51 protein-coding genes and 1 rRNA gene are annotated in these 50,101 nt (G+C 66.2%); 46 read left to right on the top strand and 6 right to left on the bottom strand.

Going from position 1 to position 50,101, the window contains the following annotated elements; all coding sequences use genetic code 11:
• The 5 genes from VFZ97_02180 to nusB form a co-directional block, all read left to right on the top strand.
• Positions 1-769 (top strand): 3-dehydroquinate synthase family protein (locus tag VFZ97_02180; GenBank protein ID HEX6392218.1); only part of this gene is annotated, 769 nt, incomplete at its 5' end.
• Positions 766-1,233 carry a type II 3-dehydroquinate dehydratase gene (locus tag VFZ97_02175; protein ID HEX6392217.1) on the top strand — a complete coding sequence of 156 codons (468 nt, stop codon included), beginning with the start codon at positions 766-768 and terminating at the stop codon, positions 1,231-1,233. The genes VFZ97_02180 and VFZ97_02175, both read left to right, overlap by 4 nt.
• A gap of 11 nt (positions 1,234-1,244) precedes the next feature.
• Entirely contained in the window at positions 1,245-2,354 is a 1,110-nt protein-coding gene (locus tag VFZ97_02170) for an aminopeptidase P family protein (protein HEX6392216.1), read from the top strand.
• The gene (gene efp / locus VFZ97_02165; GenBank protein HEX6392215.1) at positions 2,354-2,923 is read left to right on the top strand and encodes an elongation factor P; all 570 of its coding nucleotides are present in this window, start codon (positions 2,354-2,356) and stop codon (positions 2,921-2,923) included. Before VFZ97_02170 ends, efp begins: the two co-directional genes overlap by 1 nt.
• Complete coding sequence (nusB, locus tag VFZ97_02160) at positions 2,920-3,357, top strand: transcription antitermination factor NusB (protein ID HEX6392214.1); 438 nt, start codon at positions 2,920-2,922, stop codon at positions 3,355-3,357. The genes efp and nusB overlap by 4 nt, the downstream gene beginning before the upstream one ends.
• Positions 3,358-3,361: 4 nt before the next feature.
• On the opposite strand, the gene VFZ97_02155 is transcribed toward nusB, so the two are convergent.
• The 3 genes from VFZ97_02155 to VFZ97_02145 all read right to left on the bottom strand — a co-directional run bounded on the left by VFZ97_02155 (position 3,362) and on the right by VFZ97_02145 (position 6,209).
• Positions 3,362-4,894, bottom strand: coding sequence for a hypothetical protein (locus tag VFZ97_02155; GenBank protein HEX6392213.1), 1,533 nt, complete (start codon positions 4,892-4,894; stop codon positions 3,362-3,364).
• 92 nt (positions 4,895-4,986) lie between these two features.
• Complete coding sequence (locus tag VFZ97_02150; GenBank protein ID HEX6392212.1) at positions 4,987-5,541, bottom strand: hypothetical protein; 555 nt, start codon at positions 5,539-5,541, stop codon at positions 4,987-4,989.
• Positions 5,538-6,209 carry a hypothetical protein gene (locus VFZ97_02145; GenBank protein HEX6392211.1) on the bottom strand — a complete coding sequence of 224 codons (672 nt, stop codon included), beginning with the start codon at positions 6,207-6,209 and terminating at the stop codon, positions 5,538-5,540. Before VFZ97_02145 ends, VFZ97_02150 begins: the two co-directional genes overlap by 4 nt.
• Before the next feature lie 280 nt (positions 6,210-6,489).
• Between VFZ97_02145 and pyrR the strand changes: the two genes are divergently transcribed.
• The 13 genes from pyrR to VFZ97_02080 all read left to right on the top strand — a co-directional run bounded on the left by pyrR (position 6,490) and on the right by VFZ97_02080 (position 21,262).
• A complete protein-coding gene (gene pyrR, locus VFZ97_02140) occupies positions 6,490-7,059 on the top strand; it encodes a bifunctional pyr operon transcriptional regulator/uracil phosphoribosyltransferase PyrR (GenBank protein HEX6392210.1) in 570 nt (189 codons plus the stop codon).
• Positions 7,056-8,033, top strand: a complete 978-nt coding sequence (locus tag VFZ97_02135) for an aspartate carbamoyltransferase catalytic subunit (protein ID HEX6392209.1) — start codon at positions 7,056-7,058, stop codon at positions 8,031-8,033. The genes pyrR and VFZ97_02135 overlap by 4 nt, the downstream gene beginning before the upstream one ends.
• Complete coding sequence (locus VFZ97_02130; protein ID HEX6392208.1) at positions 8,020-9,321, top strand: dihydroorotase; 1,302 nt, start codon at positions 8,020-8,022, stop codon at positions 9,319-9,321. Before VFZ97_02135 ends, VFZ97_02130 begins: the two co-directional genes overlap by 14 nt.
• A 112-nt stretch (positions 9,322-9,433) precedes the next feature.
• Positions 9,434-10,540 carry a glutamine-hydrolyzing carbamoyl-phosphate synthase small subunit gene (gene carA, locus VFZ97_02125; GenBank protein HEX6392207.1) on the top strand — a complete coding sequence of 369 codons (1,107 nt, stop codon included), beginning with the start codon at positions 9,434-9,436 and terminating at the stop codon, positions 10,538-10,540.
• 13 nt (positions 10,541-10,553) lie between these two features.
• Positions 10,554-13,901: a carbamoyl-phosphate synthase large subunit gene (gene carB / locus VFZ97_02120; GenBank protein ID HEX6392206.1), complete on the top strand. Its 3,348-nt coding sequence runs from the start codon at positions 10,554-10,556 to the stop codon at positions 13,899-13,901.
• On the top strand, positions 13,898-14,884 hold the full coding sequence (locus VFZ97_02115; GenBank protein HEX6392205.1) for a dihydroorotate dehydrogenase: 987 nt from the start codon (positions 13,898-13,900) through the stop codon (positions 14,882-14,884). Before carB ends, VFZ97_02115 begins: the two co-directional genes overlap by 4 nt.
• Positions 14,871-15,575, top strand: coding sequence for an orotidine-5'-phosphate decarboxylase (gene pyrF, locus VFZ97_02110; GenBank protein HEX6392204.1), 705 nt, complete (start codon positions 14,871-14,873; stop codon positions 15,573-15,575). Before VFZ97_02115 ends, pyrF begins: the two co-directional genes overlap by 14 nt.
• 82 nt (positions 15,576-15,657) lie before the next feature.
• The gene (mihF, locus tag VFZ97_02105) at positions 15,658-15,975 is read left to right on the top strand and encodes an integration host factor, actinobacterial type (GenBank protein ID HEX6392203.1); all 318 of its coding nucleotides are present in this window, start codon (positions 15,658-15,660) and stop codon (positions 15,973-15,975) included.
• Between the two features lie 82 nt (positions 15,976-16,057).
• Complete coding sequence (locus tag VFZ97_02100; GenBank protein ID HEX6392202.1) at positions 16,058-16,615, top strand: guanylate kinase; 558 nt, start codon at positions 16,058-16,060, stop codon at positions 16,613-16,615.
• Between the two features lie 118 nt (positions 16,616-16,733).
• Positions 16,734-17,003, top strand: coding sequence for a DNA-directed RNA polymerase subunit omega (rpoZ, locus tag VFZ97_02095; protein HEX6392201.1), 270 nt, complete (start codon positions 16,734-16,736; stop codon positions 17,001-17,003).
• Between the two features lie 17 nt (positions 17,004-17,020).
• Positions 17,021-18,289, top strand: coding sequence for a bifunctional phosphopantothenoylcysteine decarboxylase/phosphopantothenate--cysteine ligase CoaBC (coaBC, locus tag VFZ97_02090; protein ID HEX6392200.1), 1,269 nt, complete (start codon positions 17,021-17,023; stop codon positions 18,287-18,289).
• Complete coding sequence (gene metK, locus VFZ97_02085) at positions 18,286-19,479, top strand: methionine adenosyltransferase (protein HEX6392199.1); 1,194 nt, start codon at positions 18,286-18,288, stop codon at positions 19,477-19,479. The genes coaBC and metK overlap by 4 nt, the downstream gene beginning before the upstream one ends.
• Before the next feature lie 7 nt (positions 19,480-19,486).
• The gene (locus VFZ97_02080) at positions 19,487-21,262 is read left to right on the top strand and encodes a hypothetical protein (protein ID HEX6392198.1); all 1,776 of its coding nucleotides are present in this window, start codon (positions 19,487-19,489) and stop codon (positions 21,260-21,262) included.
• A 3-nt stretch (positions 21,263-21,265) separates the two neighbouring features.
• Here VFZ97_02080 and VFZ97_02075 read toward each other — a convergent pair whose 3' ends face one another.
• Both VFZ97_02075 and VFZ97_02070 read right to left on the bottom strand, forming a co-directional pair.
• Entirely contained in the window at positions 21,266-21,787 is a 522-nt protein-coding gene (locus VFZ97_02075; GenBank protein HEX6392197.1) for a TrmH family RNA methyltransferase, read from the bottom strand.
• A 38-nt stretch (positions 21,788-21,825) separates the two neighbouring features.
• Positions 21,826-22,425 (bottom strand): methyltransferase, encoded by a 600-nt coding sequence (locus VFZ97_02070; protein ID HEX6392196.1) that lies wholly within the window; start codon positions 22,423-22,425, stop codon positions 21,826-21,828.
• Positions 22,426-22,457: 32 nt separating this feature from the next.
• Here VFZ97_02070 and def point away from each other — a divergent pair, with 32 nt between their 5' ends.
• From def to VFZ97_02015, 11 genes are all read left to right on the top strand, one after another.
• Positions 22,458-22,967 (top strand): peptide deformylase, encoded by a 510-nt coding sequence (gene def, locus VFZ97_02065; protein HEX6392195.1) that lies wholly within the window; start codon positions 22,458-22,460, stop codon positions 22,965-22,967.
• Positions 22,968-22,977: 10 nt separating this feature from the next.
• Positions 22,978-23,841, top strand: coding sequence for a methionyl-tRNA formyltransferase (locus VFZ97_02060; protein HEX6392194.1), 864 nt, complete (start codon positions 22,978-22,980; stop codon positions 23,839-23,841).
• The gene (locus VFZ97_02055; protein ID HEX6392193.1) at positions 23,838-25,106 is read left to right on the top strand and encodes a transcription antitermination factor NusB; all 1,269 of its coding nucleotides are present in this window, start codon (positions 23,838-23,840) and stop codon (positions 25,104-25,106) included. The genes VFZ97_02060 and VFZ97_02055 overlap by 4 nt, the downstream gene beginning before the upstream one ends.
• A gap of 29 nt (positions 25,107-25,135) precedes the next feature.
• Positions 25,136-25,951 (top strand): ribulose-phosphate 3-epimerase, encoded by an 816-nt coding sequence (gene rpe / locus VFZ97_02050; GenBank protein HEX6392192.1) that lies wholly within the window; start codon positions 25,136-25,138, stop codon positions 25,949-25,951.
• Entirely contained in the window at positions 25,948-26,451 is a 504-nt protein-coding gene (locus VFZ97_02045; protein ID HEX6392191.1) for a MogA/MoaB family molybdenum cofactor biosynthesis protein, read from the top strand. Before rpe ends, VFZ97_02045 begins: the two co-directional genes overlap by 4 nt.
• Before the next feature lie 9 nt (positions 26,452-26,460).
• Complete coding sequence (gene ribD / locus VFZ97_02040; GenBank protein HEX6392190.1) at positions 26,461-27,501, top strand: bifunctional diaminohydroxyphosphoribosylaminopyrimidine deaminase/5-amino-6-(5-phosphoribosylamino)uracil reductase RibD; 1,041 nt, start codon at positions 26,461-26,463, stop codon at positions 27,499-27,501.
• A gap of 7 nt (positions 27,502-27,508) precedes the next feature.
• Positions 27,509-28,153 (top strand): riboflavin synthase, encoded by a 645-nt coding sequence (locus VFZ97_02035; GenBank protein ID HEX6392189.1) that lies wholly within the window; start codon positions 27,509-27,511, stop codon positions 28,151-28,153.
• A gap of 6 nt (positions 28,154-28,159) precedes the next feature.
• Complete coding sequence (locus tag VFZ97_02030; GenBank protein ID HEX6392188.1) at positions 28,160-29,377, top strand: bifunctional 3,4-dihydroxy-2-butanone-4-phosphate synthase/GTP cyclohydrolase II; 1,218 nt, start codon at positions 28,160-28,162, stop codon at positions 29,375-29,377.
• Positions 29,374-29,850 (top strand): 6,7-dimethyl-8-ribityllumazine synthase, encoded by a 477-nt coding sequence (ribE, locus tag VFZ97_02025; GenBank protein HEX6392187.1) that lies wholly within the window; start codon positions 29,374-29,376, stop codon positions 29,848-29,850. Before VFZ97_02030 ends, ribE begins: the two co-directional genes overlap by 4 nt.
• Positions 29,851-29,990: 140 nt before the next feature.
• Entirely contained in the window at positions 29,991-30,866 is an 876-nt protein-coding gene (gene hisG / locus VFZ97_02020) for an ATP phosphoribosyltransferase (GenBank protein HEX6392186.1), read from the top strand.
• Entirely contained in the window at positions 30,863-31,093 is a 231-nt protein-coding gene (locus tag VFZ97_02015; GenBank protein HEX6392185.1) for a hypothetical protein, read from the top strand. Before hisG ends, VFZ97_02015 begins: the two co-directional genes overlap by 4 nt.
• Positions 31,094-31,220: 127 nt before the next feature.
• On the opposite strand, the gene VFZ97_02010 is transcribed toward VFZ97_02015, so the two are convergent.
• Positions 31,221-31,772, bottom strand: a complete 552-nt coding sequence (locus VFZ97_02010) for a hypothetical protein (GenBank protein ID HEX6392184.1) — start codon at positions 31,770-31,772, stop codon at positions 31,221-31,223.
• Positions 31,773-31,950: 178 nt separating this feature from the next.
• Between VFZ97_02010 and infC the strand changes: the two genes are divergently transcribed.
• The 17 genes from infC to VFZ97_01925 form a co-directional block, all read left to right on the top strand.
• Positions 31,951-32,817 (top strand): translation initiation factor IF-3, encoded by an 867-nt coding sequence (gene infC, locus VFZ97_02005; protein HEX6392183.1) that lies wholly within the window; start codon positions 31,951-31,953, stop codon positions 32,815-32,817.
• Positions 32,818-32,843: 26 nt separating this feature from the next.
• Positions 32,844-33,038: a 50S ribosomal protein L35 gene (gene rpmI, locus VFZ97_02000; GenBank protein HEX6392182.1), complete on the top strand. Its 195-nt coding sequence runs from the start codon at positions 32,844-32,846 to the stop codon at positions 33,036-33,038.
• 83 nt (positions 33,039-33,121) lie between these two features.
• Positions 33,122-33,508: a 50S ribosomal protein L20 gene (gene rplT, locus VFZ97_01995; protein HEX6392181.1), complete on the top strand. Its 387-nt coding sequence runs from the start codon at positions 33,122-33,124 to the stop codon at positions 33,506-33,508.
• An 18-nt stretch (positions 33,509-33,526) separates the two neighbouring features.
• The gene (locus VFZ97_01990; GenBank protein HEX6392180.1) at positions 33,527-34,408 is read left to right on the top strand and encodes an RNA methyltransferase; all 882 of its coding nucleotides are present in this window, start codon (positions 33,527-33,529) and stop codon (positions 34,406-34,408) included.
• Positions 34,405-35,643: a PAS domain-containing sensor histidine kinase gene (locus VFZ97_01985; protein ID HEX6392179.1), complete on the top strand. Its 1,239-nt coding sequence runs from the start codon at positions 34,405-34,407 to the stop codon at positions 35,641-35,643. Before VFZ97_01990 ends, VFZ97_01985 begins: the two co-directional genes overlap by 4 nt.
• Positions 35,640-36,779 carry a phenylalanine--tRNA ligase subunit alpha gene (pheS, locus tag VFZ97_01980; GenBank protein ID HEX6392178.1) on the top strand — a complete coding sequence of 380 codons (1,140 nt, stop codon included), beginning with the start codon at positions 35,640-35,642 and terminating at the stop codon, positions 36,777-36,779. Before VFZ97_01985 ends, pheS begins: the two co-directional genes overlap by 4 nt.
• 9 nt (positions 36,780-36,788) lie before the next feature.
• Positions 36,789-39,263, top strand: coding sequence for a phenylalanine--tRNA ligase subunit beta (gene pheT, locus VFZ97_01975; GenBank protein ID HEX6392177.1), 2,475 nt, complete (start codon positions 36,789-36,791; stop codon positions 39,261-39,263).
• A 67-nt stretch (positions 39,264-39,330) separates the two neighbouring features.
• The gene (gene argC / locus VFZ97_01970) at positions 39,331-40,362 is read left to right on the top strand and encodes an N-acetyl-gamma-glutamyl-phosphate reductase (GenBank protein HEX6392176.1); all 1,032 of its coding nucleotides are present in this window, start codon (positions 39,331-39,333) and stop codon (positions 40,360-40,362) included.
• A complete protein-coding gene (gene argB / locus VFZ97_01965) occupies positions 40,359-41,240 on the top strand; it encodes an acetylglutamate kinase (GenBank protein ID HEX6392175.1) in 882 nt (293 codons plus the stop codon). Before argC ends, argB begins: the two co-directional genes overlap by 4 nt.
• A complete protein-coding gene (locus tag VFZ97_01960; GenBank protein HEX6392174.1) occupies positions 41,237-42,409 on the top strand; it encodes an acetylornithine transaminase in 1,173 nt (390 codons plus the stop codon). The genes argB and VFZ97_01960 overlap by 4 nt, the downstream gene beginning before the upstream one ends.
• 6 nt (positions 42,410-42,415) lie before the next feature.
• Positions 42,416-43,312 (top strand): ornithine carbamoyltransferase, encoded by an 897-nt coding sequence (gene argF / locus VFZ97_01955; GenBank protein ID HEX6392173.1) that lies wholly within the window; start codon positions 42,416-42,418, stop codon positions 43,310-43,312.
• A complete protein-coding gene (argR, locus tag VFZ97_01950) occupies positions 43,285-43,797 on the top strand; it encodes an arginine repressor (protein ID HEX6392172.1) in 513 nt (170 codons plus the stop codon). The genes argF and argR overlap by 28 nt, the downstream gene beginning before the upstream one ends.
• On the top strand, positions 43,798-44,994 hold the full coding sequence (locus tag VFZ97_01945; GenBank protein ID HEX6392171.1) for an argininosuccinate synthase: 1,197 nt from the start codon (positions 43,798-43,800) through the stop codon (positions 44,992-44,994).
• Between the two features lie 57 nt (positions 44,995-45,051).
• Entirely contained in the window at positions 45,052-46,446 is a 1,395-nt protein-coding gene (gene argH, locus VFZ97_01940) for an argininosuccinate lyase (GenBank protein HEX6392170.1), read from the top strand.
• A complete protein-coding gene (locus VFZ97_01935) occupies positions 46,433-47,065 on the top strand; it encodes a DNA-3-methyladenine glycosylase (GenBank protein HEX6392169.1) in 633 nt (210 codons plus the stop codon). Before argH ends, VFZ97_01935 begins: the two co-directional genes overlap by 14 nt.
• A 118-nt stretch (positions 47,066-47,183) precedes the next feature.
• Positions 47,184-48,440 carry a C40 family peptidase gene (locus VFZ97_01930; GenBank protein ID HEX6392168.1) on the top strand — a complete coding sequence of 419 codons (1,257 nt, stop codon included), beginning with the start codon at positions 47,184-47,186 and terminating at the stop codon, positions 48,438-48,440.
• Positions 48,441-48,929: 489 nt separating this feature from the next.
• A 16S ribosomal RNA gene (locus tag VFZ97_01925) occupies positions 48,930-50,101 on the top strand; the annotation flags it as partial.

Raw genomic sequence — 50,101 nt, 5'->3', positions numbered from 1 at the left:
GTGGGGGCTGACCCGAGCGGACGTCGTCGTTGCGGTCGGCGGAGGAGTTGTAACCGACGTCGCGGGGTTCGCTGCTGCGGTGTATCACCGGGGCCTGGCCGTGATCCACGTCCCCACGACCCTGCTTGGCCAGGTCGACGCCGCGATCGGCGGAAAGACGGGGGTCAACCTGCCCGAGGGCAAGAATCTCGTAGGTGCCTTCTGGCAGCCAGACGCAGTTCTCTGTGACACCGAAACCCTCACCACTCTTCGCCCCCGTGAGTACCGGAGCGGGTTGGGTGAGATGGCCAAGTATGCGTTTCTCGGAGTCGAAGGACTACGTGATATGGCTCTCGATGATGCCGTCGCGGCTTGCGTGTCGTGTAAGGCAGCGATCGTCGGGGCGGACGAACGGGAGAGCGGTCAGCGTGCCCTGCTCAACTATGGACACACGTTGGCTCACGCCATCGAAACCGCCGGCGTTTATAACCTTCGCCACGGTGAGGCGGTGGCAATTGGACTCGTTTACGCCGCCCACCTCGCCCGGAGGCTCGGTCGTATCGACGACGCCCGGGTCGCGGAGCACGAGAAACTCATATGCGACTATGACCTGCCATCGAGGCTTCCTCCGGACTCCGACCCAAATGCATTGGTGGCGATCATGGGGAAGGATAAGAAGGTCACTTCTAGCGGGCTTACCTTTGTTCTCGACGGACCCGATGGGCTTCAGGTCGTGCGTAATGTTCCAGAGCCAGATGTCAGAGCTGCTCTGGAGGAGATCGCCAGTTGACCTCGGCCGGTGACCAGCGTTCGGTTGTCCTTCTTCTCTCTGGGCCCAATCTGAACCTGTTGGGTGAACGCGAGCCCGACGTCTACGGGACCGCCACCTTGGCCGATCACGTCCGACTAGCGGAAGCGACCGCCGCCCGACTCGGGCTCGCAGTTGAACATCACCAGTCCAACCACGAGGGAGAACTGGTCGATCTCATTCACGCCGCCCGGGGAAAGGCGGCGGCGATAGTCATCAACGCAGGCGCATTCACCCATTACGCCTGGTCACTTCACGATGCGCTCGCGGCCTTCGAAGGAACTGTTGTTGAGCTCCACCTTTCGAACCCGGCGGCACGGGAGTCGTGGCGCTCGACGTCTGTGGTCGCGCCGGTCGCAACGGGGGTGATAGCCGGGTTCGGCGGCGAAGGATACCGGTTGGCTATAGAAGCCGTCGCGGAGCGTCTCAAGAACGAGTCGTCCTGATGCTTGCGCCGATGGACCAGGCAGGCCGACTCGATCGTCTCCGGCAGGCGATGGCGAGCCATGTCGGGGGGGACAGTCCCGTGGTTGCCCCCCCGGAGGCGCTGCTCATCACCAGCCTTACCAATGTTCGCTACCTCACCGGATTTACCGGGTCGGCTGGGATGCTCTTCGTGCTTCCAGACGAAACTGTGCTGGTCACCGACGGGCGGTACGACACTCAAGCCCATGAGCAGCTCGCAAAGGCTGGCGTGGCGGCGAGAGTCGTGGTAGCCGGTGCCGCGAAGCAGAAGGAGGCCGCCCAGGAACTTGCCCAGGGACTTGGCAGTCTTGGACTCGAAGCGGCCCACATCAGCTGGGCCCGGCAGCGCGCGTTGGATAGCGATTGGTTCCCGTCCGCGGAACTGCTGCCGACTATCGGACTGGTCGAGGATCTCCGCCGAATCAAGGACGAAGGCGAGATCGCCAGGATCGCAGAAGCGTGCCGGATCGCGGACCAAGCACTGTCGCTAATCCGGCCGCGCCTGTCAGAGAACCCAACCGAAGCGGAGTTCGCCCGGATACTCGACTTCGAGATGCGAGAGCTCGGTGCGACCGGGCCCTCGTTCGAGACGATCGTCGCAGCAGGTCCGAACGCCGCCATGCCCCACCACCGCCCAGGCCTTGACAGGATCGAGAAGGGCTACCCGATCGTCCTCGACTTCGGCGCCCTGGTAGATGGCTACTGCTCGGACATGACCCGAACCGTTTGGACGGGCGGCATCGGGCATCCCGATCTACGCAGAGCGGTCGAAGTTGTCATGGCGAGCCAGGCTGCCGGCGTGGTGGCCGTGGGGCCCGGCGTGAAGTGCTCGGACGTGGACAAGGCCTGCCGGGAAGTGATCGCCGAAGCGGGCTGGGCTGATGCCTTCGTTCACGGGACTGGTCACGGGGTGGGGCTTGACATCCACGAGGCCCCATCTGTGGCTGCGACGTCGACGGATACACTTGAAGCCGGCCACGTCGTCACCGTGGAGCCCGGGGTCTACCTTCCCGGACTCGGGGGTGTCCGAATCGAGGACACCGTCGTGGTGACCGAAGATGGCTGCAGACCGTTGACCAGCACTCCGAAGGACCTGCCCTGATGCCCGCCGTATCCACCAATGATCTGAAGAACGGGATGTCCCTGGACCTCCCGGAGGGTCTTTTTTCTGTTGTCGAGTTCCAGCACGTCAAGCCTGGCAAGGGCGGGGCGTTCGTGCGCACGAAGCTGAAGAACGTGCGCACCGGCGCCGTCATCGAGCGCACCTACCGTGCCGACGAGAAGCTCGAGCAGGCGATGATCGACAAGCGGGAGATGCAGTACCTGTACCTCGACGGGGACGCGTTCGTCTTCATGGACACGACCGACTACGAGCAGATGAACGCGCCGCGGGCGAGCCTCGGGTCTTCGGCGCAGTACTTGAAGGAAGGGAACTCGGTCGTGCTCCAGATGTACGGGGGTGAGATCGTGGGAGTCGACCTTCCGGCGGGAGTCGACCTGACAGTGACCGAGACGGAGCCTGGCGTCCAAGGTGACCGGGTTTCAGGCGCCCGCAAGCCGGCCGTGCTCGAGACAGGCATTCAGGTTCAGGTGCCGCTCTTCATCAATCCGGGCGACAAGATCAAGGTCGATACCCGGTCCGGTGAATACCTCGGCCGGGCAGGAGATTGACGACCGGCTCGTCCCCTTCGCACGGAAGCCGGCGGCAAGCTCGAGAGCGAGCGCTGTCTCTACTGTATGAAGCATCAGCAAAGGGTTTGCCGGCGCTAGCGGTCCTCGACGATCTGCCAGTTCCGCCGGACGACTTCACGGCCGACCTAGTGCGCGGAGTCGACTCGTCGCTCGACGAACTGGATGCCCTGATCGGGTCTCACTCGATCGACTGGGCCCTGGACCGCATGCCGGTGGTGGACCTGACGTTGCTCCGGCTCGCCACCTACGAGTTGTGCCATCGGCCCGACATCCCGACGGCAGCGGTTATTTCCGAAGCCGTCGAGCTAGCAGGCCAGTACTCCACCGATGAGTCGGGCCGATTCGTGAACGGGGTTCTGGCGGCTATCGCCAGCGACGTTCGCACAAAGGATCAGAACAACAGCGAACGCTAACGGCTTACGCGACCTGCCGGATCCAAACGATGCTCAGGCTGTTCGGAACCACCGGGGCCGTCGTCGTGGTCGTAGCCGACGGAACCGACGTCGTGCTCGTGCTGCTCGGTGCTGTGGTGGTAGTCGTAGATGGCACCGTCGTCGTCGTGGGCGTGCTACCCGAGGTGAAGGTGTTCGGACCCACTTGGCTCAGGGCGAGGTCTGCTGCGGCGCCGATGGCCGTCCCGCTGAGGACCGTCACGTGGATCGCGCTCACCGAAAAGATCCCGTTGTTGGTCGACTGATAGTCGGAAGTCAGTGCGAGCGTCGTCTTGAGGGTCGAGACGAGGTTTGATGTGATCAGACCCAGGACTCCCGAATCGCTGCTGATGGCGGCGGTCACCGCTCCCATCAGGTCCTGGTTGGGCCCGCTGCCGACGCTCACCGCAATGGTTGCTGTCGCACCCAGAGGAATTGATACTCGTACGTAGAGGTTGCCGAGCGAGGCGGTGCCGCCAGGCGAGGCTCCGGCCGTCCCCATAGTCGCAGAGGACGTGATCGCCGACGTTTCAAGGGTTACGTCGGCGAGCGAGCTGAGTGCGGGACCAATGGAGGGAATCTTCGAAAGGTCGAACGTCACGCCAGTAGCGCTCGGGCTTCCCGAAGTTGTGCAGGACGGATTGGAGGATCCGACCTGAATTGACCCCGGGGAAGCCACCAAGCCCGAGCAAGACGCCGAGGAGCCAGACGAATCGGCCTCTGCGTACTGCGCAAGACCTCCCGTGGTCAACCAAGACTCATTCGACAGAAGGTTGGCAGACGGTTGCGCCGACGATGCCGGGGTGCAACCTGCCTGGGTGCTCGGGCACACGACGTTCTGGTCGGGCGGACCCGATCCGCTGTACGAAGCGGACGTCGGAGCAGGGTTCACCGGGGCCGAGGCTCCGCCTAAAAATGAGGAACTGAGGTTGAACGCCTGTGACGAGGCGTTCGACGTATACGTGCTGGATCCGCTGCTGTAAAAGCCGATCAGTCTGATCCCATTCGCGGCCCGCTGCCCGCCATTAGGCCGATGAAAGCCCGCAAGCGACGCGTTGTCGTGCACCAGCAGTAGCGCTTGTAGCGTCCTGCCCATCGCCGCACTCCCACCGGTAATTGCGGACGTGACTCCCTTGGCCTGTGCGATGACGTACCAGGACGTAAGTCCTGTGGGAGTAGGAATCGAGTTGTTGTAGCAGGCCGAAGACGGGGGAAGCTCCGCAGACGCGCCCGAAGGTTGGGTGGTGTACGTGGCGACAGAAAGCGTGTAGTAACCCAGGCTTGCCGCGTTTCTGACCGAGTCGGCGGGACCCGAGCCGGCGGGTAGCCAACCTCCGCTCGGAAGACCGGCGATCGGCGAGCCACCCTGGCAAGGCACGGTGCCGGTTGGTGCCGAAAGCCAGTGTTGGATCGAGCTGATCTCGCTCTGCAAGCCGGTTTCGGCCGCGTCGACGGTTTGCAACAGCTTGCGACCCTGAGCGAATCCGGAGAGGCTCCCGACCGATTGCTGTACGGCCAACGCCGTGAGGCTAATGATGACCAACATGCAGATGACTGCGGCCAACATCGCCATCCCGGTATCTGCGCGACTCCGGGGATGACGTGAACGCCTCAGATTCCCACGCATGCGCTTACCACCGTTCCCGTCTGTACCGAGTGCGACATGTTCCGGGCTGTCAGCGTTTGGTTCACCGTGGCTCCCGACGTATCCGAGCCCTGGTCTTGCGGCTGCTTGAGGGTGAACTGGACAGTGACGAGCCCGTTGTACTGACTGCTTTGTGTAAATGACAGGGCGCTTACACCGCTTGCTACAACTCCACTTCCTGTGATCGATGTCTTCTCAGTGAGTTGTCCCGCGGACGTCGACCACTCGGCGCACGCAGGCTGCGACGAATTGGTGCAGTTGACTCCGGTGTTCGCCACGTAAAGAGTTCCGGCGTTTATCGACATGTCGCACGCGAAGCGAATGTTGGCTTCGAGAAGGCCCAACGCCCGTTGGGCGGCGGCGCTGTCGTTCTGCTGCGCAGTGCTCTGAGACACGGTTCTGTTGGCGCTGATCAGGTAATTGCCGACTATCGCCAGTACGACCACCAGCAAGGCTGCGCTCAGCACCACCTCGACGAGGGTGAACCCCTCCTCGTGGCATCCTCTGCGACGGCCGATCACGACGTCGCCCCACAGGTCGTACCCACCAGTAGACAGTCCGAGAGCGACAGGTTGGTGACGACGTGGTTCTCCAAACCAGTCCGCGCGGGGTTGAGCCACCAAACCACCGCCCACGCGGTCAGAGGTGGGGTATTCGGGTCGCCGGTGAGGTAGACGGCCACCCCATAGGTCCGACCTCCGACTGAATAGCAGGCGAGATGCGGTGAGAGGGGAGCGCCGAGTGCGAGGCTCGACGCAGTGGGGGGGCCGTTCACCACTGTGGGGCAAGTTGGGGTGGTCCAGGTTGTGGTACCGCAACTTGTCGCCGCCTTGGCTCCGTTCACATCAAGAGGTTGCTGCTCGAAGCAGTTTCCGGCGACATTGGGATCCTGGGACCAGGTTGCGTCAGCGGCACCCTTCATCCCGTTCGTGATGACGCCGGGGGAGAGTGAGCGAACCTCTTCGGTCGCCTGGTTGGCGAGTGTCAGGGCTGTTGAGCGCTGGCGGTTGAAGGCGACGTCGACGACCGAGTTGACCATCACATAGGTGAGACTCAACATCACGATCGCTATTACCGTCATCCCCATCACCAGGTCGATCACTGAGAAGCCGGCATCCCTGTCGATTCCAGCTTCGGCGCGGCGAAGTAGGCGACGCGCGCCGTGGCGACAGTCGCCCGCGGCAATCACTGGTCCCCCTTCTCCGAAGACTGCATCACCTCGGCTGTCGGGATGGGGGAAATGACTCTTGACAACTTTCGCCCAACAGTCGTTGCGCGCATTACATCGCAGATCGCGCTGAAGGGGGGTTACCGCGGATCTTGTATCAGTCCTCTTGAAGCACCGCTTTGCCCTAATCCGCCCCGAATCGACGCTGATCAGTAGATCTCCGGGAACCCGCCCCTCGCGCTAGTATGAACTTCCGACCGTAAAGCCGGTCCTGTGAGGCCGGTACGGAGAGGAGGTTGTATTGGCTGAACGCGAACGTGCTCTGGCGCCCCCATACGGGGGCGTTTTTGTTGCCCGGACCACGGTCATGGACGTCGAGGACGTCCGGCGGGCCACCTGGCGGATGGCCCACGAGATCATCGAGCGAAACCATGACCTGGACCATCTAGTCATAATCGGGCTGCAGACCGGCGGGGTCTGGCTGGCCTCGAACCTGGCAAGGGTGGTCGGCGAGGTGACCGGGACCGACGTCTTGACCGGGACCCTGGACGTCGCCTTCTACCGCGACGACATCGGGCTTCGTCCGGTCCTGCCCGAAGCGACGACCGAGATCCCGGTCGAGCTGACCGGCAAGACCGTCGTGCTTGTGGACGACGTCCTCTATACGGGACGCACCATTCGGGCCGCGCTCAACGCGTTGTCCGACTATGGCCGGGCCCGGTCGGTCCAGCTGGCCGTGATGGTCGACCGTGGCCACCGCGAGCTCCCGATCCGGCCGGATTATGTCGGAAAGAACCTTCCGACCCGGCGGGATGAGATGGTCGATGCCACCGAAGCGGGCGTCGTCATCGGGGACGTGAGGCCTCGTTGAACGCCAGGCCCCGCCACCTCCTGTCAGTAACCGATCTCGGACAAGAAGGAATAGAAGAGGTTCTTCGCCTCACCGACAGCTTCGTCGAGGTCAGCTCGCGCGCTATCCCGAAGGTGCCGGCGCTGCGCGGCAAGACGGTTGCTTCACTCTTCTTCGAGGATTCCACCCGCACCCGGCTGAGCTTCGAGACCGCCGCACGCCGGCTGTCGGCCGACGTGATGACCTTCTCGGCCTCGAGCTCCTCCCTCAATAAAGGAGAGTCGATTCGGGACACGGTAGAGACGGTCCAGGCCATGGGCATCGACGCGGTGATCGTCCGCCACTCCGGCGCCGGAGTGCCCTGGCAGGTGGCCCGCTGGGTCGACGGCCCGAGTGTCATCAACGCCGGCGACGGCTGGCACGAGCACCCCACTCAGGCGCTTCTCGACTGCTACACGATCGCTGCCGAACGCAGAGCACGTGGCAATCCTCCCCCGGCAGCCGGGCGGCTGCCTCTCGACGGGATTCGCATAGCGATAGTCGGCGATATCCGGCATAGCCGGGTCGCCAGATCGGACGTGTTCGCCTTCGACGCACTCGGGGCTCAGGTCATCCTGGTGGCCCCGCCAACGCTGCTCCCGCCCTCGCTTGCCGGTTGGCCGGTTGAGGTTTCATACGATCTCGACGCGGTGCTGCCGAAACTCGACGTCGTCTACCTCCTGCGGCTCCAGAGAGAACGCATGACCGAGGCGCTGCTTCCATCCGTTCGCGAGTACACCGCCCGCTACGGGCTCACCAGACAACGACGCCAGCAACTCGGAGACCAGGCCCTGATCATGCACCCCGGTCCGGTCAACCGTGGGGTCGAGGTCGCCGCCGAGGTTGCCGACGACCCGTCCTCGGTCATCACCCGCCAGGTCGCCAACGGGGTCGCCGTTCGTATGGCGGTCCTCTATCTGCTCCTCGGATCGGGGGTCGACCTTGTCGCGGCGTAATCCACCGGCAGTCGTCATCAGAGGCGGAACCATCGTCGACGCTACCGGGACCCGCCCGGCGGACGTTCTCATCATGGAGGGTCGTATCTCGACCGTCGGATCGAAGGTCAGCTCGGTACCGGCCGGGACCGTCGTGCTCGACGCGTCGGGCTGCATCGTGGCGCCAGGCCTTGTCGACCTGCACTCCCATCTGCGAGAGCCCGGCCGGGAGGAGGCGGAGACAGTCGAGACCGGGGCCCGGGCCGCGGCGCTTGGCGGCTACACCGCGGTGGTGGCCATGCCGAACACCGAGCCGGCAATCGACTCGGCTGCTGTTGTCGCGCAGGTGCTGGAGCTCGGATACGAGGCGTGCTGCGAAGTGCTCGTCGCCGGGGCCATCACGGTCGGCCGTAAGGGCACCCAGCTTGCCCCCATGGCGGAGATGGCCGGCATGGGCGTCCGGATCTTCACCGACGATGGCAGCGGTGTGCAGGACGCCCGTCTCATGCGCCGGGCGATGGAGTACGCCGGCGCCCTCGGCGTGACCCTCGCGCAGCACTGCGAGGACGCGTCGCTCGCCGGAGGCGGTCACATGCACGAGGGTGAGTGGTCGAGCCGTCTCGGCATCGCCGGCCAGCCGGCAGAGGCCGAGGAGCTGATGGTCATGAGGGACCTGGCCCTCGCGAGGCTCACCGGCGCCAAGCTGCACTTCCTTCACCTCTCGACCGCCGGGTCGCTCGCCATGGTCCGCGGTGCGAAGGCATCCGGGCTCGAGGTGACGGCCGAGGTAACGCCGCACCACTTCACCCTGACCGACGCAGCTGTCGCGACCTACGACCCGGTGTTCAAGGTCAACCCGCCGCTGCGGACGGGTGCAGATGTCTCGGCCGTGAAGGACGCCATAGCTGACGGGACTGCCGACGCGATTGCTACCGACCACGCTCCTCACGCCCAGGAGACGAAGGAGCTTCCCTTCGATCAGGCGCCTCCGGGAATGCTCGGTCTGGAGACGGCGCTTGGGCTCGCCCTAACCGAGTTGGAGGTCCCGACGGAAAAAGTGCTCGGGTTGATGTCCTGGCAGCCCGCGGCCATCGCCGGACTAACGGCTGAACACGGAGGACCGATCGCGGTCGGTAGGCCGGCCAACCTGTGCGTGATCGATCCAACCCACAAGTGGGTGGTGGATCCGAAGTCTTTGGCAAGCCGGTCCCGCAACACACCGTTCGCCGGCCGGACCCTCCTCGGGAAGGTTCGCCACACCGTCTTACGCGGCGAACCAGTCGTCATCGACTTCGAGGCTCAGCGTTGAGCGGAGTCGAGTTGACTAACCCTGAGGCGCTACAACGGCCGGGCGTGGGGATGGGGTCCCCACGCTCCGGAGGAGGCCGGGGTTGGGGCCCCGGCCGGGCTAGGTGTCACAGTTGAGCGGTTTGGTTGAGGCGTTGCTCGTCCTCGCGGACGGCAGCGTGTTCGAGGGTGAGGCGATCGGCTGGTGGAATGCGGATGAGCCCGCACCCGCCACAGGCGAGGTGGTCTTCAACACGACTCTCACCGGCTACCAGGAGGTCCTGACCGACCCGTCTTACGCGGGCCAGATCATCTGCTTCACCTATCCCCACATCGGGAACTACGGCGTCTCGCCAGCCGACAACGAAAGCCGCCGCGCCTTCTGCCGCGGGCTTATCGTAAGGGAGGTTTCGCCACGCCCGAGCAGCTGGCGCTCCGAGCAGACGCTTGACGAGTTCCTGATCGAGCAACGCCTTCCCGGGCTCGCCGGAATAGACACGCGACGGTTGACCCGCCACATCCGTGAGGCCGGCGCCATGCCGGCTGCGTTCGCGCCGGTCGAGGGTCCTGCTGCAGTCGACGAGACCGCGATCAAAGAAGCGGCGCTGCGCGAGCCGGGAACCGACGGCCGGGACCTGGCCGCGGAAGTCACCACACGCGAGTCGTACACCATCGGGGATGGCCCCTTGGGGGTGGTGGCTTATGACTTCGGCATCAAGCGGACGATCCTCCGCCACCTCGGGCGCCTCGCGACCGTCGAGGTGGTGCCTGCGTCGACGCCGGCATCCGAAGTGCTCGCGCGCAAGCCCGATGGTGTGTTCTTGTCCAACGGCCCGGGAGATCCTGCCGCGGTCGGGTACGCGTCCCGAGCGATCGGAGATCTGATTGGGCGGGTGCCTGTCTTCGGGATCTGCCTCGGGCACCAACTCCTGGCAACGGCTCTTGGGGCGGAGACGTACAAGCTTCCGTTCGGGCACCACGGTGGGAACCACCCGGTGCGAAGGCTGTCCAGCGGCGCAGTCGAGATCACCAGCCAGAACCACAACTACGCGGTCGCCGACGGGACCATCAAGAGTGCCGATATCACGCACGTAAACCTCAATGACGGTGTCGTCGAAGGGCTGGCCTGCCGAGATTTGCCCGCGTTCAGCGTCCAGTACCACCCCGAAGCGGGCCCCGGACCGCACGACGCCAGCTACCTCTTCGACGAGTTCCGGAAACTCATGGAGCGTTCCTCATAATGGCGGGTCGCTGATGCCGCGACGGGACGACATCGAGAGCATCCTCGTCATCGGCAGCGGGCCGATCGTGATCGGCCAGGCGGTCGAGTTCGACTACTCGGGAACCCAGGCGTGCAGAGTGCTCTGCAACGAGGGCTACCGGGTGATCCTGGCCAACTCGAACCCGGCGACGATCATGACCGACCCCGAGTTCGCCCATCGGACCTACGTCGAGCCACTCACCGCCGACGTTCTCGAAGCCATCGTCGAACGCGAGCGGCCAGACGCAGTTCTGCCCACCCTTGGCGGGCAGACCGCCCTCAACCTGGCGATGGCCCTGCACGAACGCGGCGTCCTCGAGCGATATGGGGTGGAGATGATCGGCGCCAACAGCGAGGCGATCGCCACCGCAGAAGACCGCGAGCGGTTCAAATCCGCGATGACCGAGATCGGGCTCACCGTGCCAGAGTCCGGCTTCGCCTACACGCTCGACGAGGCCCTCGAAGTAGGCGACACCATCGGGTACCCGCTCATCGTGCGCCCGTCGTACATACTCGGTGGCGCCGGCACTGGGATCGCAGTCGATCGCGAGGACCTCGAGCGAATCGCGTCGGTGGGGCTTGCGGCCAGCCCGATCTCCGAGATCCTCATCGAGCGATCGATAGCCGGCTGGAAAGAGTACGAGCTGGAGGTCATGCGCGACCGCGCTGACAACTGCGTCATCATCTGCTCGATCGAAAACTTCGACCCCATGGGCGTTCACACCGGGGACTCCATAACGGTCGCGCCTGCGCAGACGCTGTCCGACACCGAGTACCAAGTGATGCGGGACGCCGCTTTTGCCTGTATCCGGCGCATCGGCGTCGAGACTGGTGGATCGAACATCCAGTTCGCGGTCAACCCCGCAACCGGTGAGCAGGTCGTCATCGAGATGAACCCGCGGGTCAGCAGGTCTAGCGCGCTTGCGTCAAAGGCGACCGGGTTCCCTATCGCGAAGATCGCTGCGCGCCTTGCTGTCGGCTACACGCTCGACGAAATCCAAAACGACATAACCCGCGAGACCCCAGCATCCTTCGAACCGACCATTGACTACGTCGTCACCAAGGTTCCCCGATGGGCGTTCGAGAAGTTCCCTGGGATCTCGGACGTCCTGGGTACCCGGATGCAGTCGGTGGGAGAAGCGATGGCAATCGGGCGGACCTTCACCGAGTCTCTTCAGAAGGGCTTGCGGTCCCTCGAACGAGGCCGCCTGGGGCTCAACTGCGATCCCGGCGAAGGTGCGTACGCGAGCTGGGACGACGAGGAGCTGGTACGGAGGGCAGCCATCGCGACTCCTGATCGACCGTTCCAGCTCGAGGAAGCGCTGAGACGAGGAATCAGCGTCGAGAGGATCCATGAAGCCACAGGTGTCGACCCGTGGTTCCTCGATCAGATCCTGCTGGTCGTCGACGAGCGGGCAAGGCTTGCGGAGTTCGACGGACCTGCGGCGCTGCGCCGCGTCGACTGGCGCCGCGCAAAAAGGCTCGGATTCTCAGACGGCCAGCTCGCGTGGCTCTGGAGGGTCCCGGAGAACGAGGTCCGCTCGGCGAGGCTGGCCTGCGGGGTGAGTGCCACGATGAAGACCGTCGACACCTGCGCTGCAGAGTTCGAAGCCCGAACGCCGTACCACTACTCGACCTACGAGGACGAGGACGAGGTCCGACCCGGGCAGCGTCCCAAGGTCATCATCCTCGGGTCCGGACCAAATCGGATAGGGCAGGGCGTGGAGTTCGACTACTGCTGCGTTCAGGCCAGCTTCGCGTTGCACGACGCCGGCTTCGAGACGGTGATGATCAACTGCAATCCCGAGACGGTGTCGACCGACTACGACACCAGCGATCGCCTGTACTTCGAGCCGGTCACCTGGGAGGACGTCAGCAATGTCATCGACGTCGAGTCGGCTTCGGGGACCGTTGCCGGTGTGATCGTCTCGCTCGGCGGGCAGACACCGCTCAAGCTGGCCGGTCAGCTGCCGGCAGACCTGATTCTTGGCACCTCTCCCGACGCGATCGACCTTGCAGAGGACCGCGAGCGCTGGAATGCGCTCTGCGCCCGTTTGGAGATCCCCCAACCTGCCGGGGGCACTGCCACAAGCGTCGAGGAAGCACTGGCGATCGTGGAGAGGGTCGGGTTCCCGGCTCTGGTGAGGCCTTCGTACGTGCTCGGCGGACGAGCGATGGAGATCGTCTACAACGAAGCCGATCTCCGGAGGGCGATGAGCGAGCTCGTCGGTTTCGGATCGCTTGGTCGGGAGGGAGGTCTTTCGGCGGAGCGTCCGGTGCTAGTCGATCGGTTCCTGGAAGACGCCACCGAAGTAGACGTCGACGCGGTCCGCGACGTCACCGGAGAAGTAGTGATCGGCGCAGTGATGGAACACGTCGAAGAGGCCGGTGTCCACTCGGGAGACAGTGCATGTGTGATTCCACCCCCGACACTCGACCCTGGAACCATAAAGGTGATCAAGAGCTATACCCGCGACATTGCCGGTGCTCTCAACGTTGTCGGGCCCCTAAACGTCCAGTATGCGGTTAAGCGACTCGGCGATCCTTCCGGCGGCGCGACTCAAGTCTTCGTGATCGAAGCGAATCCGAGGGCCAGCCGTACGGTTCCGTTCGTCTCCAAGGCCACCGGCGTTCCGCTCGCCAGGGTCGCAGCTCGGGTCATGACCGGGTCCACCCTCGACGAACTTCGCGACGAGGGGCTTCTGACGCCTCCGGTTAGCGGCGGGCATGTCAGCGTCAAGGAGGCCGTGCTTCCGTTCACCCGTTTTCCGGAAGCCGACACCTTGCTCGGCCCGGAGATGCGGTCAACGGGAGAGGTGATGGGAATTGATTCAAGCTTCGGGTTGGCATTCGCGAAGAGCCAATCGGCCGCTGGTGACGAGCTCCCCGCGAGCGGGACGATCTTTTTCTCGCTCGCGGACCGCGACAAGGCCGCTGGTGTCACGGTCGCGCGGCGTTTCGTGCAGCTGGGCTTCTCGATCGCTGCAACGGCAGGGACCGCCAAGTTCTTCGAGGACGAAGACGTTCCAGTCTCGACGGTCGTAGACAAGGTCTCGGCGGAGGACGGCACCCGCATAGATCCCACGGGCGCGGGAGTGGACGCCGTCGGACTGCTCCGGGATGGGAAGGTGAACCTGGTCGTCAACACTCCCCGCGGCCGCGGACCTCGCGCCGACGGCGCGTACATCCGCAGGGCCGCCAACCAGCACCGGGTCGCCTGCTTGACCACCGTTGCCGCGGCCAGGGCCGCTGCCGCCGGCATCGCCGAGCGATCAAGCAATCCGCTCACCGTGAGAAGCCTGCAGGAGTACCACGCGTCGGAGCAGCTTCCGCTGACGTGACCAGGCGCGCCCGACCGACCCGGCTGTCTTCCGGAATCGATCTCCGCACCAGAGTCGGAATTGTCGAGCTTCCCGTACCGGTGATGACCGCGTCGGGAACGTCGGGTCACGCCGCCGAGCTCGAGCCGTACATGGACCTTTCAAGCCTCGGAGCGGTGGTCGTCAAGTCACTTTCGATCGACCCTTGGGACGGGAACCCGGCTCCGCGCCTGCTTCCTCTCGAAGCGGCGATGCTCAACAGCGTCGGGCTGCAGAACCGGGGCGTTGACCATTGGCTTCAGTCTGAGCTTCCGTCCCTCGCCGCGACCGGGGCACGAGTTGTCGCGAGCATCTGGGGCTGCACCGCTTCGCAGTACAGGGACGCGGCTTCGGTGCTGGCCAAGGCGATCAGTTCGGGCACCGGGCCCGCATCTTCGATCGTCGCGGTGGAGGCCAACATCTCCTGCCCGAACATCGAGGACCGCCGCAAGATGTTCGCCCACAGCACGTCCGGAGTCCGCGACGCGACCTCCGCGGCGGCCGAAGGCCTGCAAGGAAGCGTTCCCCTGTGGGCGAAGCTCAGCCCCAACGTGACCGACCTGACCGAGATGGCCCGAGCAGCGATCGACTCGGGGGCGTCCTCGGTGACCCTCATCAATACGGTCATGGGGATGGCCATCGATCCGGCGACAGGAGCCCCGAAGCTCGGCGCCGGTGGAGGGGGGCTGTCCGGCCCGGCGATCCATCCGGTAGCCGTTCGGGCTGTGTACGACTGTCGAACCGCCTTGCCCGCTGTGCCGATCGTCGGCGTGGGGGGAGTCCAGACGGGGGAGGACGCCGCAGAATTGTTGGCCGCCGGGGCCGACGCCGTCCAGGTGGGCACGGCCACCTTCGCCGATCCGCGCGCGCCCGCGCGAATCCTCGAAGAACTGGCGCGCTGGTGCGAGGCGAACGAAGTGACAAGCATTGAGCAACTGAAAGGACGCGCCCATGACCGCCGTTGAACCAGCACCCAGGACCGACCGGGACCGCCTGATCCTCGCGCTCGACGTTGATGATGCCGTCGAGGCGCAGAGGCTGGCGAGGCAACTCCGGCCGTGGTTCGGTACCGCGAAGGTCGGGCTGGAGCTGTTCAGCGCCGAAGGGCCCGCGGTAGTCCAGACGCTCATCGACGACGGGTACAAGGTCTTCCTCGACCTCAAGCTGGCGGACATCCCGACGACAGTCGGCAAGACAGCGCGAGTGCTCGGCGCGCTCGGTGTTTCCTACCTGACGCTGCACGCGTTCGTAGGTCCGGTCGTTCTTCGCACCGCGGTGGAGGGGCTCGCAGAAGGAGCGGATCGGGCCGGGTTGCCCGTGCCGTCCGCTCTCGCGGTGACCATCCTCACGAGCGACTCCGGAGCGCCGCCCCACATACTCGGCAAGCGGGTCGGTATCGCGATGGAAGCCCACTGCGCCGGCGTCGTATGCGCCGCGTCCGATGTGCGCGAGGCCAAGCAACTCGCGCCCCGCCTGCTGGCCGTGGTCCCCGGGGTTCGTTTCGCGGGCAGCCCGGCCCACGACCAGCTGCGCTCGACAACTCCCGAGGAGGCTCTCGAAGCCGGAGCGGACATGCTCGTGGTCGGGCGAGCCGTCACCGCCGCACCTGACCGCGAGGCCGCGGCCGCGGCCATCTCTGCTTCGATCGCCGGCTAGACGAAAAGGCCCTATCGCGGCAAATGTGGCGGAGGGTTGGGGAAGGCGGCAGCGCCCGTAGAGCCGCGCTATGGTGCGCGGCATGCCCTTGCCGCCAGCCCTGTCAGCTGACCAACGACAAGCCGCCTTGGAGAAGGCAGCTGCGGCTCGCAGGATGCGAGCAGAACTGAAGGAGAAGCTGAAGATGGGCTCGATCACCCTGCGGGAGCTCCTCCAGCAGGCCGATCAGGACGACGTGGTCGGAAAGATGAAAGTCCTCGCCGTACTCGAGTCTCTTCCGGGGCTCGGCAAGGTGAAGGCGCGGCGGCTGATGGAAGAGGTCGGGATAAGCGAGACCCGCCGGCTGCACGGGTTGGGCGACCAGCAGCGCAAGAAGCTCTTCGAGAGGCTCAACAGCTGACTCTTGCGAGAGCGGCTCGCAGCTCACGCCGGGCAGCGTCGTGATCGTCTCCCGATGATCTTCCCCGAATGATCTTTCCAAAGTGATTTTTATAGTGTCCGGCCCCGGCGGGGTCGGAAAGGGAACCGTCGTGACGCGCCTCCTCGAGCTTCGGCCCGACCTCTGGCTGTCACGATCCTGGACGACCCGCCCGAGACGACCGACCGAGCCCGAGGACGCCTACGTCTTCGTGGACCGTCCCACCTTCGAGAATCGGATCCGGGAGGACGGATTCCTCGAGTGGACGGAGTTCGCCGGAACGCAGGCGCTCTACGGGACGCCTCTCATTGACCCGACGGCCGTCGAGCCCGGCGGCCCGGACGTTCTCCTGGAGATCGAGCTCGACGGGGCGCAGCAGGTTAAGCGCCGGTATCCCGAAGCGGTGCTGATCTTCATCGTTGCTCCGTCGACCGAGGATCAGGAGAAACGGTTGCGCCACCGGGGTGACGACGACGAGATGGTCTCCCGCCGCCTCGCAGTCGGCGCGAAAGAGCTCGAGATAGGGGAGCGCATCGCCGACCACGTGGTCGTAAACGACGACGTCGAAAGGGCCGCCAACGAGGTCGCTGGTATACTCGCCGGGTACTCAGACCCCGGCTGACGGGCTCGGCCCACCAATCGAGGGCCGGCTAACGAGGTCGGCCAATCGGGCGGCCAGCGCCCACCGTCATCCTCAACCCTCTGGAGCAGCCCCCCAAATGTCCGACCGTCACCCGACGATGACAGAGCCCCCGATCGAGAGACTCCTCGACCAGGTCGACTCGAAGTTCACCTTGGTCAGCCTGGCGGCGGCACGAGGCCGGCAGATCAACTCGTACTTCAACCAACTCGGCGAGGGCCTGGGGACGATCGTCCCGCCCCAGGTGACATCGGTGTCCAGGAAGCCGCTGTCGATTGCTCTCGAGGAGATCTCCGCAACCAAGATCACCTACCACCGCGACGGCACCGAGACCGATGAAGCCGAGCCGGAGGCGGAGGCTCCGCAATAGCCAACGGGGCGACAGCCTTGGGGACGCGGGAGCTTGCCGGCCGGCGGATCGTGCTCGGTGTCTGTGGGGGCATTGCCGCCTACAAGGCGATCGAGGTCTGCCGCAGGCTGATCGACGCGGGTGCATACGTGATGCCGGTCATGACGCGGGGCGCCACGAGGTTCGTCGGAGAGGTCACCTTCTCGGCGCTCGCGTCCGAGGCGGTCCGCACCTCGCTCTGGGACGAACCGGAACCGATACCTCACACCAAGCTCGGACAGGCCGCCGATTTGATACTTGTCGTGCCGGCTACCGCACGGCTGATCGGCTCGTACGCAGCCGGCATCTCGAACGATCTTCTCACCGCCACTCTGCTTGCCACCCGAGCACCGGTGATGATCTGCCCCGCCATGCACACCGAGATGTGGGAGCACCCCGCGGTCGCCGAGAACATCGCCACCCTTCGCAGGCGCGGGGTGAACGTCGTCGAGCCCGCGGCAGGTCGTCTCGCCGGCGGTGACGTCGGCGCGGGCCGCCTTGCCGAACCGGCCGACATCGTCGCCGCAGCCATCCACCTCCTGAAGACGGCGACCGGCGACTTGGCCGGCATCAAAGCTGTTGTGACCGCCGGCGGAACGAGGGAGCCGATCGATCCGGTGCGCTTCGTCGGCAACCGCTCCTCCGGAAAACAGGGCTACGCCGTCGCCGCCGAACTCTCCCTCCGTGGAGCCGACGTCACGTTGATCAGCACGGTGCCGACCCCCTCACCGCCTGGCGTCGGCCTGCAGCACGTCGAGACAGCCTCCGACATGGAGCAAGCGGTCCTCGCCCTGGCGCCGACCTCGGACGTCGTCGTCATGGCTGCGGCGGTCGCCGACTTCCGCCCGAAGGCCGTCGCACCCGAAAAGCTCAAGAAGGCCGACGGGATCCCGGAGATAGTCCTCGAGCCGACCACGGACATCCTCGCCGCACTGGGCGCGTCGCGCCGTCCGGGCCAGATCCTCGTAGGTTTCGCCGCGGAGACCGGCCGTCCCGGAACCGCAAGGGAAGACGTCCTGCACTACGCCCGGTCGAAGCTCGCTTCGAAAGGCGCAGACCTGATCGTCGCCAACGATGTGGCCGCGCCCGGCGCGGGCTTCACCCACGACACGAACGCAGTGATCATCGTCGGTTCCGACGGAAACGAGGTGGACGTGCCACTCGCCTCGAAACAAGACGTCGCCCGCGCCGTCGTCGACGCGATCTCCACCCGGCTGGGCACCGCGCGCGCAACGAATTCGAAGACAACTCAGAAGGAGCAATCATGAGGCGCTGGACCTTCACCTCCGAGTCGGTCACGGAGGGCCACCCCGACAAGATGGCCGACCAGATTTCGGACTCCGTCCTGGACGCCCTCCTTGCTGAGGACCCGCAATCCAGGGTCGCATGCGAGACCCTGCTCACCACCGGGCTGGTGGTTGTGGCCGGCGAGATCACGACGACCGCATATGTCGAGATCCCGACGTTGGTGCGCGAAGTCGTCACGGACATCGGGTACACCAGCTCCGAGATGGGCTTCGACGGCCGGACGTGCGGCGTCACCGTCTCGATCGGTTCCCAGTCACCCGACATCGCGCAGGGCGTCGACACCGCTCTCGAGGTTCGAGCCGGGACGAGCGGCGAGGACATCCTCAACGCGCAAGGCGCCGGCGACCAGGGCATGATGTTCGGCTACGCGTGCAACGAAACCGACGACCTCATGCCGACGCCGATCTGGCTCGCTCACCGGCTCGCGCAGCGTCTCGCCCAGGTGCGCAAGGCCGGGGTGCTTCCTTACCTCCGTCCGGACGGCAAGACCCAGGTCACCTTCGAGTACGAGGACGGACGGCCGGTCCGGTTGAAGACCGTTCTCATCTCGACGCAGCACAACCCGAACATCGACCTGGAGACACTCCTGCTCCCGGACCTGCGCGACCACGTGATAGCGCCCCTCGTGCCGCCGCAGTTCGCTGACGACGGCTACAAGATCCTCGCCAACCCCACCGGGAAGTTCGAGTTGGGCGGCCCGCACGCCGACGCCGGCTTGACCGGTCGCAAGATAATCGTGGACACCTACGGAGGGGCTGCGCGCCACGGCGGCGGTGCTTTTTCCGGGAAGGACCCCTCGAAGGTCGACCGGTCCGCGGCGTACGCGGCCCGTTGGCTGGCGAAGCACGTGGTCGGTGCCGGAGCAGCGGAACGTTGCGAGATCCAGGTCGCATACGCGATCGGCGTCGCCCGCCCGGTGTCGCTGCTCGTGGAGACGTTCGGCACCGAGCAGGTCGACCCGGCGAAGATCAGCGAGGCGGTGAACAAGGTGTTCGACCTGCGTCCTGCTGCGATTATCCGGGACCTCGAGCTGCGCCGGCCGATCTACCGCAAGACCGCCGCCTACGGACATTTCGGCCGCAACGAGAAGGACTTCAGCTGGGAGCAGCTCAGCCGGCTCGAGGAGTTCAAGTCGGCGCTCGGCGTTTGATTCTCGGATGAAAAAACGGGGGCGCCGGCGCTCGTTGCCGGCCTCCCTCCCTGCGGCCGGGGCGACGGTCGCCCGGGTCCTGCCGGGGGTTGCGGGCATCGACAAAGAGTTCGACTACCTGGTGCCCGACGAGATGCTGGGCGCCGCGGCGGTCGGCGCCGAGGTCAGGGTCGACCTTCACGGAAGGCGGGTCGGCGGTTGGATCACCGGGCTTGGCGAAGACCCTCCGGCCGGACTGGAGCTCCGCGCGCTGGCCAAGCTCCGGGGCTGGGGACCCGAACCCGAGGTGGTCGACCTCGCCGAGTGGGCAGCGTGGCGCTGGGCCAGCCGCAGGGGAGCATTCCTCGGAACGGCGTCTCCCGAGCACGCGGTGCCTGAACTTCCGCCGCCCCGATTGCAGCGAGCCGCCCCGCCCGCCTCGGGCTGGACCGCCCCCGCGGTCGAAGCGCTTCCGGCAGGGAGGGCGGTCGTCGTCCGATTCCCGCCGGCGGCCGATCCGACCGTCGTGGTTGCGGCCGTTTCCCAGGTTGGTCCGACGCTGGTGGTGGTCCCGTCCGCGTCCCGGGCGCAGGTACTGTCCGCGCGATTGCGCCGCGCCGGGGCGAGTGTGGCGCTCCTGCCGGACCAGTGGGCGCAGGCACGCGCCGGCGCAGGCGTGGTCATCGGCACCCGGTCCGCCGCGTGGGGGCCCTGCCCCGGCCTCGCCGCCGCTGTCGTCATCGACGGGCACGACGAGGCGCTGGGCCAGGAGCAGGTCCCCACTTGGCACGCGGTGCAAGTGCTCGCCGAAAGGGCGAAACGGGCCGGCGCGGGCTTGGTGGTGCTGACAGCCTGCCCCACCCCGGAACTGGTTGCCCTTGGAGAGGTTCGCCTTCCCGACCGGGCTGCGGAGCGGCAGGGGTGGGCGGCGCTCGAGGTCGTCGACCGGAGGAAGGAGGACCCAAGGTCGGGCCTGTGGTCGGAACGGCTCGTTGAGTTGGTGAGATCAACGACGAAGGCGGCGTGCGTGCTGAACCGCACCGGTCGGGCCCGGCTGCTCGCTTGCGAATCGTGCGGCGAGCTTGCCCGGTGCGAGCGGTGCGGGGCCTCGTTGCTGCAGGCACCGGGTGGGCAGCTGGAGTGCCCCCAATGCGGTTTGTCGAGACCGGTGGTGTGCGCGTCTTGCGGCTCGACCGTGCTGCGCCGGCTGAGAATCGGGGTGACGCGCGCCCGCGAGGAGCTGGAGGTCCTCGCCGGACGGTCAGTCGGCGAGGTGACCGCCGCGACTGACCGGTTACCCGGAGACGAAGTGCTGGTTGGGACGGAGGCGCTGCTCCGCCGGCTGTCGCCGGCGGACGGTTTCGGGGCGGTGGCGTTCGTCGATTTGGACCAGGAGCTGCTCGCGCCTCGGGTGAGGGCCGGCAGCGAGGCGCTGGCTCTCCTGGCAACTGCGTCGCGGCTCGTCGGTGGAAGGTCCGGGCGGGTCATCGTTCAGACGAGGGTTCCCGAGCACCCGGTGGTGCGCTCGGCGCTCGTTGCCGATCCCGGGCTGCTTGTGGAGGCCGAGATCGGTGTGAGGGAGGCGTTGCGTTTTCCGCCGTTCGCTGCAGTGGCGGTCGTGTCCGGCGAAGCCGCCGAGGTTTATGTCACCCAGCTGGCGGGCCTGCTCGTGGAGGTGTTGGGGCCTCGTGACGGCGAGTGGATCGTCAAGGCTTCGGATTACGAGACCCTTGCCGACGCGTTGGCGGCGGTGCCGCGGCCAGCCGGCCGCCTGCGTATCGCGGTCGATCCGGCGCGTTTGTAGAAGCTAGGTCCACTCCTGCCTGCGCAGTTCGTAAAGCGCGATCGCGGCGGCCGTCGCGACGTTGAGCGATCCCACCCGACCGAGGAGCGGGAGGAACGTCACCGCGTCGCATGCCGCGAGGGTGGCCGGCGACAATCCGTGGTCCTCGTTGCCGATTGCAAGGCAGACGTCCGGACCCGCCCGGAGCTGGTGCATCGGCACGGCTGCGTCGGCGAGCTCGAGTCCTACGACTGCGTAGCCGTCCTCGCGGGCAGCATCTGCCGCCTCGGGTCCGCGTTCGAAGTTGCTCCACGACAGGTAACGCTCGGTGCCCATGGACACTTTCCCGGACTTCGCGCCAGCCGGGCTCACCGTGTTGCCGGCGAGGTAGATCTGCTCGACCCGGTACGCGGCCGCGGTGCGCACGATCGAACCGACGTTGTACGGAGACTGGATGCTCTCGAGCAGGAGCGCCACGCGCCCAGCGGTTCGCCGGTTCCATTCCCGGTGGAGCCTTTTCAGGTCCGTGGGGCCGAGTTGTTTCATTTGGGTTGTTTCATTGGGGGTGTCTCATTTGGGTTGCTTCACGGTCGCGACGCCCTCAGGATCCGGTAGCCCTTCTTCGACGCGATCCGCTCCACGGTGTATTCGCTGGAGGCGAGCCACGCGGCGAGGGAATCTCCGCCGAGGTGGCGGTGGACGACCAGCCAAGCGGACCCTGTTGGGGTGAGGCGGGCCAACCATGCGGAGAGCAGATCATGGAGCGCCGCCTTGCCGATGCGTATCGGAGGGTTCGACCAGATCCCATCGAACACCAACCCGTCCGGAACATGGTCGGGCGTCACCGGCTTGACCCCAGCCAGGCCGAGTCGTGAAGCGTTCTCGGCGGCCAGCGCGAGCGCGCGCTCGTTCACGTCGACCGCCCACACGGTCGCGTCCGGGGAACGATGGGCGAGAGCGCATGCGATCGGACCGTACCCGCACCCGAGGTCGAGCAGGTTCCCAGTTTCCGGCGGTACCGGAACCGCGCGAAGAAGCTCCATGGTCCCCGGGTCGACCCCGCCGGCGGAGAACACGCCCCTGTCCACCACGAGCGAGGCTTCGAGGTCGGGCAGTTTCAACAGGACCTCCGCCCGCCTCGATGGAGCGTTCGGATCCTTGGTGAAGTAGTGGTCGGGGGACATGCTGCCAGTGAACCTACCGGTACGATGAATACGTGGCCGCCTACCAGATCCGTCTATTTGGGGACCCGGTACTCACGCAGAGATCCGCCGAGGTAACCGACATCGACGGCAAGCTGGCGCGCTTGGTCGACGACATGATCGAGACCATGCACGAGGCTCACGGAGTGGGTTTGGCTGCCCCGCAGGTGGGAGTGCAGAAGCGGCTGTTCGTCTACCAGCTGGAGGACCAGGACCCTGTAGCGATCGTCAACCCGGTCATCAGCGAGACGCGGGGCGAGTGGGAGTACGACGAGGGATGCCTGTCGATCCCGGGTCTGTTCTTCCCGATCGTCCGCCCGAGGGAAGTCCACCTGACCGGTTTTGACCTCGACGGCAACGAGGTTTCCATCGAGGCCGACGAACTGGAAGCCCGGTGCTTCCAGCACGAGCTGGACCATCTCGACGGCCGCCTGCTGATATCCGTCCTCGACAAGGACCAGCGCAAACAGGCAATGCGCGAGCTCCGCCGGCGAGCGGAAACCGTCGGCAGCGAACCTCTTTAAGGAGCCTCGGCTGCGCATAGCCTTCCTCGGCACGCCCGAGCCGGCCGCGGTGGCCCTGCGCGCTATAGCCGGCGCCGGCCACGACGTGGCCGTGGTCGTCACCCGGGCCGACAAACGACGGGGCCGCAACGCCCTGCCCTCGCCCAGCCCGGTGAAGGCGGCCGCGCAACAACTCGGACTGCCGGTTACCACCCGGATCGAAGACGTCGTCGACGCCGACGTGAAGCTGGGGGTCGTCGTCGCGTTCGGCCGGATCATCAAGGACGACATCCTCGATCGTGTCCCCATGGTCAACGCTCACTTCTCACTCCTACCGCGATGGCGGGGAGCCGCACCGGTGGAGAGGGCGATCCTCGCCGGCGACGCCGAGACCGGGGTGTGCCTGATGGCCATCGACTCGGGGCTGGACACCGGCCCGGTCTACCGGTGCGACAGGATTCCGATCGGAGAGGAGGAGACGGCAGGCCAACTCCGTTCGAGGCTGTCCGAACTGGGCGCCCGGATGTTGCTCGAAGCGCTCGACGACGGGCTGGGCGAACCGGCACCGCAGGAAGGCGAACCCACCTACGCGGCCAAGCTCGAGCCGGCGGAACTGCAGCTTCACTGGGAGCGGCCTGCGGTCGAGCTGCACCGCCTGGTCAGGATCGGCCGGGCGTGGACGACCTGGCGGGGCCGGCGCCTTCTGGTCGTTGAAGCCAAGCTCGCACCCGCAACGATCGACGGGCCCCCCGGGACCCTGAAAAGCGATCTGGTAGCGACCGGACACGGGACGCTCCGCCTGGTCAGGGTGCAGCCCGAAGGCCGAGCCCCCGTCTCTGCGGCGGACTGGGTGCGCGGGGCGAGGCCCATCGCCGGCGAGGTCCTCGGCGGATGACTGCCCCAGATCGGCGGCGGCCGGGAAGCCGGACCCCCGGCAGAACCCGAGGCTCAGAAGCGGCGCCGGGGCGCCGGCGTCCGGCGGAAACCCGGGGCCGCCGGGGGAAGACGGCCAGGGGCGTCGCGCTCGAGGCGCTCGTCGCGGTCGGCGACGGCGGTCGCGCCAACATCGTGGTTCCCCGCCTGCTCGCCACCGAACGGCTCAGCGAGAGGGACCGCAACCTGGTCACCGAGCTCGTCTACGGGACCTGCAGGATGCAACGGGCGTGTGATTGGGTCTCGGAGAGGTTCGTGCGGGGGCCCGTCGATCCCCAGGTTCGAGCCGCGATCCGGATGGGCGTCTACCAACTGATCTGGACCCGCATCCCGGCACACGCGGCGGTCGCGGCGACGGTTGAGGAGGTGCACGGTCCCGGGCGGTCGGTCGTCAACGCGGTGCTCCGCCGAAGCTCCGAGCTTCTGGACAAGGGGCCGATCGTCTGGCCCGATCCGCCTACCGAGCTGAGCTACCCCGACTGGGTAGTTGCCCGTTTGGCCAAGGACCTCGGCTCGGTCGAGGCGCGCGAAGCCCTCGAGACGATGAACCTCGCCGCCGCGGCGACCTTCCGCCACGACGGGTACGTCCAGGACCCCGCCAGCCAGATGGTCGCCGCTCATGTCGCCGAGCTCGTGAAGCAGAACAGCCCAGACCCCGATGGTGCCCGCATCCTCGACCTCTGCGCCGCGCCCGGAGGGAAGGCGACCGCACTCGCCGACGCGGTCAGCGGAATGGTGGTCGCAGCGGACATCTCGTCCCCTCGCGCATCGCTCATCGCCGCCAACGCTGCCCGGCTCGGGACCCAGGACGTCCTCACCGTCGTCGCCGACGGAACACGGCCGGCCTGGCGCGACCGCGCTTTCGACCTGGTGCTGATCGACGCGCCCTGTTCCGGGCTAGGGGTCCTGCGCCGGCGCCCGGACGCACGTTGGCGGGTCAAGCCCGGCGACGTCAACAGACTCGCGGAACTTCAAAGAGAGCTCCTGGCGGCAGCGGTGCCACTCGTCAAACCGGGCGGGATCCTCGCCTACAGCGTGTGCACCCTCACGTTCGACGAGACGGGAAGCATCGACCGTTGGTTCGCAACGCACCAGCCTGGATTCCATCCGCTTCCGCCGCCGGCCTCGCCATGGCGACCCGCAGGCCGAGGTGCGCTTTTGCTGCCTCAAGCCGAGGGTACGGACGGGATGTTCCTCTTGGCCCTTCGGCGCACGGGCGACCGTTAGCGTGCCTGGAGACAGATAGCGTGACGAAGATGCTCCGAATGGCGCCGTCGATCCTTTCGGCGGACTTCGCAGAACTCGCCGCCGATATCGAAAGGGTTCGCGCCGAGACCGACTGGCTGCACGTCGATGTCATGGACGGCCATTTCGTTCCCAACCTGACCATCGGCCCGCCGGTCGTATCCGCGATCCGTCGCCACACCGACGACTTCCTCGATTGTCATCTGATGATGACCAACCCGGGGGACTACCTGAAACCGTTCGCCGACGCCGGCGCGGACAGCTGCACCGTCCACATCGAGATAGGGGGCACCGCCGATCTCATCGAGCAGACGCGAGACCTGGGCATGAAGGTCGGTCTCGCCGTCAACCCCGAAACGCCGATCGAGACCTGCGAGCCCTGGCTCGACCGGATCGACGTCATGCTCGTCATGTCGGTGCATCCCGGTTTCGGCGGGCAGCACTTCATGGACGTCGCCATCCCGAAGATCGCCCGTGTCGCGGAGATCTCGCGGCGCGACGGGCTCGATCTCGCTATAGAGGTCGACGGCGGTATCGACGCCGAAACGGTCAAGCTGGTCGCCGCCGCCGGTGCCGACACGTTCGTCGCTGGGAACGCCATCTTCGGCCAGCCCGACCCCATCGAGGCCGCCCGCACCATACGGTCGGCAGCCGAGGACGCCTTCGCGGCAGAAAACGGCCGGGCGTGGGGTAGGGGCCCCCGCGCTCCGGAGGAGCCCGGGGCTGGGGCCCCGGGCGGGTCAGTGTCCGGCCGGGCGTGGGGTAGGGGCCCCCGCGCTCCGGAGGAGCCCGGGGATGGGGCCCCGGGCGGGTCAGTGTCACGGTGAGCACAAACCAGCCCGACCCCGACGGGCCGAAGCGGCAAGCCAAGGTGGTCACCGTTTCCGATGGGGTGATGAACGGCACCCGCCAGGACCTCTCGGGGAGCGCGCTGGAGCAGGCTCTCAACGACTCCGGATTCGAGGTCGTCGAGCGATCCGTCGTCGCCGATGGCGTCGCGGCCGTGGCCGGGGAGCTGGCGCGTGTCAGCGCCGGATTCGCCGGCCTGGTCGTCACGACCGGAGGAACGGGTTTCGCGCCCCGGGACCAGACGCCGGAGGGGACCAAGGAAATCCTCGAGCGCGACGCGCCCGGGCTAGCCGAAGCGATGCGCCTGGCCAGCCCGCTCGGCCGGCTCTCCCGCGGGGTTGCGGGCATCCGGAGCCATTGCATCATCGTGAACACTCCGGGCTCGCCTTCCGGTGCGGTCGAGTGCCTGACCGCCGTCATCGACGTGTTGCCCCATGCGCTGGACCTGCTCGGCGAGCAGCCGACGCGCCACCCCTGAGCCACCTCCATGGCCACTGACTTTGATGACACACGCTTCGGCGACGACGAGATCTGGATGGCCCAGGCCATCGCTCTCGGGAACGAGGTCCGACCCATCACCTCACCGAACCCCTGGGTGGGCGCCGTCGTCGTACCCGCCGGCGAGGAGCCGGTAGCCGAGGGAGCCACCCAGCCGCCGGGTGGCCCACACGCCGAGGTCGTCGCCCTCGGCCTGGCCGGGGACTCGGCAAGGGGATCCACCCTCTACGTCACCCTGGAGCCGTGCGCGCACCACGGGCGAACGCCCCCCTGCGCCGAAGCCGTCATCGCCGCCGAGGTCCGCCGAGTTGTAATAGGAGTCCTCGACCCCGATCCCCACGTTTCAGGGAGAGGTGTGGAGCTCCTCAGGCAGGCCGGGCTGGACGTCCGGGTCGGGGTGCTCTCCGGCGAGGTCGAGAGCTCGTTGGCGCCATACCTGAAACACCGCCGGACCGGGCTCCCCTGGGTGGTCCTCAAGCTGGCCAGCACCCTCGACGGCCGGATCGCGGCCCCCGACGGGTCGAGCCGTTGGATCACCGGTCCCCAAGCCCGGGCCGACGTCCACCAACTCCGGGCAGAGAGTGACGCGATCCTGGTCGGCGCGGGCACCGTCCGGTCCGACGATCCGTCTCTGACGGTCAGGGACGTGGCGACCACACCCGGCCGGGATCCGTTGCGGGTCGTCCTCGGGAAAATACCCCCCGGAGCGCGGGTCGAGCCTGCCCTCGTTCACTCGGGCGACCCCGAGGATCTCCTGTACGACCTGGGAGAACGCGACGTGATACAGCTCCTGGTGGAGGGTGGCGCCAGAGTTGCGTGGCTTTTTCACAACCATCGGCTCATAGACCAGTACGTGGTCTACTTCGCCCCGGCGCTGATGGGCGGAGACGATGGCGTGCCCCTCCTCAGGGGGCCAGGAGCGGCCACCATGGACGCCATCTGGAGGGGACGAATCTCCTCGGTGCGCCAGATCGGTCCCGATGTACGGATCGATGTCCTGGCTGGTGAAGAAGGGCGTGCCGTACCTTGAGGGTGGAATGTTTACGGGGATAGTAGAGGAGCTCGGGGCCGTCAGCGCCCTGGAGGCCGCCGGTGCGGGGGCCCGGCTGGTCATCTCCGCGGGCGTTGTGACCGACGGCACCCAGATCGGCGACTCGATCGCCGTCAACGGCTGCTGCCTGACGGTCGTCGATATCGGGCCGGGCTGGTGGGCCGCCGATGCCGTTGCCGAGACCCTCGCCCGCAGCAACCTCGGGGCCCTGAAGCCCGGGGACCCCGTGAACCTCGAGCGCCCGGTCGCACTCGGCGGGCGGCTCGGCGGGCACCTTGTGCAGGGTCACGTCGACGGCGTCGGGACGGTGGTCAGCCCGGCCCCCGACCTGCAGGTTTCCACCGGCGACGACGTCCTCGCCTACGTGGTGGAAAAAGGTTCGGTCACCGTCGACGGGGTCAGCCTTACAGTCGTGTCGGTGCTGCCGGACGGTTTTACCGTCGCGGTGATACCGCACACAATCGCAGTCACGACGCTTGGGCGGAAGCTTCCCGGGGACACCGTGAATCTCGAGGCCGACGTCATTGCCAAATACACCGAGCGGCTACTGAGAGCCGGAGCCGACTCGCCATACAGCGCACTGCAGGGCGCTCAACGAACCAGCGCCTCGCAGGGCGCGACACGGAGGTAGATGAACGTGCCTACCGCATCCATCGAGGAGGCGATCGCCGCAATCGGCGCGGGGCGGATGGTTGTCGTCGTCGACGACGAAGACCGCGAAAACGAGGGCGACCTCATCGTCGCAGCCGAGCACGCCACGCCCGACACCATGGCGTTCTTCGTGCGCCACACCTCCGGGCTGATATGCGCCTCCATCACCGCCGAGCGCGCCGACCAGCTCGACCTTCCCCTGATGGTCGAGCGCAACACCGAGGCCCAACGGACCGCCTTCACCGTCACCGTCGACTACCGGGCGGGCACGACCACAGGCATCTCGGCGGCGGACCGGTCCCGGACCGCACAGGCGCTGGTGGATCCGTCGACCCGTCCTGAGGATCTCGCCCGTCCGGGCCACCTGCACGTTCTGCGGGCGCGAGAAGGTGGGGTCCTCAAGCGCGCCGGCCACACCGAGGCGGCGGTCGACCTTGCCCGCCTGGCGGGTCTGTCGCCGGCTGGCGTTCTTTGCGAGGTGGTGACCGAGGACGGTCTCGGGATGGCCCGTCGGGACGACCTGGAGATCTTCGCCAAGAAGCACGACCTGCTGGTGGTCACAATTGCCGACCTGATCCGGTACCGCCGCCAGACCGAGCGGCTGGTCCGCCGGACGGCCGAGGCCCGCCTGCCGACCGAGTTCGGCGAGTTCCGCTGCGTCGCCTACGAGAGCGTGATCGACCACGAGACCCACCTGGTCTTCGTGATGGGCGAGCCGGCGGGGGAGCCGAACGTCCTGGTGCGGGTCCACAGCGAGTGCCTGACCGGGGATGTCTTCGGTTCGAAGCGTTGCGAGTGCGGCGCCCAGCTCCACCAGGCGCTTCGGATGATCGCCGGCGAAGGGATGGGGGTGGTGGTGTACCTCCGCGGCCACGAGGGCCGGGGCATCGGCATCGCCCACAAGCTCCAGGCCTACGAGCTGCAGGACACCGGGTTCGACACGGTCGACGCCAACCTCGAGCTGGGCCTGCCGGTGGACAGCCGCGAGTACGGTATCGGGGCCCAGATACTCGTCGACCTGGGGATCACGACCATGCGGCTCATGACCAACAACCCGGCAAAGCGCGGCGGCCTCGAAGGCTTCGGCCTCCAGATCGTCGAGCGGGTGCCCATCGAGGTGACCCCGAACGCCGAGAACATCCGCTACCTGCGGACCAAGCGCGACAAGCTGGGGCACCTGCTCGACGGCGGAGGGATGCTGTGACCGTGTTCGAAGGGCACCTGGGCGGTGCGGGGCTTCGTTTCGCCGTTGTCGCCAGCCGGTTCAACGAGGCGATCGTCGGCCGTTTGGTGGACGGGGCCCTCGATGGGCTGCGCCGGCACGGCGTGGATCCCGAACGGATCGACGTGGCGTGGGTTCCCGGAGCCTTCGAGCTTCCCCTGGTCGCACAGAAGTTCGCGGTGTCCGAGTCTTTCGACGCGGTGATCGCTTTGGGCGCTGTCATCCGGGGCGCCACAGGTCACTACGACTTCGTCGCCGGCCAGTGCGCTGCGGGGATCCAGCGGGTGCAGTTGGACACCGGGGTGCCGGTCGTTTTCGGGGTGCTGACGACCGACACGATCGAGCAGGCGGTGGAGCGGTCGGGCGCCAAGGCCGGGAACAAGGGCTTCGAAGCCGCGCAGACGGCCATCGAGATGGCCAATCTCATGGCGTCGCTGCCTAAGGCCGAGGGCTGAGAGGCTGAGGGCTGAGGGGCTGAGAGCGCGGACGAGTCTCCTCGTTGGGTCTTCCCGTTGGGTTCTTCCGAATCGGTTTCTCAGCCCGTTTCTCGCTCGTGCTTCCGTCCGCCCTGTGATTCGCTTGGTGCTGTGATCCGGTGCTGCGGCTAGTACTTCCCAAGGGGTCGCTCGAGCGGGCAACCCTGGAGCTGTTCGAGGGCGCCGACCTCGCCGTCCTGCGAAGCTCGTCGGTCGACTACCGGGCGACGATCGACGACCCGCGGATTTCGGAGGTCCGGATCCTGCGCCCCCAGGAGATCCCCGAGTACGTCGCGGAAGGCCTGTTCGACCTGGGAATCACGGGACGAGACTGGGTGGAGGAGACGGCGAGCGACGTCGCTTCCCTGGGCGAGCTTCGATACAGCAAGGCCACCGCGCAGCCGGTCCGGGTGGTGCTTGCTGTGGCCGAGGATTCCCCGGTCAAATCGGCTCGTGAGCTCCCGGACGGCACGAGGGTGTCGACCGAGTACCCCCAGCTGACTCGCCGGTTCCTCGAGTCGCAGGGTGTTTCTGCAGTGGTCCGTGGCTCTCACGGGGCGACCGAGGCGAAGATTCCCGAGATCGCCGATGCCGTCGTCGAGATCACCGAGACCGGCCGGGCCCTTCGGGCCGCCGGCCTACGGATCATCGACACGATCCTCGAGTCCTACACCGAGCTGATCGCCAACCCGTCGTCCTTCGCCGACGACACAAAGCGTCACGCGATGCAGCAGATCATGAGCCTGCTCACCGGAACGCTGGTTGCCCGCGGACGAGTACTGGTCAAGCTGAACGTCGTCGAGGCCGCGCTGGAATCGGTGATCGAGCTGCTCCCCGCCATGAAGTCGCCAACGGTCTCCAAGCTGTTCGGTGAGGACGGCTTCGCCGTCGAGGCGGTCGTGCCCAAGCACACCATCAACACCCTCATCCCGGCCCTCAAGGACCACGGCGCCACTGACATCATCGAGCTGCCCATCGCCAAGATCGTCCCGTGAGCGCCGGCGAGCGCAGGCTCGAGGGCGTCGTCGACGAATTCGACGAGCACGTCGGCCTGGGCACCGTATCGACCCTCGCCGGCGACCGCTACGGCTTCCACTGCACCCAGATCGCCGGCGGAACCCGGGCCATCCCCGTCGGTGCCAGCGTCAGTTTCGTGGTCATCCCCGGGCGGGGGGGCAGGTGGGAGGCCGGCGACATCCGGGTGGAGCCGCCGGCGCTTTAGTCACTCTACGTGGTTGTATTATGGTGTGCCTGGGGCCGTTTCACGCTGTATCAGGTGCGTTGGGTAGACTTAATGTTCGTATAGCGCCTTTTCTCTACCCAGCACGGCGGGTCGGGGAGCCACGGCCCTAAGCGTCGTCACTTTCCGTGGGCTCGCCAGACCCTGGCCCTCCGGCCTCAGGGTCACCGGCCCCGCCTCCGCCAGCCCCGCCTCCGCCTGCCCCGCCTCCGCCAGCCCCCTGAGCGCCTCCGGCCTCGGGGCCACCACCCCCGCCTCCGCCTCGGGCGCCCGCCTGCTGCGCCCCATGGATCTGGACGAAGGCGATCCTGAGCTGAGCGAGGCCGTCCGACAGGGCGTGGGCATCCTCGCCCAACCGGTCTCCCAGCCCGTCCACCAGCGCAGCCATCGCGTCGATGGCCAGGCGGGCCTGCTCCAGCTGCGGCGGCTGCTGCGATAGGTGAAGGCTCGCCAGGTTGAACAGCCCGAGCGCATGGTTGGCGATCACTACCTCGGCCGGGGTTCGGGCGAGCTCCTGTTGCAGCTCGGCCATCTGCGCACGGATCTCCTCTTCGCTTGGCTCCGCACCCGGTCCGGCGCGCGATGGCTCCGCCGGCGGCTCTCCGGCGGGGGAATCGCGACGTATGGGTCTCTCGCCCCCCGGCGTCCAAAGGCTGCTCATTCCGCTACCCTATGTTCTAAACCGAATACGGGAAGCGGGGCTTGCAGGCCCCCACCCGGCCATCCCGGCGTGATGCCGGCTGTGCGACCGGGTCGAATGACCGCCAGGGCGGGCGTTGCTTCCTACGCTCGCCCTTTTCGCGTTCGAACGGGGCCCCCGACGCAAGGAGTGATGTCGCATAGCCGCTGCACCTGACCAAAACGAACACCGGACCAACGAGAGGATTCGCGCCCGGGAAGTCCTGTTGATCGATCCCGACGGAAAGCAGTTGGGGATCAAGCCTCTCCCGGAAGCCCTGAACATCGCACGGCAGTTGGACCTCGATCTGGTGGAGGTGGCCGCAGAAGCCAACCCACCGGTCTGCCGGGTGATGGATTACAACCGCTTCAAATACGAGGCGGCTCAGCGGGCTAAGGAGTCTCGGCGCAAGGCCACCACCACCGGGATCAAGGAGATGAAGTACCGCCCGAAGATCGGCAGCGGCGACTTCGACACCAAGACCCGCCAGGTGGCTCGGTTCCTCGGGGAAGGCCACAAGGTCAAGATCACCATCATGTTCAGAGGCCGTGAGATGAGCCATCCAGAGCTCGGCAAGCGGATTCTCGATCAGGTGGCCGAGACCGTCGGCGGGATTGCGAAGGTGGAAGCGGCCCCCAAGCTCGACGGTCGCAACATGGTCATGGTGCTTGCTCCGGATCGCCGGGCCCAGCAGACGAAGAAGCCCTCCGCCAACGGCGCCGCGCCGGCCGGCAACCAGTCCAAGCGTTCGGCCAGGGGCAGTTCACCGGCAGAACAGGGCCGGCCACGACCGGATCCGGCCTCGCCGGAACAAGCGGCCACCCCGGAAGCCCGCACCGGCGGCGAAGCCCCGGCAGCCACACCAAGCCCCGACACGCAAGACAACCAAGACACGCAAGAGATGCAAGACACGCAAGAACCCGCAGCCGACGACGCCTCCGGCGGACAGGCTGCGACCAGCAACACGGCCATCCCCGACACATTGCCCGAGGATGTGCCGGCCTCCCTCAGCCAGAACAACCCCTGATAACACACCGCTAGCAGGAGCCATCGATGCCGAAGATGAAGACCGACCGCGGCGCCGCCAAGCGCTTCAAGATCACAGGAAGTGGACGGCTACGCCGCCGCCAGGCCTTCCGGTCTCACATTCTCGAGAAGAAGCCGACCACCCGCACCCGGCGCCTCGGACGCGAAGTCGATGTCGCTCCAGGCGACGTGAAGGCCGTCAAGCGGCTGCTCGGTCTCTGATCTCGATCTGATCTCGCCCCGGCGGTGGCAGCGCCGGCGTACCAGTCCCCCATATTCCTGGATTTCTCTGAAAGGAGCACCCGATGGCCCGGGTCAAGCGTGCCGTCCATAGCAAGAAGCACCGCCGCGCAGTCTTGGAACAGGCGCAGGGTTACTACGGCAACAAGAGCCGGAGCTACCGCGCGGCCCATGAGCAAGTCATGCACTCGCTCCAGTACGCGTTTCGCGACCGGCGTGCGCGCAAAGGCGACTTCCGCCAGCTATGGATCCAGCGGATCAACGCCGCCGCCCGCACCAACGGCATGAGCTACAGCCGACTCATCGCGGGGCTCAGGGCTGCTGGCGTCGAGGTCGACCGCAAGATCCTTGCCGACCTCGCCGTCAGGGACGAGGCGGCGTTCTCGTCGCTCGTCGCGGTCGCCAAAGATGCATTATCCGGAGCCGATCGCTCCGGTTCGGTGAACGGCTAGCAGCAGGGGCGGCCTCCCCTGAGAACCGTCGCGCTTCGCAATCCTGCGGTCCAACGCCTCCGTCGCCTGGCCAGGCAGCGTGAAGCGCGCCAGCAGGAAGGGGCCTTCGTCGTCGAGGGCGCCAAGCTTCTCGGCGAAGCGCGGCATGCCGGCGCAGTCATCGACACGGTGTTTCTCGAGCCCGGATCCGCCAGGGCCGTAGATCACGAGCTCGCGCGAGAGTGCGAGCAGGACGGGCTACGCGTCATTGAAGTTCAGCCCGACGCGCTCGCCCGGGTGCTCGACACGGTCACGCCACAGCCGATCGCAGCGATCGTCCAAAGCGTTCACCGACCGCTGGACGCGGAGACATCGGCGAGTCTTGTCCTGGTTCTTGCCGGCATCAGCGACCCCGGCAACGCCGGCACGCTGATCCGGAGCGCCTCCGGCGCCGGTGCGGACCTCGTCCTGCTCTGCAAGCCGTCCGTCGATCTCTACAACCCGAAGACGGTGCGAGCAACCGCGGGCGCCATCTTCCACGTGCCGGTAGCGACCGATGTCGAGTTCGGCCAGGCGCTCGATTTCCTTCGGCAGGCGGGCACGACGGTGTGGGGGACGGCGGCACACGGAGGTATCGATTATTCGCAGGCCGACCTGTCGGGCCCGTGCGCGCTTGTCCTCGGCAATGAGGCGCACGGGATCCCGGATCATGTGCCGGGGGTTCTGGACGGGCTCCTGACCGTCCCGATGTCCGACGGCACCGAATCCCTTAACGCCGCCATTGCGGGATCGATTCTGTGCTTCGAGGCAGCCCGCCAGCGCCGTGAGGCACCTCTTCCCGCCCAATCAGCCCAATCAGGGCGGGCGCCGCAGACGTCGCAGGCCGCTCGCGCCACCCGTAGTGTTAGAGGCGCCGCATGACCGACGCAGCCACATCGCCGGAGACCCCCGTGGGCGCCAGCGCCCGATCGGGACCTGACGCCCGCAAGGCCGACAGCGCGCCTGCCGCCACCCGGGCGGGCACGCCTGCCGGCGTACCTTCTGGCGCACCTTCTGGCGCACCCGCCGGCGTCCCCTCAAGCGATCCCATCGAGATCAGCGCCGACGGCATGGCGGATCTCCTGCCCGATGCCCTCCTCGTGCTCGATTCAGACATGCGAGTCGTCCGAGCCAACCGTGTCGCGCTTCAAATGACCGGCTACGCCGAGAGCGATCTTGTCGGCCGGTTTTGCTCGGAGACGCTCTCCGCCCGCGACCTGGACGGCCGCGATCTGAGCAACAGCTGGCATGCGTCGACCCGGCTCCGTTCGGTCAGTGGCATCGCGGAGCAGACCATCGTTCTCCGAAAACGCGACGGCCGCGACCTGGTCACCTCCCTCTCCGGGTCCTTCCAGCGCGACGCCTCCGGAAACCTAGCTACCGCGGTAGTCACCTTCCGGAATGCCGCCCGCCAGGCGAGGACCGGCGTCAGCGGCATGGAGATCGTCTCCACCGTTAGTCATGAGCTTCGGTCCCCGCTGACTTCGGTAAAGGGCTACACGAGCCTTCTCATCAACCGGTGGGACCGGCTCCGCGACGACCAGAAGCAGATGATGCTCGAACAGGTCAACCACGATGCCGACCGGGTCACACGCCTGATCACCGAGCTCCTCGACATCAGCCGGCTCGAGACGGGCCGGCTTCGGTTGCGCCGGCAGCTGGTCGACCTGCCCAGGCTCGCGGCCACCGTCGTCGAGAAGGTCAGATTGGAATACCCCGAGCTGGAGGCGACGGTCGAGTTTCCAGACGGCTTCCCCAAGGTGTACGCAGATCCGGACAAGGTCGAGCAGGTCCTCACCAACCTTGTCGAGAACGCCTGCAAGTACGGCTCGCCCCGCGGTTTGCGGATCGAGGGATCGCTTGGAAACGAATCGGTCTCGGTAGCGGTTTCCGACCTCGGTGACGGGATCCCACCTGAGGACCTGCCGAAGGTGTTCACCAAGTTCTTCCGCCGCTCTGAGGGCCGCCCGACGGGGTCAGGTCTTGGGTTGTGGATCAGTAGGGGCTTGGTCGAGTCCCACGGAGGCGACCTCACCGCCGAATCAAATCTGGGGACAGGGTCGACGTTTACCTTTACGCTTCCTCTTCTCGACTTGGACAAGCTTCAGGAACTGTGACCGGACCCACCCCCCCGAAAAGCACAACCGCAACCGCGTCCAACGGAACCGACGAAGAAGTTTCGCTTTCGGCGTTCCAAGCAGAAGTTGAAGCAATCGAGGCCGAGGCCCGCGCCCGTCTCGAAGCGGCAAGCGATCTCGAAGCATTGCGCGAAACCGAGCGCGATGTTCTCGGGCGGCGGTCGAAGCTTGCCGCGCTGAAGTCGAGGCTCGGACAGCTCCCCTCCGGCGATCGGCGGCAGGCCGGCGCCACTCTCAACGCGGCGAGCACCCGGTTGGAGCAAATAACCGCCCAGCTCCGGACCACCTACGAGCAGGCCGACCGGAGGGAACGGGCGGAGTCCGAGCGACTCGATCTGACTGAACCGCTCGCCGAGCCGGCGGCCGCGCCGCTCGACTGGCTCACTCGAACCCGCGGGCACCTTCACCTCGTAACCCAGACGCGCGACGAGTTGGAGGACACGTTCGTATCGATGGGATTCGCCGTGGCGGAAGGCCCCGAGGCCGAAACCGACTGGTACAACTTCGAGGCACTCAACATGCCGCCGGCGCACCCTGCGCGCGGCATGTGGGACACGCTGTACTTGAAGCTCGGCGAGCCGGAGACGGTCCTGCTCCGCACCCACACTTCTCCGGTGCAGATCCACCTTATGGAGTCGAAGCAGCTCCCCATTTATGCGGTGATGCCCGGTCGGTGCTACCGGCGCGATACTCCCGACGCCCGACACCTGCCGGTGTTCCATCAGATCGAGGGCCTGGTCGTCGACAAGGGAATCACCTTCGGCGACCTGGCCGGCACGATCGAGGAGTTCACCAACGCGTTTTTCGGCCCGGGTTTCCATTCCAGGTTGCGACCTTCGTACTTCCCGTTCACGGAGCCTTCGGCTGAGTTCGAAGTCACCTGCCCGATATGCGGAGGCGAGGGATGCCGAACCTGTAGCGGGTCTGGGTGGATCGAACTGGGCGGGTGCGGAATGGTCGACCCCAACGTGTTTCACGCAGTCGGCATCGATCCCGAGGAGTACAGCGGGTTTGCGTTCGGATTCGGCATCGACCGTCTCGCCCAGGTGCGGGTCGGCTTGGCGGACATGCGCTGGCTGCTCGACAACGACGTCCGTTTTCTCTCCCAGTTTTAGGAATTCCCGATGCGTGCACCTCTGTCCTGGCTTCGCGATTACGCGCCACTTGACGCCGATCCGGCGGAACTCGCCGCCGCCTTGTCGGACCTCGGCCTCGTCGTCGAAGGAGTCGAGCGGGTAGGAGCGGGTCCCGAAGACGTGGTCGTCGCCAAGGTCCTCGACATTCGGCCCCATCCCAACGCCGACCGGGTCAGGCTCGTCGATGTCGATGCCGGCAACGGCTCACCGCTGCAGATCGTGTGTGGCGCATGGAACTTCGCGGTCGGCGATCTCGTCCCACTCGCCCCGGTCGGTGCCGTCCTGCCGAACGGAGACAAGATCTCGCGTCGGAAAATGCGGGGAGAGTTGTCCAACGGGATGCTCTGCTCGCCATCCGAGCTCGAGCTCCCGCAGGCTGGCGCATCGGACGGGCTGATGATCCTGCCTGCCCACCTCGCACCCCCCGGCACTCCGCTCGTAGAGGCACTCGATCTGCACCCGGACGTGGTGTTCGACTTGGACATCTCCGCCAACCGCCCAGACGCCCTGAGCATGGCTGGAGTCGCCAGGGATCTCGCAGCCAGGCTCGGTGAGCCGTGGTCGATGCCGACCACGCCTGGGGCGCCACCCGTCGACGACTCTCTCGGAACTGCACCCATCAACGTCGAGTCTGGTGATCTGTGCCCTCGTTTCACCGGCACGATCATCGACGGAGCCCCGCAGGGTCCTTCTCCGGCCTGGATCGCGCGCCGGCTCACTCTCGCAGGCATGAGGCCGATCAACGCAGTCGTGGACGTGTCCAACTACGTGATGCTCGACTTCGGGCAACCCAACCACGCCTACGACCTCCATCGCCTCGGCGGGGGAGGGATCCTGGTTCGTCGAGGCCGTCCGGGTGAGGTGCTCGAAACTCTTGACGGCGTCGAAAGGAAGCTGCAAGAAGACGACTGCGTCATATGCGACGCGGAGGGCGCCCCTGTCGGAGTCGGCGGAATCATGGGCGGTGCCAACGCCGAGATCGCCGAGGGTACGAGGCGGGTCTTGCTTGAAGCAGCCTGGTTCTCACCGATGGCCATCGCTCGCACGGGCAAGCGGCTCGGGCTCCATTCGGAAGCCCGAGTACGTTTCGAGAGAGGCGTCGACCCAGAAATCGCGTCGCACGCGGTCGAGCGTTTCGCCGGACTTCTCTCTTCAGTGAGCGGCATCGACGAGGTGCGCCGCGGGCCTACCGTCGACGTGGTCGACCGGCAGCACCTCCCGGCCCGGCGAACCGTACCGGTCCGAACCGATCGGGTGAACGAGATCCTCGGTACGGAGCTGACCGCGCTCGACGTTGCGGGACTGATCGAACCGATCGGATTCGAAGCGTTGGTCCCGGAAAAAGATCAGGTCGACCGCGCCGATACCCCTTCGGTCCTCGACGTCGTCGTGCCCTCCTGGAGGCTCGACACCGAGCGCGAGATAGACGTCATCGAGGAAGTAGCCCGAATGTGGGGCTACAGCAGGATCCGCCGAACGGTCCCCGCCGGCACGAGCGGGCGCGCAGGGGGACTGACCACGCATCAGAAGGAATGCCGCCGGATTCGCGACATCCTCGCCGGCGCCGGGTACGACGAAGCCTGGACGACGACGTTCCTTGCGCCTGGAGATCTCGAACGAGCAGGCCTCGACCCAGCCGCGGTCGAGGTGGAAAATCCCCTCGACCAATCGGAATCGATCCTGCGCACCTCGTTGCTCCCCGGCATGCTCAAAGCGGTGAAGTTCAACCGTGATCGGCAAGCCGGCGACGTCTGCCTGTTCGAGATAGGGAACGTCTTCGCGATTCCTCCGAAAGGAACGGTGACCCCGACCGAGACGGAAATGCTCGGCGTGATCATGGCCCCGGTTCCGGCCACCGGCCGCCGACAAACCGCCGGATCGCCGGACTCCGACGACGATTCCAGACCCGCGTTCTCAGCCGCACGCACGTGGAGGTTGGTGTCCGAGGCGCTGAGGCTGGAAGGCCAACAAGTTCAAGGCGACTCGGTCGCTGGCTTGCATCCCGCTCGCGCGGCCCGAATCGTTGGTTCGAACGGGGTCGCGTTCGGGGCGCTCGGGGAGTTGGACGCCGAGGTCGCCGCGAGATACGGACTTGCGGGGCGGCTGGGATACCTGGAGCTGTCCCTGGACGCGCTTGCCCGCGAACGCCGTACACCATTCGAGTCCAGACCGGTCAGCCGTTTCCCCGCCGGAGACATCGACCTCGCGTTCGTGCTCCGTGAAGATGTGCCGGCCGGAGAGGTCCGCAGCACGATCGCCACTGCCGGGGGAGACCTGCTCGAGGCCTGCTGGCTGTTCGACATTTACCGCAGCGAGCAACTCGGGCTGGGAAACAAGAGCCTCGCCTTCCGGCTCAGGTTCCGCGCAGACGACCGAACCCTGGACGACGCCGACCTCGCCGGTCTACGCCAGGCCGCAATCGACGCGGTGACGTCACGCCATGATGCGCAGCTTCGGGGCTGAGTCCCGGCAGACCGGTCGGACGCTTTCTTGCTGCATCAATATGCACCATCCTGTATAGTTGTTTGATGTGCCTCCCGGACCCGCCCCCAAGTTGAAGACCGGCGTCTTCGGCGCGTCCGGTTTCGCCGGGGCGGAGCTTCTCCGCCTTGCCTCGGGCCATCCGAACCTCGAAGTCGTCATGGCGACCGCGGACAGCCGGGCCGGAGGAAAGGTCGCCGACCTGTACCCGAGTCTTGCCGCGAGCTTCCCCCAGCTAGTCCTCGGCAACGCGGACCCCGCCGCAGCGGACGGACTCGACATCGTCTTCCTGGCGCTGCCCCACGGGGCATCCCAGGATCTGATGCCCGACCTTCGAAAACGTGTCGGCCTGGTCGTCGACCTCGCCGCTGATTTCCGCTTACGCGACGGGGCCCTCTACCCGCGCTGGTATGGGGAGGAGCACAAGCACCCTGAGCTCCTGAGCGAGGCGGTGTTCGGCATTCCGGAGCTGTTCGGCGACGAACTTCCAGGAGCCACCCTGATCGCGGTGGCCGGCTGCTACGTGACCGCCGCCGCTCTTGCCTTGGCTCCTCTGGTCAGGGCCGGGGTCATCGAATCGTCCGGGATCATCGTCGACGCAGCAAGCGGGGTGTCGGGCGCAGGCCGAAGCCTCAAGGCAACCACGCACTTCAATGCGGTCGATGAGGATTTCACCGCCTACGGGCTGCTCAACCACCGGCACACGCCGGAGATCGAGCAAGCGACGGGTGCGAGCATCCTGTTCACGCCGCACCTAGCTCCGATGAACCGGGGAATCCTCGCTACGTGTTACGCCCGGCCGGCAACCACAGACGTTGATCCTCTGTCGACGCTCGCCAGCTACTACGCGAGCTCTCCGTTCGTGGTGGTCTCGGAGCGGTCGCCGTCGACAAAAGCAACCCTCGGGTCCAACGCCGCGCACCTGACCGCGCGCAACGATGCGCGAACAGGATGGATCGTCGCTCTCTCCGCGATCGACAACCTGACCAAGGGCGCCGCCGGCCAGGCCATTCAGTGCGCCAATCTCGCGCTCGGCTTGCCCGAAACCGCCGGTCTGCCAGTTGCGGGCCTTTACCCATGACCGAAACGATCGCCGACGTCTCCCCCTCGCTCAAAGCGGGGATCCTCATCGAGGCTCTTCCGTACATCCGGCGTTTCTGGGGAAGGGTGGTCGTCGTGAAGTACGGCGGTAATGCCCTCGCGGGAGACCGTAATGATGACGCGCTTGCATCGTTCGCGAGCGACGTCGTGCTCATGCGATCGGTGGGCATGAGGCCCCTGGTCGTCCACGGCGGGGGCCCGCAGATCGGCGAGCTCATGCAGCGACTCGGCAAGGTGCCAGAGTTCGTCGACGGGCTTCGTGTCACCGACGCAGAGACTCTCGACATTGCACGCATGGTCCTCGTCGGCAAGATCAATCGGGACATCGTTTCTGCGGTCAACGTTCACGGGCCGCTCGCGGTCGGAGTTTCCGGCGAGGACGCAGGTCTGATCAGCGCGGAAGCGAGAGATCCGGCTCTCGGCTTCGTCGGCGACGTCGTATCGGTGAATCCCGATCTGCTCAACCGTTTGCTAGCCGAGAATCTCATCCCAGTGGTCGCTACCATCGGCACCGACGAAACCGGCCAGGCCTACAACATCAACGCCGACACGGCCGCCGGCGCGATCGCCGAAGCTGTGAGAGCAGCGAAGCTCGTCTACCTCACCGACGTCGATGGCATACGGCGGGACCGGGATGATCCCGCGACGCGCGTCTCCTCCGCTGGGCCCGACGATCTGGAAGCGATGCTGGACGAGGGCACCGTCGCAGGAGGCATGATCCCCAAGGCGCGCTCATGCCTTCGCGCCGTCCGGAATGGCGTCGGTCAAGCGCACATCCTCGACGGGCGCGAAGCGCACGCGCTCCTGTTGGAGATCTTCACCAGGGAGGGAATCGGAACGATGGTGAGCGCCCAATGAGCGACCGGCTCATGAATACCTACCCGCCGGCTCCGGTCACGTTCGTGCGCGGCGCGGGAAGCAGACTGTGGGACGGCGCCGGCAACGAATACCTCGATTTTCTGAGCGGCCTCGCGGTCACCTCGCTTGGACATGCGCACCCCGCGGTAGCCGACGCTATTTGCGACCAAGCTCGAACCCTGTTGCACGTCTCCAACCTGTTCGGCACCATCCCGCAACGCGAGGTGGCGGCCACTCTCGACCGTTTGGTGAACGCCGGAGACGGCCGGGTCTTTTTCTGCAACAGCGGTGCCGAAGCCAACGAGGCCGCGATAAAGCTCGCCAGGAAGTGGGCGGGGCGCGGCCGGTACGCCGTGGTCAGCGCGTACGGCTCGTTCCACGGACGGACCCTCGCCACACTTCACGCAACAGGCCAACCCACGAAGCACGAGCCCTTTCAGCCTCTCCCCGAAGGGTTCCGCCACGTCGCCTGGCGGGATCTCGACGCGCTGTCCGCTGCAGTCGACCCATCGGTCGCCGCGATCCTCTTGGAACCGGTGCAAGGCGAGGGGGGAGTGAACCCGGCGGGCGCCGACTATTTCGGGGCGGTGAGGGAGTTGTGTGACGAGAGAGGGCTGCTGATGATCGTCGACGAGGTCCAAACAGGCCTCGGGCGGACCGGCGAATGGTTCGGGTTCCAGCACTACGGCATCCGCCCCGACGTCGTGACTATGGCGAAGGCTCTCGGGAACGGAGTTCCTATCGGGGCCTGCTGGGCTCGTGAGGACGTGGCATCCGCGTTCGTGCCCGGGGACCACGCCACCACATTCGGCGGTCAGCCTCTGGCTACTGCGGCGGCGCGTGCCGTGCTCGAGGTGATGCAGTCCGAAGACGTCCCGGCTCGTGCGCGGCGGGCCGGTACACACCTGAACGAATCTCTGTCCAAGGTTCCAGGTGTGAAAGAGGTTCGGGGTATGGGCCTTCTCCTGGCGGTCGAGCTCGAGGAGGGGAAAAAGGCGTCGGACGTCGCTTCAGCTGCGCTCGCTGCGGGACTGGTCGTCAACGCGGTGACCGCGTCCGCCTTGCGGCTGGCCCCCTCACTCCTCGTCACCGACTCCGAGATGGACGAAGCAGTTGCAATCCTCGCCGGCGCGATCGCCACGATTGCGGAGCAAACGGATACTCACTGACTGAAGATGCGGCACTTCCTTGAAGTAGACGACCTGACCCCTGAAGAGTTGCAGACGGTTCTTGACCTGGCCGAAACCAAGTCGCCCCCACCGGTGCTTGCCGGGCGCGGCGTCGCGCTCATATTCGAGAAGCCGTCGAACCGGACCCGCAACTCAACCGAGATGGCGGTATTCCAACTCGGCGGGCATTCGGTAACCATCCGGGGGGACGAGATCGGGATCGGCGAGCGCGAAACGGTCGAGGACGTCACCCGCGTTCTGGCCCGGTACCACGCCGTCCTGGCAGCGAGGGTGTTCGAGCATGGTCTACTCGAGTCGATGCGGCGTGTCGGCGAGGTGCCCGTCGTCAACTTGCTGTCCGACTGGTCACATCCTTGTCAAGCGCTGGCCGACCTTCTGACCTTGCGGCAGCACTGGGGAAGCTTGAAGGGGCGGACGGTCGCTTGGGTCGGAGACGGAAACAACGTGGCACGCAGCCTCACCTTGGCGTGCGCGATGGCCGGCGTGAATATCCGGCTGGCCACCCCGGTGGGCCACGAGCTCGACGCGACGACGGCCGACGGAGCGCTTTCGTACGGAGTGTCGGTTCTCGCCACGAAAGACCCGGTCGAGGCCGTCGAGGGAGCGGATGCTGTGTACACGGATGTGTGGGTGTCGATGGGACAGGAATCGGAGTCCCAATCGCGCGCAGACGCTTTCGCCGGCTACCAGGTCGACGAAGAACTGATGTCGAAGGCCGCGAAGGACGCGATCTTCTTGCACTGCCTTCCCGCGCATCGCGGGCTCGAGGTCAGCGCAGGAGTCATCGACGGGCCGGCGAGCGTCGTTTGGGATCAGGCGGAAAACAGGATGCACGCGGCGCGTGGCCTCCTCTGGTGGCTAGTACAACGGGGGACCCGTTGAAGCTCTCCAAGACGCAGCGGCAGCATCGCATCGAGCAGCTCATCGAGCAGAACGCGGTGACCAGCCAGTCGCAGCTCGTCGATCTCCTCGCAGCTGCGGGGGTCGAAGCCACTCAAGCGACGGTATCGAGGGACCTCGAGGAGATCGGAGCCGTGAAGGTCCGCGCCGCACGAGGGGACCCGGTATACGCGGTACCCGAGCTTCCCAAGGATCGCTTGGCCCCAGAGGAGCACTTACGTCGCGTTCTCGGTGACTGGGTCGTCGACGTTGTCTCGTCGGCGAATCTTGTCGTCGTAAGGACACCGCCGGGCTCAGCCCACGTGGTGGCGTCCGCCCTCGACCGGGCCGCTCTGAAAGAGATCATTGGAACCGTCGCAGGGGACGACACCATCATCGTGGTCGCCGCCGAGAAGACTGGCGGCGCCGCGCTGGCACGGCAACTCGGCGGGCTGGCAGGTTTGTACAACGGAGGAAGAGGAAGCTAGATGGCAAAACGAGTCGTGCTGGCCTACAGCGGTGGTCTGGATACTTCCGTCGCGGTCCGCTGGATGATCGAAGAGATGAACGTCGAGGTGATCGCGCTCGCCGCCGACGTCGGCCAGGGTGGGGACTGGGATGCGATCAAGCGGCGCGCACTCGCTGCTGGAGCCAGCGAGTCGATCGTTCTGGACCTGCGCGAGGAGTACGCCAACGAGTTCGTGGCACCCGCGCTCAAGGCCAACGCGAAGTACGAGGGGAAGTATCCGCTGATCTCGTCGTTGTCGCGGCCGATAATCGTGAAGTACCTGGTCGAAACAGCCCGCGCCCACGGAGCCGACGCGGTGGCCCACGGATGCACGGGTAAGGGCAACGACCAGGTCCGGTTCGAGGTGTCGACCGCTGCTCTTGCGCCCGATTTGGAAGTGATCGCTCCGGTGCGGGGCTGGGGGATCACTCGTGAACAGTCGATCGAGCTGGCAGAGAAGTGGGGCATCCCGATCACGGTCACCAAGTCGAGCCCGTACAGCATCGACCAGAACCTCTGGGGCCGGACCATCGAGTGCGGAATTCTCGAGGACCCGTGGGAGCAGCCGCCGGAAGACGTCTTCGAGCTGACCACTCCTACCGCGACCGGCCCGACCGAGCTGGTCATCAGCTTCGAGCGAGGACTGCCGGTTGCGCTCGACGGTAAACCAATGTCGTTGACCGAACTGATCGCGGAAGTCGATCGCACCGTTGGTTCGTACGGGTGGGGCCGGATCGACATGATCGAGAACCGGCGAGTCGGGATCAAGAGCCGTGAGGTGTACGAGTGTCCGGGCGCGCTGGCGCTGCTGATGGCTCACGCCGACCTGGAGGATCTCACCCTCGAACGCGACCTCGCCCACGAGAAGGCGCGTCTCGAACCGCGCTACGCCGAGTTGGTTTACGACGGCCTTTGGTATTCACCGCTCAAGCAGGCACTCGACGCGTTCGTGGAGGAGAGCCAGAAGTACGTCACCGGTGACGTGCGGTTGCGGTGCGAGCTGCCGGGGCGTTGCATCGTCGCAGGGCGCCGGAGCGATGTCGGTCTATACGACTATTCACTTGCGACATACGAGGCGGCGGATCGTTTTCGCCACCAGGACGCCGAGGGATTTGTCCGGCTGTGGGGTCTCGGGGTGTCGACTTGGGCAGCCCGCCAGGTGAAAGGTCGCAGCTGACCATTCCCTCGTCTCCGTTGGCATGATTGATTCGTCCTGAATGATGGGTTGGGTGGCATGACGCTTTGGCAGGGCCGTTTCGGGGCCGAGACCCCCGCTGACGAGTTGCTCTCGTACACGGTGAGCTTGGCCTTTGACCGGCGGCTCGCATCCGATGACGTCGAGGGATCGCGCGCGCACGTTCGCGGTCTGGTATCGGCCGGGATCCTGACCGACTCGGACGGGCGGATCCTGATTGCTGCTCTCGATCGGGTTGCCGATGAGCTTGCGTCCAACTCGTTCGCGTTCAAGCCGGGAGACGAGGACGTCCACACCGCGATCGAGCGGCGGGTGACTGAACTTGCCGGCGAAGTCGGTGCGCGCCTTCATACCGGGCGAAGCCGGAACGACCAGATCGCCACCGACCTCCGGCTGTTCACCAAGCGCGAACTGAAGGAAGTGGCTCGGCGGCTCGTCGAGCTGCAACGGGTCCTCGCCGAACTGGCGGAGGAGGCGGGCGACTCCTACCTCCCTGGCTACACCCACTTGCAGCGAGCGCAGCCCGTCCTTCTGGCTCACCATCTTCTGGCGCATGGGTGGGCGTTCTCGAGGGACGTCGACCGGATCGACGACACCCGCCGGCGACTCGACGTATCCCCGCTCGGGGCCGGGGCGCTGGCCGGCACTTCGCTCCCGCTCGACCCGGATCTCGTTGCCGCCGAGCTGGGCTTCGCGTCGCGATTCGAGAACTCTCTCGACGCCGTCTCCGACCGCGACTTCGTCGCAGAAGCGCTGTTCGACTTGGCCCTTATCGGAGTGCACCTTTCGAGGTTGGGAGAAGAGATCGTCCTGTGGTCGAGTGACGAGTTCGGCTTCATGTCGCTCGCGGACGCTTACGCGACGGGAAGTTCGATGCTTCCGCAAAAGAAGAACCCCGATATCGCTGAGCTGGCCAGGGGACGGTCCGGAAGGCTGATCGGGAATCTCACCGGCCTGCTTGCCACCTTGAAGGGCCTACCTCTGTCCTACAACCGCGATCTCCAAGAGGACAAGGAGCCCCTTTTCGATGCGCTCGACCAGGTGACCCGAGGCGTCGCGGCTATCCGCGGGCTGCTGTCAACCGCCGCCTGGAACCTGGAGCGGATGCGCGAGGCAGCCGACACCCCGTACGCGGCCGCGGTCGATCTGGCGGAGTGGCTCGTCGAACGCGGCATGCCGTTCCGCCAGGCGCACGGCATCGTCGGCGGTCTCGTCCGGGACTCGATGGAAAGGCACGTACCGCTAGCCGAGCTGGTCGAATCGCATCCGGCACTCGGTTCCGAAGCAGTTGAGCTGCTCGCCCCCGGCGTGGCTGTCACCCGCCGCACCAGTCCCGGCGGAGCCGGACCTCGTCCGGTTGCCCGGCAGCTGAAGCGGTTCGTTGCCCACCTGGACGAGGTAGAGGGCCGACTCGGCGTTCGTGACGGCGCCTAGCCGGCCGGCCGGACCGGTGCGCCTTGGGCGGGCCTTCCTCTCGGAGTCGTCTCTGGTGGTCGCTCAGGGGTTGCTGAACAAACTCCTCGTCGCGGCGGATGGGAGAGCCGGGCGAATCATCGAAGTCGAGGCTTACCGGGGACAACAGGACCCGGCGAGTCACGCCTTTCGAGGTAGGACGCCGCGGAACAAGGCGATGTTCGAAGCCGGCGGTCATCTGTATGTGTACTTCAGCTACGGGATGCACTGGTGCGCCAACGTGGTGTGCGGGCACGAGGGGGAGGCGCAGGCGGTTTTACTGCGGGCTCTGGCACCTGAGCGGGGTGTTGAAACGATGCGCGCCGCCCGATGGACCACGCAGGCCCACCGGTCCGACCGTGACCTGTGCCGCGGTCCCGGACGCCTTTGCCAGGCGATGGGCATCGACAAGTCGCTCGACGGGATCGACATGACAACCGGGTCATCGCCGCTCTGGATCGAGGACGACGGGACGCCCCCGCCGGCCGAAATCGTCGGAACCCCCCGCATCGGGATCTCGGTGGCAACCGAGCTGCCCTGGCGGTTCACGGTCCAGGGTCACCCAGGCCTATCCCGTTCTGTGATACGCAAAAGGGCCTGAAACGTCCCCGCTAGGAGGAATTCAGGTGAACGGAGGGGAACCGGGAAGGGTGATACATCGCCCGGAGGGCCGCCAGAGGCCCGACCCCGAGTGACCCGGCCCGAGTGATCGGAGGCGGGTGAGACTTCCGAAGGTCCTTGCCGCCTGCGTCGGCTTCCTGCTGCTCGTGTCCACGATCAGCGCGTTCGCCGTTTCGGGAGGGCGCCGGGCGACCGACGCTTCACCGCTCGTCTTCTCCAGCAAGTTACTGAACGGTAAGGGGTCCTCGGCGGCGAGAGGGTCGGCAGCGTCCGGGCTGCGGGTGGCGGGTTCGGGCGACTTTACGGACTCGTCGTTGCCGTCCACCACGACGGGCGCCCCGCAAACCCCCACTCCGACGCCCCAGGCCTTGCCGGTGCCCAGCGCCGGCAACTTGCCGGCCGTCGGAAGCGCCGGAGCCGTTCACACTCCCGACGCGGTTGTGTTGGTCCAGAGCCCGATCAGCGGGGACGCGGAGAGCAAGCTCGATCATCTGCGGGGCGTTCAGGCCGCGACGATCGTCGACACCGGCACCGTCAACCTCGCCGGCGCCAAGGCAGTCACCTTCGGGGTGAACCCGTCGACCTTCAGGACCTTCACCCCGCAGTCCAGCGCAGTGGTCGACCGGTTGTGGCAGTACCTCGCCGGCGGCGCCTTGGTCTCGTCGTACGACATGGCGACCGACCAGAAGCTGCAGCTCGGCGTGCTCGACTCACTAACGCCGGCGGGCGGGACCAACGGCTCGGTACAGGGGTGGATGGGGGCCTTCGCCTCGCTCGGCCTGCCGGGCGTCGACCTCCTGGTCGACCAGAACTACTCGTCACCCCTCGGGCTGGCGCCCCGCACCGGCGCGGTGATCAGCGCTCCGACGGTCGACGGGGTGACGCTGCGCAACGAGATCCAGCAGGCCCTCCCGGGAGCGACCGTCGAGCTGCTCCGCCTCAGCGAGATCCCCCAAATCACCGGTCCCGGTCTCGACAACGTGCGGCGGGCCTCCCTGATCGCGGCAGCGCTCTCCCAGGTCGGCAAGCCATATGTGTGGGGCGCCGCGGGCCCTGGCTCCTTCGACTGCTCCGGGTTGGTGCAATGGGCGTACCGCCAGGCAGGCGTGCTGATGCCGCGGACCGCGGCCGAGCAGTTCTTGACGGGGCAGCACATCCCGCTCTCGTCCGCCGCTCCGGGGGACCTGCTGTTCTGGACCTATGACCCAAACGACCCGACCTTCGTCGATCATGTGGCGATCTACCTCGGCAACGGGATGATGGTCGTCGCCCCGCACACCGGGCTCAACGTCGAGGTGGTGCCGGTCCCCACGGACAGCATGGCGGGCGTCGTGCGGGTCGTCCTTCGGGGATAAGTCGCCGGCGGCAGTCGGGGGTTAGCCGGTCGGCCAGATCGGCCTACGTCCCACGACCGGCCTGGTACGATAAACGTTCGCTTCGAAGCGACCTGCCCCGGGGAGCAAGTGCCAAGGTTCTTTGACACCCTCCACGGGTTCCAGTATGCTGAGAAGCCGCCCCGAACGGCCTTTGGCACGCGGGGCTGTCCCACCGGCTACGGCGATCTGCTGCGGCCTGCGGGACCAAAATGCGAGACACACCGCCGGGCCTCTTCAGGGGCCTGTGTGTGGCCCGCAGCAGTGCTCCTTGAAAACGGAACAGAGGAAGTCAAAAGCTAGTGCGGGCATCACGGCACGCCATTTGGAGTGTCGGAGATGTTCAACCTCGTACAGCATTGAGACGGACAACAAGTCTGTCTTGTGCCAGTGACTGGTCGGGATCTCGCCAGAAACCGACCACTCTTTACACAGATTTACGTCGAGGGCTCATGGCCCGAAACGCAGATCTCGACGGAGAGTTTGATCCTGGCTCAGGACGAACGCTGGCGGCGTGCTTAACACATGCAAGTCGAACGAGGTCCATCCGGTAGCAATACCGGTGAAGACTTAGTGGCGAACGGGTGAGTAACACGTGAGCAACCTGCCCCGAAGACTGGGATAACAGCGGGAAACCGCTGCTAATACCGGATGTCCCCACCGGACCGCATGATCTGGTGAGGAAATGAATTTCGCTTCGGGAGGGGCTCGCGGGCTATCAGCTTGTTGGTGGGGTAATGGCCCACCAAGGCGACGACGGCTAGCTGGTCTGAGAGGACGATCAGCCACACTGGGACTGAGACACGGCCCAGACTCCTACGGGAGGCAGCAGTGGGGAATATTGCGCAATGGGCGAAAGCCTGACGCAGCAACGCCGCGTGAGGGATGAAGGCCTTCGGGTTGTAAACCTCTTTCGAGCAGGGACGATAATGACGGTACCTGCAGAAGAAGCTCCGGCCAACTACGTGCCAGCAGCCGCGGTAATACGTAGGGAGCGAGCGTTGTCCGGATTCATTGGGCGTAAAGAGCTCGTAGGCGGCTTGATAAGTCGGATGTGAAACCTCCAGGCTCAACCTGGAGTCGCCATCCGATACTGTCATGGCTAGAGTCCGGTAGGGGCCCACGGAATTCCTGGTGTAGCGGTGAAATGCGCAGATATCAGGAGGAACACCAGTGGCGAAGGCGGTGGTCTGGGCCGGCACTGACGCTGAGGAGCGAAAGCGTGGGGAGCGAACAGGATTAGATACCCTGGTAGTCCACGCCGTAAACGTTGGGCACTAGGTGTGGGGCCTTATCAACGGGCTCCGTGCCGTAGCTAACGCATTAAGTGCCCCGCCTGGGGAGTACGGCCGCAAGGCTAAAACTCAAAGGAATTGACGGGGGCCCGCACAAGCGGCGGAGCATGTGGCTTAATTCGAGGCAACGCGAAGAACCTTACCTAGGCTTGACATGTAGGGAAAAGCCGTAGAGATACGGTGTCCTTCGGGGCCCTACACAGGTGGTGCATGGTTGTCGTCAGCTCGTGTCGTGAGATGTTGGGTTAAGTCCCGCAACGAGCGCAACCCTTGTCCTATGTTGCCAGCGGGTAATGCCGGGGACTCGTAGGAGACTGCCGGGGTCAACTCGGAGGAAGGTGGGGATGA

The organism is Acidimicrobiales bacterium, from assembly GCA_036378675.1.
Lineage (GTDB): Bacteria > Actinomycetota > Acidimicrobiia > Acidimicrobiales > Palsa-688 > DASUWA01.
Note: the sequence above shows the minus strand (reverse complement) of the source record. Positions and strands in the feature narration are given on the sequence as shown.

Coding starts and splice junctions, on each gene's coding strand:
- pheT (HEX6392177.1), top strand. CDS start 36,789: ATGCGTGCACCTCTGTCCTGGCTTCGCGATTACGCGCCACTTGACGCC.
- VFZ97_02010 (HEX6392184.1), bottom strand. CDS start 31,772: ATGAGCAGCCTTTGGACGCCGGGGGGCGAGAGACCCATACGTCGCGAT.
- rplT (HEX6392181.1), top strand. CDS start 33,122: ATGGCCCGGGTCAAGCGTGCCGTCCATAGCAAGAAGCACCGCCGCGCA.
- VFZ97_02080 (HEX6392198.1), top strand. CDS start 19,487: ATGAAAAAACGGGGGCGCCGGCGCTCGTTGCCGGCCTCCCTCCCTGCG.
- rpe (HEX6392192.1), top strand. CDS start 25,136: ATGCTCCGAATGGCGCCGTCGATCCTTTCGGCGGACTTCGCAGAACTC.
- VFZ97_02035 (HEX6392189.1), top strand. CDS start 27,509: ATGTTTACGGGGATAGTAGAGGAGCTCGGGGCCGTCAGCGCCCTGGAG.
- argH (HEX6392170.1), top strand. CDS start 45,052: ATGACGCTTTGGCAGGGCCGTTTCGGGGCCGAGACCCCCGCTGACGAG.
- carB (HEX6392206.1), top strand. CDS start 10,554: ATGCCGCGACGGGACGACATCGAGAGCATCCTCGTCATCGGCAGCGGG.
- VFZ97_02075 (HEX6392197.1), bottom strand. CDS start 21,787: ATGAAACAACTCGGCCCCACGGACCTGAAAAGGCTCCACCGGGAATGG.
- VFZ97_02170 (HEX6392216.1), top strand. CDS start 1,245: ATGGACCAGGCAGGCCGACTCGATCGTCTCCGGCAGGCGATGGCGAGC.
- VFZ97_02055 (HEX6392193.1), top strand. CDS start 23,838: ATGACTGCCCCAGATCGGCGGCGGCCGGGAAGCCGGACCCCCGGCAGA.
- argF (HEX6392173.1), top strand. CDS start 42,416: ATGCGGCACTTCCTTGAAGTAGACGACCTGACCCCTGAAGAGTTGCAG.
- VFZ97_01960 (HEX6392174.1), top strand. CDS start 41,237: ATGAGCGACCGGCTCATGAATACCTACCCGCCGGCTCCGGTCACGTTC.
- rpoZ (HEX6392201.1), top strand. CDS start 16,734: ATGACAGAGCCCCCGATCGAGAGACTCCTCGACCAGGTCGACTCGAAG.
- mihF (HEX6392203.1), top strand. CDS start 15,658: ATGCCCTTGCCGCCAGCCCTGTCAGCTGACCAACGACAAGCCGCCTTG.
- VFZ97_01945 (HEX6392171.1), top strand. CDS start 43,798: ATGGCAAAACGAGTCGTGCTGGCCTACAGCGGTGGTCTGGATACTTCC.
- rpmI (HEX6392182.1), top strand. CDS start 32,844: ATGCCGAAGATGAAGACCGACCGCGGCGCCGCCAAGCGCTTCAAGATC.
- argB (HEX6392175.1), top strand. CDS start 40,359: ATGACCGAAACGATCGCCGACGTCTCCCCCTCGCTCAAAGCGGGGATC.
- VFZ97_02070 (HEX6392196.1), bottom strand. CDS start 22,425: ATGTCCCCCGACCACTACTTCACCAAGGATCCGAACGCTCCATCGAGG.
- ribD (HEX6392190.1), top strand. CDS start 26,461: ATGGCCACTGACTTTGATGACACACGCTTCGGCGACGACGAGATCTGG.
- efp (HEX6392215.1), top strand. CDS start 2,354: ATGCCCGCCGTATCCACCAATGATCTGAAGAACGGGATGTCCCTGGAC.
- pyrF (HEX6392204.1), top strand. CDS start 14,871: ATGACCGCCGTTGAACCAGCACCCAGGACCGACCGGGACCGCCTGATC.
- VFZ97_01985 (HEX6392179.1), top strand. CDS start 34,405: ATGACCGACGCAGCCACATCGCCGGAGACCCCCGTGGGCGCCAGCGCC.
- metK (HEX6392199.1), top strand. CDS start 18,286: ATGAGGCGCTGGACCTTCACCTCCGAGTCGGTCACGGAGGGCCACCCC.